Source organism: Pseudomonas sp. GW821-FHT01D09, from assembly GCF_059422465.1.
Genome location: NZ_JBWKWY010000024.1, coordinates 1 through 56,635 on the forward strand (window position 1 = coordinate 1; position 56,635 = coordinate 56,635).

General features: G+C 61.7%; 52 protein-coding genes (1 of these 52 cut by a window edge). 28 read left to right on the forward strand and 24 right to left on the reverse strand.

The features are described 5' to 3' along the window. The first annotated feature begins 164 nt into the window (after positions 1–164). Positions 165–2,672 (forward strand): ATP-dependent helicase HrpB, encoded by a 2,508-nt coding sequence (gene hrpB / locus AC07W7_RS19240; RefSeq protein ID WP_495039919.1) that lies wholly within the window; start codon positions 165–167, stop codon positions 2,670–2,672. Positions 2,673–2,723: 51 nt separating this feature from the next. On the opposite strand, the gene AC07W7_RS19245 is transcribed toward hrpB, so the two are convergent. Together AC07W7_RS19245 and AC07W7_RS19250 are read right to left on the reverse strand one after the other, a co-directional pair. Then, positions 2,724–3,812 carry an endonuclease/exonuclease/phosphatase family protein gene (locus AC07W7_RS19245; RefSeq protein WP_099168357.1) on the reverse strand — a complete coding sequence of 363 codons (1,089 nt, stop codon included), beginning with the start codon at positions 3,810–3,812 and terminating at the stop codon, positions 2,724–2,726. A gap of 72 nt (positions 3,813–3,884) precedes the next feature. Next, positions 3,885–4,547, reverse strand: a complete 663-nt coding sequence (locus AC07W7_RS19250) for a YciC family protein (RefSeq protein ID WP_076964559.1) — start codon at positions 4,545–4,547, stop codon at positions 3,885–3,887. 169 nt (positions 4,548–4,716) lie between these two features. On the opposite strand from AC07W7_RS19250, the gene AC07W7_RS19255 reads away from it, so the two are divergent. The 3 genes from AC07W7_RS19255 (at position 4,717) to AC07W7_RS19265 (ending at position 6,642) form a co-directional block, all read left to right on the forward strand. Beyond that, entirely contained in the window at positions 4,717–5,409 is a 693-nt protein-coding gene (locus tag AC07W7_RS19255; RefSeq protein WP_169866285.1) for a DUF2076 domain-containing protein, read from the forward strand. 119 nt (positions 5,410–5,528) lie between these two features. After that, entirely contained in the window at positions 5,529–6,005 is a 477-nt protein-coding gene (locus AC07W7_RS19260; RefSeq protein ID WP_076964529.1) for a LabA-like NYN domain-containing protein, read from the forward strand. A 25-nt stretch (positions 6,006–6,030) separates the two neighbouring features. Continuing rightward, a complete protein-coding gene (locus tag AC07W7_RS19265; RefSeq protein ID WP_495039920.1) occupies positions 6,031–6,642 on the forward strand; it encodes a 3'-5' exonuclease in 612 nt (203 codons plus the stop codon). Positions 6,643–6,706: 64 nt separating this feature from the next. On the opposite strand, the gene AC07W7_RS19270 is transcribed toward AC07W7_RS19265, so the two are convergent. Next, positions 6,707–7,165: an Lrp/AsnC family transcriptional regulator gene (locus tag AC07W7_RS19270; protein WP_099168359.1), complete on the reverse strand. Its 459-nt coding sequence runs from the start codon at positions 7,163–7,165 to the stop codon at positions 6,707–6,709. 160 nt (positions 7,166–7,325) lie between these two features. Between AC07W7_RS19270 and yedA the strand changes: the two genes are divergently transcribed. Both yedA and rhlE1 read left to right on the forward strand, forming a co-directional pair. Further along, positions 7,326–8,222 (forward strand): drug/metabolite exporter YedA, encoded by an 897-nt coding sequence (gene yedA / locus AC07W7_RS19275; protein WP_076964532.1) that lies wholly within the window; start codon positions 7,326–7,328, stop codon positions 8,220–8,222. A gap of 48 nt (positions 8,223–8,270) precedes the next feature. Next, a complete protein-coding gene (gene rhlE1 / locus AC07W7_RS19280) occupies positions 8,271–9,602 on the forward strand; it encodes an RNA helicase RhlE1 (protein WP_099168360.1) in 1,332 nt (443 codons plus the stop codon). A gap of 119 nt (positions 9,603–9,721) precedes the next feature. Here rhlE1 and AC07W7_RS19285 read toward each other — a convergent pair whose 3' ends face one another. Both AC07W7_RS19285 and AC07W7_RS19290 read right to left on the reverse strand, forming a co-directional pair. After that, on the reverse strand, positions 9,722–10,957 hold the full coding sequence (locus AC07W7_RS19285) for a TIGR03862 family flavoprotein (RefSeq protein WP_495039921.1): 1,236 nt from the start codon (positions 10,955–10,957) through the stop codon (positions 9,722–9,724). Between the two features lie 174 nt (positions 10,958–11,131). After that, positions 11,132–12,052: a histone deacetylase family protein gene (locus tag AC07W7_RS19290; RefSeq protein ID WP_076964538.1), complete on the reverse strand. Its 921-nt coding sequence runs from the start codon at positions 12,050–12,052 to the stop codon at positions 11,132–11,134. A 75-nt stretch (positions 12,053–12,127) separates the two neighbouring features. On the opposite strand from AC07W7_RS19290, the gene AC07W7_RS19295 reads away from it, so the two are divergent. From AC07W7_RS19295 to AC07W7_RS19305, 3 genes are all read left to right on the forward strand, one after another. After that, positions 12,128–12,697, forward strand: a complete 570-nt coding sequence (locus AC07W7_RS19295) for a GNAT family N-acetyltransferase (RefSeq protein WP_495039922.1) — start codon at positions 12,128–12,130, stop codon at positions 12,695–12,697. Positions 12,698–12,768: 71 nt separating this feature from the next. After that, positions 12,769–13,638, forward strand: a complete 870-nt coding sequence (gene tesB, locus AC07W7_RS19300) for an acyl-CoA thioesterase II (RefSeq protein WP_076964540.1) — start codon at positions 12,769–12,771, stop codon at positions 13,636–13,638. Further along, on the forward strand, positions 13,635–14,222 hold the full coding sequence (locus AC07W7_RS19305; protein ID WP_076964541.1) for an HAD family hydrolase: 588 nt from the start codon (positions 13,635–13,637) through the stop codon (positions 14,220–14,222). Before tesB ends, AC07W7_RS19305 begins: the two co-directional genes overlap by 4 nt. Before the next feature lie 39 nt (positions 14,223–14,261). Here AC07W7_RS19305 and AC07W7_RS19310 read toward each other — a convergent pair whose 3' ends face one another. Genes AC07W7_RS19310 through AC07W7_RS19320 form a run of 3 tightly spaced genes read right to left on the reverse strand, consistent with a single transcriptional unit; the run spans position 14,262 to position 16,593 of the window. Then, the gene (locus tag AC07W7_RS19310) at positions 14,262–15,239 is read right to left on the reverse strand and encodes an alpha/beta hydrolase (RefSeq protein WP_495039923.1); all 978 of its coding nucleotides are present in this window, start codon (positions 15,237–15,239) and stop codon (positions 14,262–14,264) included. Next, positions 15,240–16,127, reverse strand: coding sequence for a KPN_02809 family neutral zinc metallopeptidase (gene ypfJ / locus AC07W7_RS19315; protein ID WP_495039924.1), 888 nt, complete (start codon positions 16,125–16,127; stop codon positions 15,240–15,242). It lies immediately after the preceding gene. A 52-nt stretch (positions 16,128–16,179) separates the two neighbouring features. Beyond that, complete coding sequence (locus AC07W7_RS19320; RefSeq protein ID WP_076964544.1) at positions 16,180–16,593, reverse strand: hypothetical protein; 414 nt, start codon at positions 16,591–16,593, stop codon at positions 16,180–16,182. Between the two features lie 195 nt (positions 16,594–16,788). On the opposite strand from AC07W7_RS19320, the gene AC07W7_RS19325 reads away from it, so the two are divergent. After that, complete coding sequence (locus AC07W7_RS19325) at positions 16,789–17,667, forward strand: DMT family transporter (RefSeq protein WP_076964545.1); 879 nt, start codon at positions 16,789–16,791, stop codon at positions 17,665–17,667. Position 17,668: 1 nt separating this feature from the next. Here the strand turns inward: AC07W7_RS19325 and AC07W7_RS19330 are convergent, their stop codons facing one another. Next, positions 17,669–19,003 carry an MFS transporter gene (locus tag AC07W7_RS19330; protein WP_076964546.1) on the reverse strand — a complete coding sequence of 445 codons (1,335 nt, stop codon included), beginning with the start codon at positions 19,001–19,003 and terminating at the stop codon, positions 17,669–17,671. Positions 19,004–19,257: 254 nt separating this feature from the next. Between AC07W7_RS19330 and quiC the strand changes: the two genes are divergently transcribed. Further along, positions 19,258–21,153, forward strand: coding sequence for a 3-dehydroshikimate dehydratase QuiC (gene quiC, locus AC07W7_RS19335; protein ID WP_495039925.1), 1,896 nt, complete (start codon positions 19,258–19,260; stop codon positions 21,151–21,153). A 71-nt stretch (positions 21,154–21,224) separates the two neighbouring features. Next, positions 21,225–21,890 carry a TetR/AcrR family transcriptional regulator gene (locus AC07W7_RS19340; RefSeq protein WP_495039926.1) on the forward strand — a complete coding sequence of 222 codons (666 nt, stop codon included), beginning with the start codon at positions 21,225–21,227 and terminating at the stop codon, positions 21,888–21,890. 46 nt (positions 21,891–21,936) lie between these two features. On the opposite strand, the gene AC07W7_RS19345 is transcribed toward AC07W7_RS19340, so the two are convergent. Both AC07W7_RS19345 and aroQ read right to left on the reverse strand, forming a co-directional pair. Further along, positions 21,937–22,791, reverse strand: a complete 855-nt coding sequence (locus AC07W7_RS19345) for a shikimate dehydrogenase (RefSeq protein ID WP_495039927.1) — start codon at positions 22,789–22,791, stop codon at positions 21,937–21,939. Next, positions 22,788–23,225, reverse strand: coding sequence for a type II 3-dehydroquinate dehydratase (aroQ, locus tag AC07W7_RS19350; protein ID WP_076964550.1), 438 nt, complete (start codon positions 23,223–23,225; stop codon positions 22,788–22,790). The genes AC07W7_RS19345 and aroQ overlap by 4 nt, the downstream gene beginning before the upstream one ends. A 286-nt stretch (positions 23,226–23,511) precedes the next feature. On the opposite strand from aroQ, the gene AC07W7_RS19355 reads away from it, so the two are divergent. Together AC07W7_RS19355 and AC07W7_RS19360 are read left to right on the forward strand one after the other, a co-directional pair. Continuing rightward, on the forward strand, positions 23,512–23,940 hold the full coding sequence (locus AC07W7_RS19355; protein WP_076964551.1) for a DUF4160 domain-containing protein: 429 nt from the start codon (positions 23,512–23,514) through the stop codon (positions 23,938–23,940). Further along, positions 23,937–24,374 (forward strand): DUF2442 domain-containing protein, encoded by a 438-nt coding sequence (locus tag AC07W7_RS19360; RefSeq protein ID WP_495039928.1) that lies wholly within the window; start codon positions 23,937–23,939, stop codon positions 24,372–24,374. The genes AC07W7_RS19355 and AC07W7_RS19360 overlap by 4 nt, the downstream gene beginning before the upstream one ends. Before the next feature lie 32 nt (positions 24,375–24,406). On the opposite strand, the gene trmA is transcribed toward AC07W7_RS19360, so the two are convergent. Both trmA and AC07W7_RS19370 read right to left on the reverse strand, forming a co-directional pair. Continuing rightward, positions 24,407–25,486 (reverse strand): tRNA (uridine(54)-C5)-methyltransferase TrmA, encoded by a 1,080-nt coding sequence (gene trmA / locus AC07W7_RS19365; RefSeq protein ID WP_495039929.1) that lies wholly within the window; start codon positions 25,484–25,486, stop codon positions 24,407–24,409. Then, positions 25,483–26,778 carry an NCS2 family permease gene (locus tag AC07W7_RS19370; protein WP_032861840.1) on the reverse strand — a complete coding sequence of 432 codons (1,296 nt, stop codon included), beginning with the start codon at positions 26,776–26,778 and terminating at the stop codon, positions 25,483–25,485. Before AC07W7_RS19370 ends, trmA begins: the two co-directional genes overlap by 4 nt. Positions 26,779–26,989: 211 nt before the next feature. Between AC07W7_RS19370 and AC07W7_RS19375 the strand changes: the two genes are divergently transcribed. Then, on the forward strand, positions 26,990–27,436 hold the full coding sequence (locus AC07W7_RS19375) for a DUF4879 domain-containing protein (protein ID WP_495039930.1): 447 nt from the start codon (positions 26,990–26,992) through the stop codon (positions 27,434–27,436). 6 nt (positions 27,437–27,442) lie between these two features. Here the strand turns inward: AC07W7_RS19375 and AC07W7_RS19380 are convergent, their stop codons facing one another. Next, positions 27,443–28,663: an MFS transporter gene (locus tag AC07W7_RS19380; RefSeq protein WP_076964555.1), complete on the reverse strand. Its 1,221-nt coding sequence runs from the start codon at positions 28,661–28,663 to the stop codon at positions 27,443–27,445. 345 nt (positions 28,664–29,008) lie between these two features. Between AC07W7_RS19380 and AC07W7_RS19385 the strand changes: the two genes are divergently transcribed. From AC07W7_RS19385 to AC07W7_RS19395, 3 genes are read left to right on the forward strand one after another with little or no spacing between them, the layout of a single operon-like run. Further along, positions 29,009–30,448 (forward strand): cytochrome ubiquinol oxidase subunit I, encoded by a 1,440-nt coding sequence (locus AC07W7_RS19385; protein WP_076964556.1) that lies wholly within the window; start codon positions 29,009–29,011, stop codon positions 30,446–30,448. A 3-nt stretch (positions 30,449–30,451) separates the two neighbouring features. Continuing rightward, positions 30,452–31,459, forward strand: a complete 1,008-nt coding sequence (cydB, locus tag AC07W7_RS19390; protein WP_076964557.1) for a cytochrome d ubiquinol oxidase subunit II — start codon at positions 30,452–30,454, stop codon at positions 31,457–31,459. A 12-nt stretch (positions 31,460–31,471) separates the two neighbouring features. Continuing rightward, positions 31,472–31,639 (forward strand): DUF2474 domain-containing protein, encoded by a 168-nt coding sequence (locus tag AC07W7_RS19395; RefSeq protein ID WP_076964558.1) that lies wholly within the window; start codon positions 31,472–31,474, stop codon positions 31,637–31,639. Positions 31,640–31,688: 49 nt separating this feature from the next. Here AC07W7_RS19395 and AC07W7_RS19400 read toward each other — a convergent pair whose 3' ends face one another. Both AC07W7_RS19400 and AC07W7_RS19405 read right to left on the reverse strand, forming a co-directional pair. After that, a complete protein-coding gene (locus AC07W7_RS19400; RefSeq protein WP_495039931.1) occupies positions 31,689–32,813 on the reverse strand; it encodes a methyltransferase in 1,125 nt (374 codons plus the stop codon). A 175-nt stretch (positions 32,814–32,988) separates the two neighbouring features. Continuing rightward, positions 32,989–33,699 carry an autoinducer binding domain-containing protein gene (locus tag AC07W7_RS19405; protein ID WP_495039932.1) on the reverse strand — a complete coding sequence of 237 codons (711 nt, stop codon included), beginning with the start codon at positions 33,697–33,699 and terminating at the stop codon, positions 32,989–32,991. 471 nt (positions 33,700–34,170) lie between these two features. On the opposite strand from AC07W7_RS19405, the gene AC07W7_RS19410 reads away from it, so the two are divergent. After that, positions 34,171–34,947, forward strand: coding sequence for a ferredoxin--NADP reductase (locus tag AC07W7_RS19410; protein ID WP_099168371.1), 777 nt, complete (start codon positions 34,171–34,173; stop codon positions 34,945–34,947). A 61-nt stretch (positions 34,948–35,008) separates the two neighbouring features. Here the strand turns inward: AC07W7_RS19410 and mscL are convergent, their stop codons facing one another. After that, positions 35,009–35,425, reverse strand: coding sequence for a large-conductance mechanosensitive channel protein MscL (gene mscL / locus AC07W7_RS19415; RefSeq protein ID WP_076963559.1), 417 nt, complete (start codon positions 35,423–35,425; stop codon positions 35,009–35,011). Positions 35,426–35,713: 288 nt separating this feature from the next. On the opposite strand from mscL, the gene AC07W7_RS19420 reads away from it, so the two are divergent. The 3 genes from AC07W7_RS19420 (at position 35,714) to radA (ending at position 39,250) form a co-directional block, all read left to right on the forward strand. Beyond that, positions 35,714–37,255: a catalase gene (locus AC07W7_RS19420; protein ID WP_495039933.1), complete on the forward strand. Its 1,542-nt coding sequence runs from the start codon at positions 35,714–35,716 to the stop codon at positions 37,253–37,255. 61 nt (positions 37,256–37,316) lie between these two features. Further along, on the forward strand, positions 37,317–37,847 hold the full coding sequence (locus AC07W7_RS19425; protein ID WP_236309107.1) for an ankyrin repeat domain-containing protein: 531 nt from the start codon (positions 37,317–37,319) through the stop codon (positions 37,845–37,847). 35 nt (positions 37,848–37,882) lie between these two features. Then, positions 37,883–39,250 (forward strand): DNA repair protein RadA, encoded by a 1,368-nt coding sequence (gene radA, locus AC07W7_RS19430; protein WP_057441136.1) that lies wholly within the window; start codon positions 37,883–37,885, stop codon positions 39,248–39,250. 34 nt (positions 39,251–39,284) lie between these two features. Here radA and AC07W7_RS19435 read toward each other — a convergent pair whose 3' ends face one another. Beyond that, on the reverse strand, positions 39,285–39,653 hold the full coding sequence (locus AC07W7_RS19435) for a PilZ domain-containing protein (RefSeq protein WP_076963562.1): 369 nt from the start codon (positions 39,651–39,653) through the stop codon (positions 39,285–39,287). 172 nt (positions 39,654–39,825) lie between these two features. Here AC07W7_RS19435 and AC07W7_RS19440 point away from each other — a divergent pair, with 172 nt between their 5' ends. The 3 genes from AC07W7_RS19440 to yjiA all read left to right on the forward strand — a co-directional run bounded on the left by AC07W7_RS19440 (position 39,826) and on the right by yjiA (position 43,243). After that, positions 39,826–41,892: a carbon starvation CstA family protein gene (locus tag AC07W7_RS19440; RefSeq protein ID WP_495039934.1), complete on the forward strand. Its 2,067-nt coding sequence runs from the start codon at positions 39,826–39,828 to the stop codon at positions 41,890–41,892. Positions 41,893–41,907: 15 nt separating this feature from the next. Then, positions 41,908–42,105, forward strand: coding sequence for a YbdD/YjiX family protein (locus AC07W7_RS19445; protein ID WP_032861855.1), 198 nt, complete (start codon positions 41,908–41,910; stop codon positions 42,103–42,105). A 178-nt stretch (positions 42,106–42,283) separates the two neighbouring features. Continuing rightward, positions 42,284–43,243: a GTPase gene (gene yjiA / locus AC07W7_RS19450; RefSeq protein ID WP_495039935.1), complete on the forward strand. Its 960-nt coding sequence runs from the start codon at positions 42,284–42,286 to the stop codon at positions 43,241–43,243. 176 nt (positions 43,244–43,419) lie between these two features. Here the strand turns inward: yjiA and glyA are convergent, their stop codons facing one another. Beyond that, a complete protein-coding gene (glyA, locus tag AC07W7_RS19455; protein WP_076963566.1) occupies positions 43,420–44,673 on the reverse strand; it encodes a serine hydroxymethyltransferase in 1,254 nt (417 codons plus the stop codon). Positions 44,674–44,950: 277 nt separating this feature from the next. Next, positions 44,951–48,802, reverse strand: coding sequence for a sensor domain-containing protein (locus tag AC07W7_RS19460; protein WP_495039936.1), 3,852 nt, complete (start codon positions 48,800–48,802; stop codon positions 44,951–44,953). A 511-nt stretch (positions 48,803–49,313) separates the two neighbouring features. On the opposite strand from AC07W7_RS19460, the gene ettA reads away from it, so the two are divergent. Then, positions 49,314–50,978: an energy-dependent translational throttle protein EttA gene (ettA, locus tag AC07W7_RS19465; protein ID WP_029292090.1), complete on the forward strand. Its 1,665-nt coding sequence runs from the start codon at positions 49,314–49,316 to the stop codon at positions 50,976–50,978. Between the two features lie 349 nt (positions 50,979–51,327). Then, a complete protein-coding gene (gene gdhA / locus AC07W7_RS19470) occupies positions 51,328–52,665 on the forward strand; it encodes an NADP-specific glutamate dehydrogenase (protein ID WP_076963568.1) in 1,338 nt (445 codons plus the stop codon). 143 nt (positions 52,666–52,808) lie between these two features. Here the strand turns inward: gdhA and AC07W7_RS19475 are convergent, their stop codons facing one another. From AC07W7_RS19475 to AC07W7_RS19490, 4 genes are all read right to left on the reverse strand, one after another. Further along, entirely contained in the window at positions 52,809–53,165 is a 357-nt protein-coding gene (locus tag AC07W7_RS19475) for a hypothetical protein (protein WP_495039937.1), read from the reverse strand. 120 nt (positions 53,166–53,285) lie between these two features. Continuing rightward, entirely contained in the window at positions 53,286–53,588 is a 303-nt protein-coding gene (locus AC07W7_RS19480; protein ID WP_495039938.1) for a chorismate mutase, read from the reverse strand. Positions 53,589–53,675: 87 nt separating this feature from the next. Next, complete coding sequence (locus AC07W7_RS19485) at positions 53,676–55,529, reverse strand: Lnb N-terminal periplasmic domain-containing protein (protein WP_197881323.1); 1,854 nt, start codon at positions 55,527–55,529, stop codon at positions 53,676–53,678. Positions 55,530–55,624: 95 nt separating this feature from the next. Then, entirely contained in the window at positions 55,625–56,113 is a 489-nt protein-coding gene (locus AC07W7_RS19490; RefSeq protein ID WP_029292080.1) for a DUF3015 domain-containing protein, read from the reverse strand. Between the two features lie 266 nt (positions 56,114–56,379). Between AC07W7_RS19490 and AC07W7_RS19495 the strand changes: the two genes are divergently transcribed. Beyond that, positions 56,380–56,635, forward strand: partial view of a Lon protease family protein gene (locus tag AC07W7_RS19495; protein WP_076963573.1) — the 5' portion only. The gene runs 2,183 nt beyond the window's last position; only the first 256 of its 2,439 coding nucleotides appear in the window; it begins with the start codon at positions 56,380–56,382; its stop codon lies off the right edge, out of view.

Below are 56,635 nucleotides of genomic sequence, written 5' to 3' on the forward strand. Positions count from 1 at the left end.
CGATAGCGCCGGGTCAGTTAACCGATATTTGACTGACCCAGCGCTATCGCAGGCAAGCCAGCTCCCACATCAGAGCGCATTCCCAACGGGACACGGCATCGCCTGAGAGGCCACCGATATCCAGTCGTTCGCCGTTATACTCGCCGCTCTGCCTTGGAGCCAGTATGAATTCGTTGCCAATCGATGATGTTTTACCCGCCTTGCGTGAAGCCTTGGCGACGCGCCATGAAGCGGTGCTCGAAGCACCGCCCGGCGCCGGTAAAACCACGCGGGTGCCATTGGCGCTGTTGCAGGAAACCTGGCTGGCCGGGCAAACCATCCTGATGCTTGAACCGCGCCGGCTCGCCGCCCGCGCCGCCGCCGAACGCCTGGCCAGTGAGCTGGGGGAAAAGGTCGGCGAAACCGTCGGCTACCGCATCCGCCTGGACAGCAAGGTCGGCCCCGACACCCGTATCGAAGTGGTCACCGAAGGCATACTCACCCGCCGTTTGCAGGACGACCCGGCGCTGGAGGGCGTGGGCCTGCTGATCTTCGACGAATTCCACGAGCGCAGCCTCGACGCCGACCTGGCGCTGGCCCTGAGCCTCAACGGCCGCGAGCTGTTGCGTGACGAGCAGCCGCTGAAAATCCTCCTGATGTCCGCCACCCTTGAAGGCGAACGCCTGTCGGGTCTGCTGGACGACGCGCCGATCCTGCGCAGTGAAGGGCGCATGTACCCGGTGCAGATGCGTTGGGGCCGGCCGTTCCAGCCCGGTGAATTTATCGAGCCGCGGGTGCTGCAGACCATCCTCGAAGCCCTGCACGACGAAACCGGCAGCGTGCTGGTGTTCCTGCCGGGGCAGGCGGAGATTCGCCGGGTCCATCAACAGTTGGCGGATGCCCTGGGTGAGCGCGGCGATGTGCTGCTGTGCCCGTTGCATGGCGAACTTGACCTGGCCGCCCAGCGGGCGGCCATCGACCCGGCGCCGGCGGGCAAGCGCAAGGTGGTGCTGGCCACCAACATTGCCGAGACCAGCCTGACCATCAATGGCGTGCGGGTGGTGATCGATGCCGGGCTGGCGCGGGTCCCGCGTTTCGACCCCGGCAGCGGCATGAGCCGCCTCGACACCCAGCGCATCTCCCGCGCCAGTGCCACGCAACGCGCGGGGCGGGCCGGGCGGTTGGAGCCGGGCGTGTGCTATCGGTTGTGGTCCGAGGACCAGCATGAAGGGCTGGCGGCCTATGGCAGCGCAGAGATCCTCTCGGCGGACCTGGCCGGCCTGGCCCTGCAACTGGCGCGCTGGGGCGTGACGCCGACGCAGTTGGTGTGGCTCGATGTACCGCCCACCGCCGCCTATGCCCAGGCCCAGGACTTGCTCGAACGTTTGGGCGCGCTGAAGGACGGGAACCTGACCGCCCACGGGCAGAAAATGGCCAGCCTGCCGGCGCACCCGCGCATCGCCCATTTGTTGTTGCGCGGGCAGGACCTGGGGCTGGCGAACATGGCGAGTGATGTCGCCGCGCTACTGGGTGAGCGCGACATCTTGCGCGGTGCGGGCGCGGACTTGCACAGTCGCCTGGCGTTGTTGTCTGGCGAAGAGCGCGCCCGTGGCACTCAAGGCGGCGTACAGCGGGCCAGGCAACTGGCTCGGCAATATCGCGGTTATCTAAGGGGGCAGGCTGCGCAACCGGTGGCCGATCCCGAGCATCCGCGCTGGCTGGGGGCCTTGCTGGCGCTGGCTTACCCGGACCGGGTGGCCCAGCAGCGTCGCGCCGGGGGCGCTGAATATCGCCTGGCCAACGGGCGTGCAGCGCTGTTTGCCGAAGCCGACAGCCTGATGAAGCAACCGTGGCTGGTCATCGCCGACCTGGGCAGCCGTCAGGGCCAGCGTGAAGAGCGGATCTACCTGGCCGCCGACTTCGACCCGGCGCTGTTCGACTCGGTGTTGGCCGAACAGGTGCGCAGTTTCGACCACTTGGATTGGGACGAACGCGAAGGCGTGTTGCGCGCCGAACGCCAGCGCAAGGTCGGTGAACTGGTACTCAGCCGCGAGGCGCTGACCGGCCTCGACGAATCTGCCCGCAGCCAGGCGCTGGTCAACCTGGTGCGGCGCAAAGGCCTGGAACTGCTGCCCTGGACCCCGGAACTGCGCCAGTGGCAGGCCCGCGTCATGCTGCTGCGCCAGTTGGACGCCGGCCAACCCGGCCAATGGCCCGACGTCAGCGACAGCGCCTTGCTCGCCAGCCTGGAGCAGTGGCTGATGCCGTACCTGGGCAAGGTCTCGCGCTTGAGCCATTTCGCCCACCTGGATATCTCCAGCTTCCTGCATAACCTGTTGCCCTGGCCGCTGCCCCAGCGCCTGGACGAACTGGCGCCCCATCATTTGAAAGTACCCTCGGGCTCATCGGTGCGCCTGGACTACAGTGAGCAACCGCCGATTCTTGCGGTGCGCTTGCAGGAATTGTTTGGCCTTGCCGATACCCCGCGCATTGCCGGTGGGCGGCAGGTGGTGAAGTTGCACCTGCTGTCGCCCGCGCGGCGGCCGGTGCAGGTGACCCAGGATCTGGCGAACTTCTGGCGCAGTACCTACGCCGAGGTGAAGAAGGATCTGAAGGGGCGGTATCCCAAGCATTACTGGCCGGATGATCCACTGGTGGCAGAAGCGACTGCGCGGATCAAACCGCGCAAGTAATCCCGGAGACGCCAGCTCCCACACAAACCCTATTTCACATTGGGCCTGGTGTTATTGCGCAGCGGGCAGCAAGAACCGCGCAATCACCGGCAGGTGGTTGGAAATACGCAATGTATCGTCCTGCCGCACCCGCGCTTCGACTTTCTTCAGCCTGGGGCTATAGAACAGATAATCCACCGTGCGATCCGGCCCATTGAGGCTTGGGTCGTTGGGAAAGTGGGTCAGCCACTGGGCCCGGTCGATCCCGCTGGACTGGCTGTTGCTGGGCACCATCGGGTATTTGTCCCACAACAGATGCAGTTCGCTGTCTGGCGAATACTGCCCACGCTTGCCGGCGTCCAGGCGCAGGAATTGCCCGAGCGGCAGCAGGTTGAAATCCCCGCCGATCAGCCACGGCGTGCCGCGGCTTTCGAATTTATCCAGCAGCTTGATGGTCGCCTGCACTTGTTCGCGCACCGCGCTGTGGCCGGGTGCGCCGTTGTCCAGGCGGGTGTTGAGCACTGCCAGTTGGCCGCCATCGCTCAATGGCAGGTAACTGAGCAGCAACGCCGGCTTGGGCTGGAACTGTCGGCTGATCAGGTTGGCCGAGGCTACGGGCAGTTGCAGGCGTTCGGCATGTTCGATCTGGTAGCGGCTGAGGGTCACCAGCTTGCGGCCGACGCTGCCGAAGATATGCCAGTCGGGCACAAAGTCGGCTTTCCAGTCGAAGGCCTGGACGCTGCACGGGTAGAGGTCCACCAGCCGCTCCTGGAGCAGCGCCAGTTGATCCTGGTAATGGGACGGCTTGGCGCCTTCGTCCAGTTCCTGCAGCAACAGCACGTCCGGTTGTTCGTCACGGATCACCCGCGCCACTTCATCCAGGCTGGAGGCCATGTCTTCCACCGTGGGCCGTTCGTCCGGGCCACTGCCGTCCGGGGTGTCGTACCAGAACACGTAGTTCTTGCCCGCCAGGTATTGCACGTTCCAGGTCATCACCTTGAGCGCCTGGCCGGGTAGCAGGGTGGGCGCGCGCGGCACGCCGCAGTGTACGGGCAGGATCTGCTTGTCGTCGGGGCGCCAGGTCAGGCTGTAGACCAGGGCGGTCAGCAAACCTGCGAGGATCAGCAGGCCCACCAGGGTTATACGCAGTAAACGGGTCATCGGCTCGCCTTAGGGCGCTGCAGGACAGGCCCCGAGCATACCCGACCGTCGGCCGGGAGCCCAAGGGCCACGTTAGCGGGCGTCGGCATCGCCGGCGATCAGCATGAACAGGCGGAACAGCACCACGCTGGTAAACAGCTGCAAGAAGCTATGGGCGCTGTCGATCAGCACCGCCAGCAGCGGGTTCTGCAGGTCGGGCCAGGCCGCGACGCTGGCGCCCTTGAGCAGCCACAGCGGGGTCATCACGCACAACAGGCAGACCAGGATGCGCAGGAAATGCCCTCGGGTCAGGCGAAAACTTTCCTTCATCGCCGCCAGCGCCGTCATACCACGCAGTACCAGCAGGTATTCGGCGAAGGCCAGGGTGACCATCAGCCACAGCCCCGGCAGGAAATACAGCGACAACCCCAGCAGGATCAACAGGGTGCTCATGGCGGTCAGCAGCGCATAGCGTGGCCACAGGGTCAGCGCCATGGCCAGCACGTCGGCGGTGCGCGGCGACTCGCCACGGCTGCGGGCGTCGAGGAACAGGATCAGGGCGGCGGTGTACAGCGGATACACCAGCAGGCCCACGATCATGCTGTAGCCGGTAAACGCCTCCGGGCCCAGGGTGTGATCGAGCACTTGTTGCAGCACGGCCTCCAGGATCACCAAGGGCAGGCACAACTGCACGATGGCGCCCAGGTTGCGCTGGAAAAAGTAGAAAGAGTCGCGCAGAACAGTCAACGGATTCATCAAGGTCATCACAGGCGGAAAAAGCAGCGGACACTTTAACCGATCACCGACAAACGTAAACCTTGGGTAAAGATCATTGAAACGTCACGGCCCAGCCCCATTACTGGTGACGTACCTTGCCCATTGCGGGCGGGACGCGGATTTTTACCGGCAATCTAACGAGGTCGCCATGAACAGCGAAGAGCAAACCCTGATCGATGGACTGTTTTCACGGTTGCAGCAAGCCGAAACGGACTCAGCCCCCCGCGACGCCCAGGCAGAAGCGCGGATCAAGGAGCACATCACTCGCCAACCGGCCGCCGGGTATTTCATGACCCAGGCGATTCTGGTGCAGGAAGCCGCGATCAAGAGCCTGGATGCGCAGAACCAGCAGCAGGCGCAACAGATCCAGCAATTGCAGGATGAACTGCAACGGGCCAGGACCGCGCAGCCGGCGGCGGGCGGCGGTGGGTTCCTGTCGAGCATCTTTGGTGGCAGCTCCCGCGAGCCGCAGCCTGCGCCCAGCGCGCCGGCATCGAACGCGGGCGGTTGGCGCGAACCGACCCGGCCGGGCTTCAACAGCGCGCCGGCGCCGCAACAGAACTATCAGCAACCCCAGCAGGCAGCGCCCATGGGCGGCGGCTTTCTCGGCGGCGCCCTGAAAACCGCAGCCGGCGTGGCTGGTGGTGTGATGCTGGCCCAAGGCATCAGCAGCCTGTTCAGCCATAACCAGCAGCCGCAAGTGGTGGAAGAGATTGTCCGTGAAGAACCGGCGCCGGCCAGTGACAACAGTGGCTGGGGCAACGACAGCGCGGACACCTACGCCGACAGTGGTTATACCGACGATTCCTCCTTCCTTGGCGACGACGATTCTTTCGTCTGACACACACTGAACCGGGGCGCATTGTCGTCCCGGTCTGATTTTTCTCGGAAAGCGCCTCTTGGCTGGCATACTGACGACCTTTGCGGGCCATCACGTCCCCGGTGCCATGAGGATATGCGGTGAAAAAAATTGCAGTGTTCGCCGATGTCCAGAACCTCTACTACACCGTACGCCAGGCCTATGGCTGCCACTTCAACTATGCCGCCCTGTGGGCCGATATCAGCCAGCGCGGGCAGATCGTCGAGGCGTATGCCTATGCCATCGACCGTGGCGACAGCAAGCAGCAGCAATTCCAGCAGATCCTGCGCAACCTGGGCTTTACCGTGAAGCTCAAGCCGTACATCCAGCGCAGCGATGGCTCGGCCAAGGGCGACTGGGACGTGGGCATCACCATCGACATCATGGACGCCGCCGCCCAGGTCGACGAAGTGGTGCTGGCCTCGGGGGATGGCGATTTCGATATGTTGCTCGACCGCATCATCCATAAACATGGCGTCGAAGCCGTGGCCTACGGCGTGCCGGGGCTGACGGCCAACTCGTTGATCCGCGCGGCCAGCCGCTACGTGCCTATCGAAGGCGCGTTGTTGCTCAAATAGATTTTCAGATGGGGTTGGAACAGGTTTGGAACGGATAGCGGTCATCGACTTTGAAACCACCGGCATCTCGCCGAGCAGCAGTTGCCGGGCCACGGAAATCGCCGTGGTCATCCTGGAGCAGGGCCAGATCGTGGACCGCTACCAGAGCCTGATGAACGCCGGCGTACGCGTGCCAGGGTTTATCGAGCAACTGACCGGCATCAGCAACGCCATGCTGCGCAGCGCACCGCCGGCCGAGCGGGTGATGAACGAGGTCAATGAATTTGTCGGCACCACACCGCTGCTGGCGCACAACGCCGCGTTCGACCAGAAGTTCTGGGACTTTGAACTGGGCCTGATCCGCCGCACCCGCCTGCAAAAATTCGCCTGCTCGCTACTCCTGGCCCGCCGGCTGATGCCCGCTGCACCGAACCACAAGCTTGGCACCCTGACCGCCTACGCCCAGTTGCCCCACACCGGCAAGGCTCACCGGGCAATGGCCGACGCCGAAATGGCGGCCAACCTCACCGCCCACCTGGCCGAGGAACTGCGCCGTGCCCACGGCTTGCGCGAACTGTCCCACGATCTGCTGTGCAGCTTGCAGAAAGTGCCGGCGGCGAAGATCACGGATCACCTGAAGAAGCATCGCGGGTTCTGATCTCGATCCTGAGAACAACCAAGACCAAACTGTGGGAGCCGGGCTTGCCCGCGATGGCGCCCGCTCAGGCGCCGCCATTCTTCCTTTCCAGATGCCCCAATGGCACCCGTCGTTCTATGGCGCTCGACAAGATGATCGAGGTCTTGCTGAAGCCGAATTTCGCCACGCGGTTGATCAGGTTTTCCAGCTCCGGCATCGAGCCCACCGCCGCCTGCATGATCACGCACGGGTCGCCGGTGACCCGGTGGCACTCGGTCAGCTCGGGGATTTCTGCCAGCGCGTCGTACACTTTCTGGCTGCCGTTGTTGGTCAAGCGCAGTTCGATCGTGCACTGGATCGGCAAGCCGATCTTGGACAGGTCGACCTTGGCCTGGTAGCCGGTGATCACGCCGCTGGCTTCCAGCTTGGCCACGCGTTCGGCCACGGCGGGGGCGGAGAGGTTTACGGTGCGGGCCAGTTGCGCGTAGGTGGCGCGGCCATCCTCCAGCAGGGCGCTGAGGAGCATGCGGTCGTATTTGTCCATGAATAAGGCTCTGGCAGTGAGGGGCTTTTGAATACAAGGCTTATAGCCCTGATAACCATGATTTGAAAAGTGTATGGGCACTTTAAACAGGTTTTGTAACTTATGTTTATTGGTGTGGATTTCTAAAATAGCCATCCCTTGTCTTGCCGCAGAGCTGCCCATGCCTGGCCCACGCCGTTTTCCCTTACCGTTGATCGCCGCTTTTTTTGCACTGTATGTGATCTGGGGGTCTACCTACCTGGTGATCCGCATTGGCGTGGAGTACTGGCCGCCGTTGCTGTTGGCGGGCATTCGCTTCTGTGTGGCGGGGGCACTGATGTATGGCTACCTGCGTTGGCGCGGGGTGCCAGCGCCGACCTGGGCGCAGTGGAAAGCCGCGGGCATGATCGGCATCTTGCTGCTGACCTTCGGCAATGGCGCGGTGAGTGTGGCTGAACACACCGGCGTTACTTCCGGGGTTGCAGCGCTGGCCGTGGCGACGGTGCCGCTGTTTACCTTGCTCTGTGGCTATTTCTGGGGCGCGCGTAATACCCGTCTGGAATGGGCCGGGGTGATTCTGGGGATGATCGGCATTGCCATGCTCAATATGGGCTCCAACCTGCAGTCGAGCCCGCTGGGCGCAGGGTTGCTGTTGTTCGCTGCTGCCTCCTGGGCGTTTGGTTCGGTCTGGAGCCGGCACTTGCCGTTGCCCCAGGGCGCCATGGCCAGCGCCGCTGAAATGCTGGTCGCCGGGGTGGTGTTGTTGATCGGCAGTGCGCTCAAGGGCGAACACCTGGAAGCCATGCCCCCGGTGGAAGGCTGGCTGGCCCTGGCCTACCTGACCGTGTTTGGCTCGATCATCGCCTTCAACGCTTATATGTACCTGCTCAAGCACGTGCGTCCGGCGGCGGCCACCAGTTATGCCTACGTCAACCCGGCGGTGGCGGTGTTGCTGGGGATTGTGTTCGTGGGTGAGACCATCGGCCTGGAGGAAGCCCTGGCGATGCTGGTGATTATCAGCGCGGTGCTGTTGATCAGCCTGCCCCAGTGGCGCAAGCCGAAGCCGGAAATAAGGTAAACTGCCGCGCATTACGCCCTTGCGCTGAATTTTTCCTACGGTAAACACATGACTTTCGCCACACTTGGCCTGATCGAACCCTTGCTGCGCGCCCTTGAGACGCTTGGCTACCAGACCCCGACGCCGGTGCAGGCGCAAGCCATCCCGGCCGTGCTGGCCGGCCGCGACCTGATGGCCGCGGCCCAGACCGGCACCGGCAAGACCGCCGGTTTCGCCGTGCCGCTCCTGCAATTGCTGACCCTGGAAGGGCCGAAAGTCAGCGCCAACTCGGTGCGCTCGCTGATCCTGTGCCCCACCCGCGAGTTGGCCGAGCAGGTTCACGCCAGCGTCGCCCAGTACGCCGAACACCTGCCGCTGACGACCTACGCGGTGTACGGCGGCGTCAGCATCAACCCGCAAATGATGAAGCTGCGCAAGGGGGTCGATGTGCTGGTGGCCACCCCTGGCCGCCTGATCGACCTGTTCCGCCAGAACGCGCTGAAACTCAATCAGCTGCAAACCCTGGTGCTGGATGAAGCCGACCGCATGCTCGACCTGGGCTTCTCGGAAGAGCTGGCGAACATTTACCGCATGCTGCCGAAAAAGCGCCAGACCCTGCTGTTTTCCGCGACCTTCTCCGATGACATCCGCCTGCTGGCCGGGCAGATGCTCAATGACCCTTTGAGCATTGAAGTCAGCCCGCGCAACGTCGCCGCCAACACTGTCAAGCAGTGGGTGGTGCCGGTGGACAAGAAGCGCAAGGCCGAACTGTTTGTGCACTTGATGCGCAAGGGCAAGTGGAAGCAGGTGCTGGTATTCGCCAAGACCCGCAATGGCGTGGATGCATTGGTCGATAAGCTACAAGGCCTGGGGATCAATGCCGACGGCATCCACGGCGACAAGCCACAAGCCACGCGCCAACGGGCCCTGGACCGTTTCAAGGCCAGTGATGTGCAGATCCTGGTGGCCACCGATGTGGCGGCCCGTGGCCTGGATATCGAGGACTTGCCGATGGTGGTCAACTTTGACCTGCCGATTGTCGCCGAGGATTACATCCACCGCATCGGCCGCACCGGCCGGGCCGGCAATACCGGTGAGGCGATTTCCCTGGTGTGTGCCGATGAAGTGAACATGCTTTCGGCTATCGAAATGCTGACCCGCCAGACCTTGGCTCGCCATATGGAGCAGGACTTTGAACCCGAGCACCGGGTGCCGGACACCGATGCCAGCGGGCAAGTGGTGAAGAAGCCGAAAAAACCGAAGAAGCCTAAGACGTCTGGCGGGGGCGGTAAGCGTAACCTGGGCAAATGGGTGGAAAGCGGGGAAGTGGCGGCGGAGCCATCGATCAAGCCGGTGCGCAAGGTGCCTGTGTTTAATACCGGGCCGCGTAAGAAGAAGTAACTTCTTTGGTGCCTGTCAGGGCCTCATCGCAGGCAAGCCAGCTCCTACATTTTGATCTGTGAATACGTTCAAATGTGGGAGCTGGCTTGCCTGCGATGGCGGACTGGAACTCACCGCAACTATCGGCGCTGGAGCCACTCCAGCATGCCCCACCCCGCCGCCCGCCCGCTGGCAAAACACCCCGTCAGCAGATATCCGCCCGTCGGCGCCTCCCAGTCCAGCATCTCGCCGGCACAAAACACCCCCGGCAATTGCTTGAGCATCAAACGCTCATCCAAAGCTTCAAACGGCACGCCGCCTGCGGTGCTGATGGCTTCGTCCATTGGCCGGGTTTTCACCAGGGTCAACGGCAGAGCCTTGATATCGCCGGCCAATTGCTGCGGGTCGTTGAAGTGTTCGGCGGGCGCCAACTCGCGCAACAGCGCGGCCTTTACCCCATCCAGGCCCAACTGGCTGTGCAAATGCTTGCTCATCGAGCGTGAGCCACGGGGCTTGGCCAGCGCCGCCTGCACCTTGTCCAGCGGCTTGCCCGGCAGCAGGTCGATGTGCACGGTGGCAGAGCCTTCGCGGTTGATGGCTTCGCGAAGCGGCGCCGACAGCGCGTAAATCAGGCTGCCTTCGATACCCGTCGCGGTGATGACGCATTCGCCCAGGCGAGGCTTGTCATCCGCCAGGGCTATCGCGACATTTTTCAGTGGCGCGCCGGCGAATTTGCTCACCATCAATTCGCTCCAGGCTGACACCTCGAAGCCACAATTGCTCGGTTGCAGCGGGGCGCAGGGTACGCCTTGGTCTTCCAGCAACTTCAGCCAGGCGCCGTCGGACCCCAGTCGCGACCAGCTGCCGCCACCGAGGGCCAGGAGCACGGCATCGCTGTGGACCGTTTTCTCGCCATCGGGGCTGTGGATAATTAAGCCGCCGTCGGCATGCCAGCCCAGCCAGCGATGCCGGGTGTGGATAACCACCCCTTGGTCGCGCAGGCGCTTGAGCCAGGCCCGCAGCAGCGGTGCGGCTTTCATATCGGTCGGAAACACCCGGCCGGAGCTGCCGACAAAGGTTTCGATACCCAGGCCATGAATCCATTCGCACAACGCCTCGGCACCAAACTGGCGCAGCAGCGGGGCGATATCTGGCGCGCGTTCGGCATAGCGGGCGAGGAACGCCGGGTAGGCTTCGGAGTGGGTGATATTCATGCCACCCACGCCCGCCAGCAGGAACTTGCGCCCCACCGAGGGCATGCCGTCATACAGGTCCACCCGGACCCCGGCCTGGCTCAGGACTTCGGCGGCCATCAGCCCGGCGGGGCCGCCGCCGATGATCGTGATGTGATAAGGCTGGGCTGGGATTTGCGGCATGGCGGTGGCTGCGGTTCGGCGAAGTAGGCCGAGCATTCTACCCGAGGACCGCGAAACTGCCTGATCAAAAAACGTACATCTTCCTACATGCTATACGGTTCCTGCCTTACAGGCGTTTACGCTCAAGTTATCCACAGGCCGTTCCACAGGCATTGTGGGTAACGCGCTCATACTTCAATGACAACCTGATGACGTCCACACCCGCTGCGCACTGTGGTGCAGGATGCCATGGCGGCGGGCCAGGGCAGGGCGGTCCTTGCTGTAGCCGCCACCAATCACCCCCATCACTGGGATGTCGCGGCCCAGGCAGTGGCGCATCACGCTTTCGTCACGGGCGGCGACGCCTTCGTCTGTCAGCTTGAGGTAGCCGAGGGCGTCATCCTTATGCACATCGACGCCGGCGTCATACAGCACCAGGTCAGGCTGGTACAACGGCAGCAGGTAGTTGAGGGCATCGTCCACCACCTTGAGGTAATCGGCATCCCCCATGCCCATGGGCAGCGGGATATCCCAGTCGCTGGTGGCCTTGCGTGCGGGGAAGTTTTTTTCGCAGTGCAGGGACACGGTAATGGCATCGGGGGTGTCGTGGAGGATGCGTGCGGTGCCATCGCCCTGATGCACATCACAGTCGAAGATCAGCACCCGGTTGACCCGCCCGCTGGCCAGCAGGAAGTGGCTGATCACCGCCAGGTCATTGAAGATGCAAAAGCCCGCCGGGTAATCGTAATGGGCGTGGTGGGTGCCACCGGCCAGGTGGCAGGCCAGGCCGTGTTCCAGGGCCTGTTCGGCCGCCAGTAACGAACCGCCGACCGCCCGCACCGTACGCCGGGCCAGGGCTTCGCTCCAGGGCAGGCCGAGGCGCCGTTGGTCTTCGCGGGACAAGTCGCCGCTCATATAGCGTTCGATATAGCCAGGGTCATGGGCCAGGGCGAGGACGTCGGCCGGGCACAACTGGGGACGCAGCAGTTGGCTGTCCTGGGCCAGGCCGCTGTCGACCAGGTGATCGCGCAGCAGCCGGAACTTGTCCATGGGGAAGCGATGATCCGCCGGGAACTCGGGGCTGTAGTCGTCGTGGTAGATCAGTGGCAAAGGCATGGCAATTTCTGACAGGAACCAGCGACGGATCTTAACAGCGCTGTACACTCACGCACATGGCCGGGGAGAGGAACGATGGAGCCGATACTGGAGTTGGAAAGCGCGCGCCTGGTGCTGCGCCAATGGCGCGACAGCGATCTGCCGGCGTTTGCCCGCATGTGCGCCGACCCGCAGGTGATGCGCTATTTCCCGGCCCCCCTGGACCGCCTGGAAAGCGCCGCCCTGATCGGGCGGATACGCGGGCATTTTGCCGAGTTCGGGTTTGGCCTGTGGGCCCTGGCACGCAAGGACAGCGGCGAGTTTATCGGCCTCACGGGGTTGATGCATGTCGGCTTTGAGGCCGACTTCACCCCGGCGGTGGAGATCGGCTGGCGTCTGGCCCGCGAGCACTGGGGCCTGGGCTTTGCCAGTGAGGCGGCCTGGACCGCGTTGCGTGGTGGGTTTGATCGTTTGCAGCTGGAGGAGATCGTGGCCTTTACCACCGAGGCCAACCTGGCGTCGCAGAAAGTCATGCAGGCCATCGGCATGCATTACGATCTGGCGGCAGATTTTCAGCACCCCAGGCTCGCGGCGGATGATCCGCTGCGCCATCATGTGTTGTACCGCATCACCCGCGCCCAATGGTTGGATACGCTGCACGGATAAGCAGGCCGCCCGATGTGATTCCCCGCCGCAGCCAAGACTGCGCGGTTTTGCCCTGTGTGAGGAGAGTTTGAATGAGCCAAGTGTTGGAAGATCTGGTCGATTTGCTGACCCTGGAACCGATTGAAGAAAACCTCTTCCGTGGTCGCAGCCAGGACTTGGGCTTTCGCCAACTGTTCGGCGGCCAGGTCTTGGGCCAATCGCTGTCGGCGGCCAGCCAGACCGTTGAAGAGGCGCGGCATGTGCATTCGTTGCACGGCTATTTCCTGCGTCCGGGGGATGCCGGGCTGCCGGTGGTCTATCAAGTGGACCGGGTACGCGATGGCGGCAGTTTCAGCACGCGCCGGGTGACGGCGATCCAGAAGGGCAACCCGATCTTCACCTGCAGTGCCTCGTTCCAGTACGACGAAGAAGGCTTCGAGCACCAGACCACCATGCCGGTGGTGGTAGGCCCGGAGAATCTGCCGTCGGAGCTGGAGCTGACCCGGCAGCGCGCGCACCTGATCCCCGAACCCATGCGCGAAAAACTGCTGTGCCCCAAGCCGATCGAAGTGCGCCCGGTGACCGAGAAAGACCCGTACAACCCGCAGCCGGGCGATCCGGTCAAGTATGTGTGGTTCCGCGCCGATGGCGCCCTGGCCGACTTGCCGGCCTTGCATAAATACCTGCTGGCCTACGCCTCGGACTTTGGCCTGCTGACCACCTCGTTGCTGCCCCATGGCAAGACCGTGTGGCAGAAGGACATGCAAGTGGCCAGCCTGGACCATGCTTTGTGGTTCCACGCCGACCTGCGGGCCGATGACTGGTTGTTGTACGCCATGGACAGCCCATGGTCCGGCAATTCCCGTGGGTTCTCCCGTGGCAGCGTGTACAACCGCGCCGGCCAACTGGTGGCCTCGGTGACCCAGGAGGGTTTGATCCGCCATCGCAAGGATTGGGCATGAGCCTGGCCGACGTTAAGCACTGGGTGTTTGATATGGACGGCACCCTGACCGTGGCCGTGCATGACTTTGCGGCAATCCGCGTGGCCCTGGATGTTCCGCCTGCCGACGACATCCTCACTCACCTGGCGACATTGCCCGCGGCTGAAGCGGCGGCCAAGCATGCCTGGTTGCTGGAGCATGAGCGTGAACTGGCGCTGGGGTCGGTGGCGGCCACGGGCGCGGTGGAGCTGGTTCGGGACTTGGCGGCACGGGGCTATCGCCTCGGGATCCTGACGCGCAATGCGCAGGCGTTGGCGCACATCACCTTGCAGGCCATCGGCCTGGCGGACTGCTTTGCCGTGGAGGATGTGTTGGGACGTGACGATGCACCGCCCAAGCCGGCCCCCGGAGGCCTGTTGAAACTGGCCCGGGCCTGGGATGTGGCGCCGGCCGAGATGGTGATGGTGGGTGACTATCGCTTTGACCTGGATTGCGGGCGGGCGGCGGGGACGCGGACGGTGTTGGTCAACCAGCTCGAAAACCCCTGGCCCGGGCTGGCTGACTGGCATGCCAAGGACTGCGCGGCATTGCGCCAGATGATCTAGCCCTGGCAGCACATTTTTGATTGGGTTTTTCCAGGGCGGTTAGTGGAACAAGGCTTCCTGCCCCTGCGGCGAGGTAAACATCTTGTCGCCATCATGCCCAACCCCAGGCACTTCAACCAACCTTTGGCTCAACTGCGGATGCCGCAGCTTGAGGTAGTCAAAATAGTTGTGCCCACGAATCAGCCGATAAGCCCCCTGGGTTTCGGCCGCGCAGCTCTTGTCCAGGGCCGGGTGGTTGGGGTCGGTGTCCTGCTGGCCCAGCAGGTAGGTGATATCGCGCGCGACGTAGGCTTTTTCCAGTTGCTGGGGGCTTTGGCCATTGGCATAGGCCGGCAGCTTTTGCAGGCCGTATTTCCAGGCATTGAAGTCCGGGCAACTGGCCGGGGTAAACGGCACCGGGCGTTGCGGGCTGAAGTAGGCGTAGGACGACGGGTTGGCGATCACATAGCGCAGGCTGATCCCGGCGGTTTGCAGGGCCGGGTGGGCATGGCCGGTCAGGGCAAAGCGCTGCACCACCTGGCCGCCGCCGGAATGCCCGGCGACCACTATTGCCTTGAGGGCCGGGAACAGTGTGCGGTCGCCCAGGTGCTGGATGATCTGGTCCAGGGCCCCGTAGGAGCTGATCTGGTCATGGCCGATTGACGCCTCGCCAGCCATCCACCCATTGCCGTGCCAGCGTAAAACGCTATCGCCCAGATGATGGCGCTGGCTATCGGCCTCGTTGAGAAACTGCGGCGCGATCACCAGGGTATTGGCACCTTGCCCGGCGTGGGCCGCTGCATCTTCGGCACTGTTGAGGTAGGTCTGGGCGTTGCGCAGCCGGCCATGCACGATAATCAACGCGCGAGTGATTTGTGGCAGCGGCTGGCGCCAGTCCTGGCTCAGGCCCAGGCTCAGGTCGCCGGCTTGCAGGGAAAAGCGCTCGGGGCTGACCACCTTGACCGCCTGCCCGGCGGCCTGGGTGGCGGTAGCGCTGGTGATCATCAGGCCCAGCAGCCATCCGCAGCGTTTATTCATTTACAGGCTCTTGGCCGTAAACGTGTCGCATTGGGAGATCTGGCCCTGGGCAAACCCGGTCTTGAACCAGCGAACCCGCTGTTGCGAGGTGCCGTGGGTGAACGAGTCGGGGACCACACGCCCCTGGCCCTGTTGCTGCAAGCGGTCATCGCCGATGGCGTTGGCGGCGTTCAGCGCTTCTTCGATGTCGCCCGGTTCCAGCCAGTTCAGGCGCTTTTGCGCACGGTTGGCCCAGACCCCGGCGAAGCAGTCGGCTTGCAGTTCCTGGCGGACCAGCAGGCCACCATCGCCTTGCATCTGCCGGCCTTGCTGGCGCGCCACCTGGATTTTTGACGAAATCCCCAGCAGGGTTTGCACGTGATGGCCGACTTCGTGGGCGATCACATAGGCCTGGGCAAAATCGCCGGCCGCCTGGAAGCGCTGGGACATTTCCCGGAAGAAATCCAGGTCCAGGTAGACCTGCTGGTCGGCCGGGCAATAGAACGGGCCGCTGGCCGAGGTCGCGCCGCCACAGGCGGAATTCACCCGGCCACGGAACAGGATCAGCTTGGGGTTCTTGTAGGCCAGGCCGTTTTCCTGGAATACCTGGCCCCAGGTGTCTTCAGTGTCGCCCAGCACCGCGCGCACGAAATCCGCCTGCTCATCATTGGCCGGCGGCGCCTGGCGCGTTTGCGGGCTGAGCGAAGGGGCCTGCTCGGTCATCTGGCCGCTCAGTTGCCCGAGGATCTGCATCGGGTCCTGGCCGGTCAGCAGGCCGATGCCGACGATCAGCACAATGGCGGTCAGGCTCAGGCCCTTGCCACCCCCAAAGCGCATGCCGCCGCCACCGCCGCCGTCATTGCGCGCGTCGACCACGTTGTCGCTGCGTCGACCCTTTTTCCATAGCATGGGGCAATCCTCTTGATGATCGTGTTGTTAGCGCCGTGATTGAGTATGGCCGTTATTCGCGGCAATACCCTTCGCCCGTGTTGACCACCAGGCAGTCTTTTTTATCCGCCAGCCATTTCAAACCGGTGGCGGCACCATTGCCGGCGCGCAGCACCTGTGGGCCGTCCGGGCGGTTGAAGAGGATGCCGTCTTCGCCAGCCTGACCCTTGAAGGTGCCGGCCGCATCGGCATCCAGGCCGTATTGCATGGTCAGCAGGTAATGCCCGCGCCCGATGCTGTCGTCCTTGCTGACGGTCAGGTGCAGGCCTTCGACGCCGATCCATTTGCCGACCCATTTGTCGGTGGGCAGGGTTTCTGGCACCAGGCTCGCCTGTACCGAAGGCGGCGCCGGCTTGGGCGCCTGGGGGGCTTTATCGCAGGCACTGAGCAGGGCGAGGGTCGAAAGCAGCAGCAGGGTTTTTTTCATCGGGGATTGGCCTTGGTTAAAAAGCCTGCAATGGCAGGCTGGCGTGCAGGGTTGGACTGGGTTTGGGCGAATTAGTGCGCTGATCGCCCGCTGTTTGGTTATGCTCTTGAGACCGATGCACCACCCGCTCTAGATTAGCGCGTTGAGTGCCACTGCTTGCGGCGGTCATTTCAGCCTGTCACGCACGAGAATTCAATGACTCTCAGCACCCCACTTTCCGGCGTCAACCATCCCTTCAAGGGCATCGTGCTGATTGTGCTGGCCACGTTCCTGTTTTCCAGCCACGACGCCTTGTCCAAATACCTGGCCGGGTTCTATCCGATCGTGATGGTGGTGTGGGCCCGCTACATGGTGCATACACTGCTGATGGCGGGGATTTTCCTGCCGCAATCGGGCTTGCGCGTGCTGCGCAGCAAGCGCCCGTTATGGCAAGTGGCCAGAGCCTTGTGCCTGCTGGGCACCAGCCTGTTTTTCACCGCCGCCCTGCATTACATCCCGCTGGCGGAAGCCACGGCGGTGAACTTCCTCGCGCCGATCCTGGTGACGGCCCTGTCGGTGCCGCTGCTGGGCGAGCATGTGACGCGGGGCCAGTGGCTGGCGGTGATCTGTGGGTTTGTCGGGGTGATCATCATCGTGCATCCGGGCGGTGAGTTGTTCACCCCGGCGGTGTTGTTGCCATTGGTGTCGGCGTTGTTCTTCTGTTTCTACCAACTGCTGACCCGCATCCTCAGCCAGTACGACAGCCCGACCACCAGCAACTTCTTCGCCGGCCTGTGCAACACCCTGGTGATGAGCGCGTTGGTGCCGTTCTTCTGGCAGGTGCCAACCCTGGGCCATGGCCTGTTGATGCTGGCCCTGGGCACCTGTGGGATGACCGCGCACTTGATGCTGACCCAGGCCTTCCGCTTCGCCGCGCCGGCGTTGCTGGCGCCGTTCGGCTATTGCCAGATCGTGTTTGCGGGGTTGTTGGGCTGGCTGGTGTTCAATCACACCCCGGACCTGACCACGGTGGTCGGGATCGGGGTGATCTGCCTGAGCGGCCTGGCCGCAGCCTGGCAGCAGCGGCGGCGTTGAATCAGGTCGCGACGGTAGGGATCTTGCGCGGTGCCATGAAGTACATCCAGGCCAGGGCGATGAAGTACATCGCCGGGATCAGGGTGAACAGCACGGTGTAATTGTTGTGGGTCACGGTCAGGATATGGCCGACGATCTGGGTCATGAACATTCCGCCAATAGCCGCGCACATCCCGCCAAAGCCAAACACTGTGCTCATCATGTGCTTGGGCGTGTAGTCCATCACCAGGCTCCAGATATTGGCGGTCCAGGCCTGGTGCGCGCCGATGGCCAGGGAGATGGCCAACACCGCGACCCACAGCTGGCTTGCGCCGGCGGCCATGATCACGCCGACGATGCAGCAGGCAAACAGCAGCATCGACAGCAAGCGCGCCTTGATCGGCGGCATGCCACGCCCGATCAGGAACGAGGACAGAACCCCACCGCCCACGCTGCCGAAGTCGGCCGTCAGGTAAATGATGATCAGCGGGATACCCATCTGCGTCACGTTGATCCCCAGGTTGTATTGCTGGTTGAGGAACGGCGGCAGCCAGTACAGGTAGAACCAGAACACCGGCGCGGTCAGGGCGTAGGCAATGGCGAAGGCCCAGGTGCCACGCATGCGTAGGATGCGGCTGAACGGCACGCGAGGTTGTTCCGGCTCGACTTCCTGTTGCACGTAATCCAGTTCCGATTGCTTCACGCTCGGATGCTCTTCGGGGTTGTAGTACTTCAGGCCCCAGAACACCAGCCAGATCCCACCCAGTGCCGCCATGCACAAAAAGGCGGCCTGCCAGCCCCATACATGCAGCACCAGTGGCAGCAGCATTGGTGTGAGCATGGCGCCGACGTTGGTGCCGGCGTTGAAGATCCCGGTAGCCACCGCCCGCTCGCCGGCGGGGAACCACAGGCGGGTGGTCTTGACGCAAGCGGGGTAGTTGGCCGCTTCGGTCAGGCCGAGGATAAAGCGGCAGACCATAAAACCCAGCGCCGAGGTGGCCAGGCCGTGGGCGCCGGTGGCGATGCTCCACAGCAGCACTGCGCAGAAGAACACGCGCTTGACGCCGACCCGGTCGATCAACCGGCCTTGCAGCACGAAACCAATGGCATAACCCACCTGGAACCAGAAGTTGATGTTGGCGTAGTCCATCGCCGTCCAGCTCATCTCCTTGGCCAGGATCGGCTGCATCACACCCAGGGCGGCACGGTCGATGTAGTTCAGGGTGGTGGCAAAAAATACCAGGGCCAGCATGCCCCAGCGGGTTTTGCCAACGGCGAGGGCGCCGCGAATCTTGTCGCCAATGGCCGCTTGCGGGTTGCCGGGGCGCGGGGCTACGGCGGAGTTTTGCGAAGGCATGAGAAGTACCCGTTTTTTAAAATTGTTAGGGTGTGTTCTGGGTCTTGATCACAGGTTTGCGCCTTGAAAAAGCGGCCCTGGATGCGCATTCGATGGTGCGCAGCGGCTAAAAAATCGTCAATTCGCCAATCGCCATTGTGTTCGATAATCGCCCATAAAACTAACCGGTTGGTACATTTTAAATTGCCGCTTTATCGCCGGGGGCCAATAATTTGCCGCAAACAACACCAGCTTTCATTGCCGGGAGTCACCCCATGCTGCGTTCCATCGCCACTGTTTCCCTGAGCGGCACCCTGCCGGAAAAGCTCGAAGCCATTGCGGCGGCCGGGTTCGATGGGGTGGAAATATTCGAGAACGATTTGCTGTATTACGACGGCAGCCCCCGCGAAGTGCGGCAGATGTGTGCCGACCTGGGCATTGCCATCACCTTGTTCCAGCCGTTTCGCGACTTTGAAGGGTGCCGCCGCGAGCGCCTGGCGCGCAACCTGGAACGGGCCGAGCGCAAGTTCGACCTGATGCAGGAACTGGGCACCGACCTGGTGCTGGTGTGCAGCAATGCCTCGGCGGACTCCACGGGCGAACATTCGATCCTGCGTGATGACTTGAGCCTTTTGGCCGAACACGCCGGCCGGCGTGGCTTGCGCATTGGCTACGAGGCCCTGGCCTGGGGCCGGCACGTCAACACCTGGCAACAGGTCTGGCAACTGGTACGCGAGATCGATCATCCCAGCCTCGGGGTGTTGCTGGACAGTTTTCATACCTTGTCACTCAAGGGCGACCCGACGGCGATCGCCCGGATCCCTGGCGACAAGATCTTCTTCGTGCAAATGGCCGACGCGCCGCTGCTGGCCATGGATGTGCTGGAGTGGAGCCGGCATTTCCGCTGCTTCCCCGGTCAGGGCGAGTTCGACCTGCCGGGTTTTCTCGCGCCGATCATCCAGAGTGGCTACACCGGGCCGCTGTCCCTGGAGATTTTCAACGATGGCTTTCGCGCTGCGCCCACCCGGGCCAACGCGGCGGATGGTTTGCGCTCATTGCTGTACCTGGAAGAGAAGACCCGCCAACGCCTGGCGCAGCAGGCCACGCCGCTGGATATCCTGTTTGAGACCCCGGCCGCCAGCGAGTACGACGGCATCGAATTCCTCGAGTTTGCGGTGGATGAAAACCTCGGCGCCCGGCTGACCCAATGGCTGCAACGCCTGGGCTTCGTTAAGGCCGGGCAGCACCGTTCCAAGAGCGTGAGCCTGCTGCGCCAGGGCGATATCAACTTGATCCTCAACTGCGAGCCGTACTCCTTTGCCCACAATTTTTTCGAGGCCCATGGCCCGTCGTTGTGCGCCACGGCGATTCGCGTCAAGGACAGCGCCAAGGCCCTGGAGCGGGCGGTGGCCTACAAGGGCCAGCCTTATCGCGGCCTGGTCGGGCCCAACGAGCTGGAGCTGGCGGCGGTGCGCGCGCCGGATGGCAGCCTGATCTACCTGGTGGACCCGCATGCCGGCGGGTTCTACGACACCGATTTCAACCTGCAGGCCGCCAGCACCCGCGGCGGCGGCCTGCTGCGCATCGACCATATGGCCATGGCGCTGCCGGCCGACAGCCTTGACAGTTGGGTGCTGTTCTACAAGAGCCTGCTGGATTTCGAGGCCGACGATGAAGTGGTGCTGCCGGACCCTTACGGCCTGGTCAAGAGCCGGGCGCTGCGCAGCCGCTGCAGTTCGATCCGCCTGCCGCTGAATATTTCCGAGAACCGCAACACGGCGATTTCCCACGCCTTATCCAGTTATCGTGGCTCCGGTGTGCATCACATAGCCTTCGATTGTGCGGATATTTTTGCCGAGGTCAGCCGGGCCAAAGAGGCGGGCGTGCCACTGCTGGATATCCCGCTCAACTACTACGATGACCTGGCGGCGCGTTTTGATTTCGACGATCAGTTCCTCAGCGAGCTGGCGTACTACAACGTGTTGTACGACCGTGATGCCCAGGGCGGTGAGTTGTTTCATGTGTACACCGAACCCTTCGAGGGGCGGTTTTTCTTCGAGATCATCCAGCGCAAAAACGGTTATGCGGGCTATGGCGCCGCCAATGTGGCGGTACGCCTGGCCGCGATGGCCAAGTCGCGCAGCGGGGCGTTGCGTCAGGCCAAGTTGTAGGGCGCTGGCGCTTCCTTCGTACGACGTGGCGGCCCATAATCGGCACCTGCATCAATGGCCGTGAGCGCACCATGACCCCGACCTCCGAACTGCCCAACGCCCCCCTGGCGCCGCGCAAGAGCCGCAAGAACAACCCGGAAAAGACCCGCGAGAACATTCTGCAAGAGGCCATTGTCGAGTTCGTGCAGCAGGGCCTTTCCGGGGCGCGGGTGGATGCCATCGCCGAGCGCATCCACACCTCCAAGCGCATGATCTATTACTACTTCGGCAGTAAGGAGCAACTGTACGTCGAGGTCCTGGAAAAGCTCTACGGGGATATCCGCAACACCGAAACCCGGATGAACCTCACCGCGCTGGAACCCCGTGAAGCGATCCGGCGCCTGGTGGAATTCACCTTCGACCACCATGACCAGAATGTGGATTTTGTGCGGATTGTCAGCATCGAGAATATTCACAACGCTGAGTACGTAAAGCAGTCGGATGCGATCAAGGCGATGAACAGCAATATCCTTGAGGCGCTCGGGGCGACCTTGCGCCGGGGGGCGGAGCAGGGGCTGTTCCGCGCGGGGCTGGAGCCGCTGGATGTGCATTTGCTGATCAATTCGTTCAGCTTTTACCGGGTGTCCAACCGCCATACCTTCAGTGAGATTTTTCAGATCGAATTGTCGGATGAAGCAATCAAGCAGCGGCATCGGGCGATGATTTGCGAGTCGGTGCTGCGTTACCTACAGGCCTGATCCACCGCCGAATTCAATGTGGGTGTGTTTGTGTGGGAGCTGGCTTCTACAGTGAAGTATTCATGCTCTGGAAGTGTTGCAGCATCCTTTGTGCATCCGCCTGCTTCCCACTGAATAACTCAAAGGCCTTCACCGCCTGGAACACCGCCATATTGCCCCCATCCAGCGTGCGACAGCCCAAGGCCCGCGCACTGCGTAGCAGCTCGGTTTCCAGCGGGAAGTAGACGATTTCCGCGACCCACAAATCCGCACGCAACAACCCCGCTGGCACGGGCATGCCCGGCAGTTTGGCCATGCCCATGGGCGTGGTGTTGACCAGGCCGTCGGCTGCCGCCATCGCGCTATCCAGGTTGCTGCCGGCGTACGCCCGGTCTGGGCCGAAGTGCTGGTTGAGGTTGGCGGCCAGGCTTTGGGCGCGGTCGTTATCCACATCGAACACACTCAACTGGCCGACCCCCTCGGCCAACAGCGCATGGGCCACCGCCGCGCCCGCGCCACCGGCGCCCATCTGCACCACACGCTGGCGCGCCGCATCCGGCAGGCCACGGCGAAACCCTTCGGCAAAACCCAGGCAGTCGGTGTTGTGGCCGATACGCTTGCCCTCGCGCCAGACCACGGTGTTGACCGCGCCGATGCCCCGGGCTTCGGGCGAGAGTTCATCGAGCAGCGGCAGGATCGCCTGCTTGCACGGGTAGGTGATGTTCAGCCCGGTGAAGTTCATCTGCTCGGCAGCCTTGAGCAGCTCGGGCAGGGCGTTGCTGTCCAGGTGCAACTGATCCAGGTCGATCAGGCGATACAGGTAGCGCAAGCCTTGGGCATCGCCTTCCTGCTCATGCAGGGCCGGCGTGCGGGACGCCTGGATGCCGGCGCCGATCAGGCCGGCGAGGATGGATGGTTTCATTTGAGCACCCGCCCCAAATGCTCAAGGGCCAGGTGGTAGCCGTGGCTGCCAAATCCGGCGAGCACAGCCTTGGCGATGGGCGAGACGAAGGAGTGATGACGAAAGGGGTCGCGGGCATGCACGTTGGACAGATGCACTTCGATCACTGGCAGTTCACTGGCCACCAGGGCGTCGCGGATGGCCACGCTGGTGTGGGTCCAGGCCGCCGGGTTGATCACAATCCCGGCACAGCGGGCGCGGGCGCCGTGGATCCAGTCCAGCAGCTCGCCCTCGTGGTTGGTCTGGCGAAACTCCAGTTTCAGCCCGAGCTGTTCAGCGCTGCGTCCACAGAGCGCGGCGACATCAGCCAGGGTTTCGTGGCCATAGGTGGCCGGTTCGCGGGTGCCGAGCAGGTTCAGGTTGGGGCCGTTGAGGACCAGCACGATAGGTGGCATGGGAGTGTCTCCGGTGTTGTTTTTATGGATGGGAATAAAATGTACTGAATAGTTAATTTGGTCAATTGGCGTGGGCTCCTGCGCAGGGGAAGTGTTCGATTAACGAACGATCAATTGTGGGTGAGGGCTGTATTGGCTGGGGCACGCACGGTTACAACCCGGCATTTGAAGCGGTGCCAATCGTTACTAGGCTGTGAGGCAGCTTTGGCGATTGGAAGGAGCCGGCTGTCGGTTGATGCTCGTTAAAGCGCCGATCGGTGATAAATAACCTAACGGATGGGTTACGATGAAAGTAGGCACTTACAAAGGACATGTGATTGCAGTGTTGCTCAGGGATGAGCATTGCCCGCCACACGTACATGTCGGGGGCAAGGACTGGGATGCGCGTTTTTGCTTCAGCTTTCTGCATGGGGACGTGGCGTTGTGGGATGTGGATCCCGAGCGGCGGCGGCCACCCAGTGGGGTGCTGGAAGGCATCCGCCAGGCATTGAAGCAGCCGCATTATCTGGCGCGGGCGCGAAGGATCTGGTGGGAGAAGCTGCACACGGTCTGCCTGGAGAACCATTCCTGGGATTGGGAGGCCGATGAGGTGGTGCCGGGGTTGGTCATCCGGCGGGGTGTCTACGTGATCGCCAAGGCCCGGCACGATGTGGCGGGGCGGCGAACCATTTTGAACCTGGTGAGGGCGCCAGGATCCGTGGAGATTGAGTTATGAAAATTGTAAAAGCCAAGGTACGGCCCGATGTCCCGCTCACTGAGGCCGCCATCGATAAGGCGGTGGCCCGTGGGCGCAAGCTCAAGTGGGTGTACGCCAATGCCAGCTCCGTGGGCTATGAAGACGACTGCATCTGTATCGGCTTCAGTGACGGCAGCCGCATTCTGTTGCCGGTGGCTGGCCTTGCGGAGTTTGAAGGGTTTTCTGTGCAGGACTTCCAGCAGCTGGAGCTCGGGTTTGGCGGCAAGGCGCTGTGCTGTGAGGCCCGCGACCTGCATGTGTCCATCGCCGGCCTGATCGCCACGAGCCAGCCCTTGATGGACCTGGCGGCGAGCATGGTGGCATCGCGCAATGGCCGTAAGACCAGTGCCGCCAAGTCCGAAGCCGCCCGTGCCAATGGCAAGAAGGGCGGGCGGCCACGCAAGGAGGAATGAGCCGGTGAATACTCACCACATCCACTAAGGGGTTAGCGCCGGGTCAGCAGCACACCCGATTCCATATGGTGGGTCCACGGGAACTGGTCGAACATCGCACAACGGGTGATGCGGTGGGTGTCATGCAGTTGCGCAATGTTCGCCGCCAACGTCTCCGGGTTGCAGGAGATGTACAGGATGTTCTCGAAACGTCGGGTCAACTCGCAGGTGTCCGGGTCCATGCCGGCGCGGGGCGGGTCGACGAATACGCTGCCGAACGCGTAGCTCTTGAGGTCGATACCGTGCAGGCGTCGGAACGGCCGCACCTCGTTCAGGGCTTCGGTCAGTTCTTCGGCAGACAGGCGCACCAGGGTGACGTTACCCACGGCGTTTTCATCGAGGTTGCTCAGGGCGGCGTTGACCGACGTCTTGCTGATCTCGGTGGCCAGTACCTTGCGCACGCGGGTGGCCAGGGGCAGGGTGAAGTTGCCGTTGCCGCAATACAGCTCCAACAGGTCATCGCTGCGATCGCCCAGGGCTTCATAGGCCCAGTTGAGCATCTTCTGGTTCACCGTACCGTTGGGCTGGGTGAAGGCGCCTTCGGGCTGGCGATAGCTGAAGGTGCGACCGCCGACCTCGAGCTTCTCGACTACATAGTCGTGGCCGATCACATCGCGCTTGCCCTTGGAGCGGCCGATGATCCTGACGTTCAGCTCGGCCGCCAGCTTGTTGGCAGCGGTGTGCCAATGCTCGTCCAGTGGGCGGTGATAGCACAGCGTGATCATCGCGTCGCCGGCCAGGGTGGTGAGGAACTCCACCTGGAACAGCTTGTGGCTCAGGGCGGCGCTGGCTTGCCAGGCGGCCTTGAGCTGCGGCATCAACTGGTTGATGCGCAGGCTGGCAATGGGGAATTCCTCGATCAGGATCGGCGTGCGCTTGTCGTCCTGGGAGAACATCGCGTAGTGGCGCTGGCCGTCTTCGCGCCACAGGCGGAACTCGGCGCGCAGGCGGAAGTTCTGCAGGGGCGAATCGAACACCTGCGGCTCGGGCGCGTCGAACGGCGCGAGCAGGTCACGCAAGCGCGTGACCTTTTCTTGCAGTTGCTGGGCGTAACTTGCTGCGTCAAAAGTCATGCGGGGAACCAGCCTAGCTTGATCACGAACAGGATCGACAGGATCACCAGCGCTGGGTTGAGTTCACGGTAGCGGCCCGTAAGCAGCTTGATACCGGTCCAGGCGATGAAGCCGAAGGCGATGCCGTTGGCGATGGAGTAAGTGAAGGGCATCGCCAGGGCGGTGATCACCACCGGGGCGGCAACCGTAATATCGTCCCAGTCGATTTCCGCCAGGCCGGAGGTCATCAGTACCGCGACAAACAGCAGGGCGGGGGCGGTGGCAAACGCCGGGACGCTGGCGGCCAGCGGCGAGAAGAACAGTGCCAGCAGGAACAGGATCGCCACCACGATGGCGGTCAAACCGGTGCGGCCACCGGCACTCACGCCAGCAGCCGACTCGATGTAGCTGGTGGTGGTCGAGGTGCCCAGCAGCGAACCGGCCATGGCCGCGGTGCTGTCGGCGATCAGGGCGCGGCCCATTTTCGGCATGTGGCCGTCCTTGCCCATCAGGCCGGCGCGCTTGGCGACGCCGATCAGGGTGCCGGAGTTGTCGAACAGGTCAACGAACAGGAAGGCGAAGATCACGCTGATCAAGCCTACGTCCAGGGCGCCGGCGATATCCAGTTGCAGGAAAGTCGGGGCCAGGGAAGGCGGCATCGACACCACGCCACCGAACGGGGTGACGCCAAGCGCGATGGCGGCGATGGTCACGGCCAGGATGCCGATCAATACGGCGCCGCGCACCTTCAGGGCTTCCAGGGCCACAATCAGGAAAAAGCCCAGGGTGGCCAGGATCGGTGCAGGCTTGGCCAGGTCGCCCATGCCCAGCATGGTCGCCGGGTTGCTGACCACGATGCCGGCGTTATGCAGGGCGATCAGCGCCAGGAACAGGCCGATACCGGCGGCAATCGCCGAGCGCAGGGGCAAGGGGATGGCATTGATGATCCATTCACGGATGCGGAAGATCGACAGCAGGAAAAACAGCACGGCGGAGATGAAGACCGCACCGAGCGCCACTTGCCAGGTATGGCCCAGGTGCAGGACCACGGTGTAGGTAAAGAAGGCGTTCAGGCCCATGCCCGGTGCCAGGGCAATCGGGTAGTTGGCGATCAGGCCCATGATCGTCGAACCGATGGCCGCCGCCAGGCAGGTGGCGACAAACAGCGCGCCCTTGTCCATGCCGGTCTCGCCGAGAATGCTCGGGTTGACGAACAGGATGTAGGCCATGGCCAGGAATGTCGTGATACCGGCCAGAATCTCGGTACGCACGTTGGTGTTGTGTGCCTTGAGTTGAAACAGCTTTTCCAGCATGCCTGCTCCCTGTGGCGCGCTTGGCGCCGTGATTTGTTGACCTCAAAGTCAAAGCACAAACTGCGCCAGGCGCTGCGTGTTTTCTACAGAGGATCGGAAAAAGCGGCGCATCATACCAGCAGGTCGACGGCCTGTGGCGCCCAGCCTCGGTTTTGTTGAGTGTGGCCTTGAGGCATACTCCGTCGACGTTCAGTCCAGGGTCATCGAAAGCATGAAAAAAGCCATCGCGTGGAGTCTAGCTCCGTTCGCCTGTATCGGCCTGTGGCTGGCGGCGGCACCAGCGTGGGGCGCGCCTGCACCGGCCTTGAGCGAGGTGCGGGTATTCCAGGTGCAGTCCCAGGTGTGCAACGAGTCCATCGCCGAGGGCGTCGACAGCACCCGGCAGTGCCAGCACCGTGGGCCGACGCGGATCTCGGTGATGGAAGCGGGGCTGGGCAATAATTCCATCGCCACCTTTGATGGGGCGCGGCTTGCGGGGCAAAAGACGGCGATCTGCCAGGTCGGCGCCGTCAGCCAGGCCTGCAATGGCGCGGGTACATTGATGGGCTACATCTATATATTTGACGTGGATATCCGCGCTGCAGGCTGGTTCGAGTACAGCAACACGTCGATCAATGCGCCCCGCAATACCCTGGGGAGCCAGTTGCGTATCCAGTGAGGCAACTTACGGCGTATGCATGCGGTCCCGCTTGGCCAGCGTCGGAAACAACTTGATCCACACCCCAGTCACCACCAGCGTGCCAACCCCGCCCAGCACCACGGCGGGCACTGTGCCCAGCCAATGCGCCGTCACCCCGGATTCAAACTCGCCCAACTGATTGGACGCCCCAATAAACAAGCCATTGACCGCACTGACCCGCCCGCGCATTTCATCGGGGGTTTCCAGTTGCACGAATGAGGCGCGGATCACCATGCTGATCATGTCGGCCGCCCCCAACACCACCAGCACCGCCAGCGAGAACCAGAACGAGGTGGACAGGCCGAAGGCAATGGTCGCCACGCCAAACACACCGACGGCGGTAAACATGACGCGGCCCACGTGCCGGTCCACGGCGAACCGCGCCAGCCACAACGACATCAGCAGCGCACCGACTGCCGGCGCCGAACGCAGCAGCCCCAGGCCCCAGGGGCCGGTCAGCAGGATGTCCTTGGCAAACACCGGCAGCAACGCGGTGGCCCCGCCCAGCAACACGGCGAACAGGTCCAGGGAAATCGCCCCGAGGATGTCCGGTCGGCTGCGGATAAAACGGATCCCTGCGAGCAGCGAGTCGAGGGTGGCCTTGCCCTTGTTCAACGGGGTCTGCCGTGCCGGCAGGTTGAGGGTCAGCCCGCAAGCTATCAGGTACAACAACACGGTCGGGCCATACACCCAGGCGCTGCCGAAGGCATAGAGCAAACCGCCCAGGGCCGGCGCGACGATGGTGGCCGATTGCTGGGCCGATTGTGCCGCCGCCACCGCCCGCGGGAACAGGGCGCTGGGCACGATGCTCGGCAGCAGGGCCTGGGTGGTGGGCATTTCAAAGGAGCGGGCCGAGCCCAGCAGGAAGGCGAGGATAAAGATCATCTCGCGGGTGATATGGTCCGTCAGGCTGCCAATCACCAGCGCCAAGGCAATCAAGGCCTGCAGCGTCTGGCAAAGAGCGGCGACCTTGCGCCGCTCGTAGCGGTCGGCCACATGCCCGGTGTGCAGCATGAACAGCACCCGTGGCACAAACTCCACCAGGCCCACCAACCCCAGGTCGAGCACGTTACCGGTCAGTTGGTAGAGGTTCCAGCCGATGGCCACGGTGAGCATCTGGAAGCCGCTGGCGGTAAAGATCCGTGCCAGCCAGAACGCGATAAAAGGGCGGTGATGACGTAACAGCAGCGGGGTTTCACTGGGCATCGGCGAGGACTGGACTGAGCGTGGGGAACGGCGAGATTAGCATCAACCTGTAACAAATAGTTGCTGTCATACAGATATCCTTAGCAAGATATCCATTTTACCGGGGCAGCCTGTCGCGCGGCAAAAGACCACACCATCCCGTCCGAAAAATGGGACTATTCTTTGAGCGTTGCTTGATCCAGATCAATGCTGATTGCAGCGTTGGCCTGGTGGCCGAAAGGCCAGAATCCCTACGTGGTCGGTTATAAAAAGAACGAATTGCAATTCGCCACACTCCATATCCGTGGGGGCAGTGGGTGCAGGCCTCCCCGCCTGCAGCTGGTATTACCTGACAGAGGAAGACTTATGTTCGGTTTGGAGGCGCTAGATCTCGCCCGAATTCAATTCGCATTCACCATCTCGTTCCACATCCTGTTCCCGGCCATCACCATTGGCCTGGCCAGTTACCTCGCGGTACTGGAAGGCCTGTGGCTCAAGACCCGCAATGATACCTACCGTGACCTCTACCACTTCTGGTCGAAGATCTTTGCCGTCAACTTCGGCATGGGTGTGGTCTCCGGCCTGGTCATGGCCTACCAGTTCGGCACCAACTGGAGTCGCTTCTCGGACTTCGCCGGTTCCGTCACCGGGCCGCTGCTGACTTATGAAGTGCTCACGGCGTTCTTCCTTGAAGCCGGTTTTCTTGGGGTGATGCTGTTCGGCTGGAACAAGGTCGGGCGCAAGCTGCACTTCTTTGCCACGGTGATGGTGGCCGTCGGTACCTTGATCTCGACTTTCTGGATCCTGGCCTCCAACAGTTGGATGCAGACGCCGCAAGGTTTTGAAATCGTCAATGGCCAGGTCATTCCAACCGATTGGATGGCGGTGATTTTCAACCCCTCGTTCCCCTATCGCCTGGCGCATATGGCCACGGCGGCGTTTGTTGCCACGGCATTCTTTGTCGGCTCCTCGGCGGCCTGGCACTTGCTGCGGGGCAAGGACAACCCGGCGATCCGCACCATGCTATCGATGGCCATGTGGATGGCGCTGATCGTTGCGCCGATCCAGGCGGTCATCGGTGACTTCCACGGTCTCAACACCCTGAAGCACCAGCCGGCAAAAATTGCCGCCATCGAAGGCCACTGGGAAAACATCGGTAATGAACCGACCCCGTTGATCCTGTTCGGCTGGCCGGACATGAAAGAGGAAAGAACCAAGTACAAGGTGGAAATCCCGTACCTGGGCAGCCTGATCCTCACCCATTCCCTGGACAAGCAAGTGCCGGCCCTCAAGGAGTTCCCGCCTGAGGATCGCGCCAACTCGACCATCGTGTTCTGGTCATTCCGGATCATGGTCGGCCTGGGCATGCTGATGATCTTCACCGGCCTGTTCAGCCTCTGGCTGCGCAAGGGCGACAAGATGTACACCAACCGGCCGTTCCTGTACCTGGCACTGTGGATGGGGCCGTCGGGGTTGATTGCGATCCTGGCCGGCTGGTTCACCACGGAAATCGGGCGCCAGCCCTGGGTGGTCTACGGCTTGATGCGCACGGCGGATGCCTCTTCCAACCACAGCCTGATGCAGATGAGCATCACCCTGGTGCTGTTTGTGGTGGTGTATTTCGCCCTGTTCGGCGCTGGCCTGGGCTACATGATGCGCCTGGTGCGCAAAGGTCCGATCGCCCACGACAGTACCGAACCGGCCCATGGCGGCCCCGGGCAGCAACGTACCCCGGCGCGTCCATTGTCGGCAGCCGATGACAGCGGCGACGCTGATCACGGCGACACACTGAACAAGGGGAATTGAATCATGGGTATTGATCTTCCGCTGATCTGGGCTGTGATCATCATCTTCGGCATCATGATGTACGTGATCATGGACGGCTTTGACCTGGGGATCGGCATTCTCTTCCCCTTTATCCCGGGCAAGACCGACCGTGACGTGATGATGAACACCGTCGCCCCCGTCTGGGACGGCAACGAGACCTGGCTGGTACTGGGGGGCGCGGCGTTGTTCGGCGCGTTCCCGCTGGCCTACTCGGTGGTGCTCTCGGCCTTGTACCTGCCCCTGGTCCTGATGTTGATCGGCTTGATCTTCCGTGGCGTGGCCTTTGAGTTCCGCTTCAAGGCCAAGGATGACAAGCGCCACCTGTGGGACAAGGCGTTTATCGGCGGCTCGCTGACGGCGACGTTCTTCCAGGGCGTGGCGCTGGGGGCGTTTATCGAAGGCTTTCCGGTGGTCGACCGCCAGTTCGCCGGTGGCTCACTGGACTGGTTTACCCCGTTCACCCTGTTCTGCGGCGTGGCCCTGATCGTGGCCTATGCGCTGCTGGGCTGCACATGGTTGATCATGAAGACCGAAGGCAAGTTGCAGGAACAGATGCATAACCTGGCGCGGCCCCTGGCGTTCGTGTTGTTGGCGGTGATTGGCATCGTCAGTATCTGGACACCCCTGGCTCACCCGGAAATCGCCTCGCGCTGGTTCACCCTGCCGAACCTGTTCTGGTTCCTGCCGGTGCCGATCCTGGTCCTGGTGACCCTGTATGCGCTGGTGCGTGCCGTGGCCCGCAACGCCCATTACACGCCGTTCCTGCTGACGCTGGTGTTGATCTTCCTCGGCTACAGCGGCCTGGGCATCAGCCTGTGGCCCAACATCATCCCGCCGTCGGTCTCGATCTGGGATGCCGCCGCGCCGCCGCAAAGCCAGGGCTTTATGCTGGTGGGCACGCTGTTCATCATCCCGTTCATCCTGGGCTACACCTTCTGGAGCTACTACGTGTTCCGCGGCAAGGTGACCCATGAAGACGGCTATCACTAGGAGGCTTGGACCATGACCGGTAAACCTTCACTGGACGATATCGAACAGGCCGAGAAAAAGCCGCTCTGGCAGCGCCTGGGCTGGCTGGCAATGATCTGGGCCGGTAGCGTATTGGCCCTGTTCGTGGTGGCCAGCCTGATGCGCATGTTTATGAACGCCGCGGGCCTGAGTACTCCCTGACATCCCATGCAGTCTTGACCCTCCTCACGGAGGGTTTTTTTTGCGTGGCTTATTTGCGGGCCTTGAGAATCACGAATTTAGGGGTCGTCGCCACCTGCTCCACCCCGCGGAACAGCCGCGCCAGCTTGCTGTGATAACCCAGGTGACGGTTGCCGACGATATACATCGCGCCGCCGACTACCAGCGCTTCGCGGGCCTGCTGGAACATGCGCCAGGCAAGGAAATCCCCCACCACCTGCTGCTGGTGGAACGGTGGGTTGCACAGCACCACGTCCAACGATTGCGGCGCCTGGTCCGCCAGGCCGTCGCCGGGGCGAATGGTCACGGGGCGATCACCCAGGGCCGTGTGCCAGTTCTCGGCGGCCGATTGCACGGCCATGTAGGACTCGTCCACCAGGGTGTACTGCGCCTCGGGGTTTTGCAGGGCGCTGGCAATCGCCAATACGCCATTGCCGCAACCCAGGTCTGCCACGCGTGCGCTGCCCAGGTTGTGCGGCAGGTGCGGGAGAAACGCCCGAGTGCCGATGTCCAGGCCCTCGCGGCAGAACACATTGGCGTGGTTGAGCAACTCGATGGCCGGGGTGTCCAGGCGGTAACGCGTGGGGTAGGGCGATACCGCCTGGGGCCGGTCGGCCAGGGTGGCAATCAGCAGTCGTGCCTTTTTCACCGCCAGTGACGCGTGCATCGGCCCGATGTAGCGCTCCAGCAGTTCACCGGCGGCACGCGGCAGATGCTTGACCATCGCGCCGGCGATCACTTCGGCGCCGGGTGCCAGTTGGCCTTGCAGGCGGATCAGCTGTTCTTCCAGCAACGCCAGGGTTTTTGGCACCCGGATCAGCACACGATCGAAGGGCCCGCGCGGCACCTGGCTGGCAGGCACGATCGACACGGCATCGAAGGTCTTGTGGTTGCGCACCAGGTTTTTTTGCAGGGCCTGGGTGCCCAGGAACGAATCGCCGCTGGTGGTGACACGCACATGCCCCTCAAGGCTGGCCGCCAGTGCGCCGAAGCTGTCATTGAGCACCAGCACGCGGGTACTGCTGGCCGGTTGCTGCTCGGCCAGGTAGGCGAGCATATATTCGTCGGCCGCATCGAAGGCTTGCAGTGGTTCGTTTTGCTGCTCGGGCTGGCGGATCAGGTCGAGTTGGGCGAAGGGGCTATCGAGCAGGGGCATGGCGGGGGAAACTCTGGATAATCGACGGGTGTTCCGGGCCTGGGCGAGGAACCTTCTGAGTGGACTGCGACGCAGGCTTTGATGGGCGGCGTCATCACTCAGAACTGGTCGTAAATGTTACGTTTTTTTCACGGGGATTACATTCGGTGTTTTCAGTCGGATCGATGCAGGGGCACTAGAAAAGGCCATGCCTCATGGCCGTGAACACGGCGGCAATCTTGTTGGTGACCCCCAGCTTTCTCATGGCGCTGCTGATATGAAAGCCGACGGTACGCTCTGAAAGGCACAGGATTGTTGCGATATCGGCTGCGGTCTTGCCCATGGCCGACCATTGCAGGATCTCGGTTTCGCGGTTGGTGAGTTTATTGGGGCACTGGAACACCGGCTCCTTGGCATAGGCCTGGGCGACCACGGTATGCAGGGCATGGCATATCCACAGGACCTGGCCCGCTTTCTCGTAGAGTTCATGGGCGCACACCGGACGCTCGTGCCGCCCCAGGCGGATCATGCTGAAAAAACCCCGGAAGTCATGCACCGACTGGGCCCAGCCATAACTCAGCCCTTGGGTTTGTACGTGAACCCACATGTCAGGTACTGCTGAAAAGGTCTTCTCTTCCCAGACGAGCGGTAGCACATCGCGTCTACAGTGAGAGACCAAGGGATCTATTTCAAAGTAGTTTTCTGCTTTGTAGATTCTGTTCCATTCATCTGGATAGTTGTTGAGGTGGATGTTCCTGTTCGGCCGGTAAAGAGCATTGGAGCCCATTATAAAACCGCAATATTCAAAGCCTAGCTCATATGTAATGTTCAGAGCGGCGTCAAACATCGTGGTCACCTCATCCTCACCTTCAAGTTTGGGTACGCGTGTGTTTCGCCAGTTGACCATCGATCACACTCCATGAGTCATATCCTGATTGTCCGTAACGCACGTCCTCATAGCGTTACCGAATCGAGTGTAGGACAGCATCCAAACCCAGGGTGGGAATTTTCGCACTTAGCAGGGCGTTTCTTAGCGGAAATGATCGTTGGCGTCTTGTTGGAAAAATGTGGTTGGAAGGGCGCGCAAGGTAGAGGTTTTTATATTTTTCATAAGCTTATTGATAGTTGCTAACGCATGTGGCGCATGAGGGATAGTTGGAGGTAACGCCGATGGACAGGAGCTAATAGCTAAATAGTTTTAGTTGGTGTCATATTGCTATCTCTTTATATTCAACATATTGACCCTACCGCGAATCTGGTTTTTTACCCCCCTAAACAACCTCAATGGCACGCCTGGCTGGATGTCACTACAAACCAGCGGTGTTTCCGGGCGACGCTTTGGGGGACACTAGGGGTTACCTGTAGAGCGGAGCCCCCCATGACGGCCAGTGCGGAAAAATTCACACGCCAGACCCTGATCGATGTGCAGTCATTGACCCCCAGCCTGTTTACCCTGCGCACTACCCGTGATCCGGGTTTTCGTTTCACCGCCGGGCAGTTCGTGCGCCTGGGCGTGACCAAGCCCGATGGCAGCCTGGTATGGCGTGCCTATTCGGTGGTGTCGTCGCCCTTCGATGAGTTCCTGGAGTTTTTCTCCATCGTGGTTCCCGGCGGGGAGTTCACCAGTGAGCTGAGCCGCTTGCGCGTGGGCGATGAGTTGCTGGTGGAGCGCCAGGCCACCGGCTTCTTGACCCTCAATCGATTTGTCGATGGCCGCGACCTGTGGTTGCTGGGCACCGGCACGGGGATCGCGCCGTTTCTGTCGATTCTGCAGGACTTTGAAGTCTGGGAAAAATTCGAGCGCATCATCCTGGTCTACAGCGCCAGGGAAGCCCGGGAGCTGGCCTACCAGAGCCTTATCAAGCAATTGGGCGAGCGTGAGTACCTGAGCGAATACGCCCATAAACTCACCTACCTGCCCCTCGTGACCCGTGAGCAGCATCCAGGTGCATTGAATGGGCGGATCACCACCCTGATCGAGAATGGCGAACTGGAGCGTGCAGCAGGCGTGGCACTGACGCCGGAGCATTCGCGGGTGATGATTTGCGGCAACCCGCAGATGATTGATGACACCCGGCAATTGCTCAAGCAGCGCGATATGCAGTTGAGCCTGACGCGTCGGCCAGGGCAGGTGGCGGTAGAAAACTACTGGTAAAAAAAGGCGCCCGGTGAGAGGCGCCTTTTTGATTCAACGGCCGACAGGGGTTGCGGGCCGGCTACAGGGGCTTGTTGTTCTGGGCCTTGAGCAGATCGCGGATCTCTCCCAGCAGTTCCTCTTCCTTGGTGGGCACCGGTGGCAGGCTTGGCGCGGCAGCTTCTTCACGCTTGAGACGGTTGATGGCCTTGACGCCCATGAAGATCGCGAACGCGACGATCACAAAGTCGATGATGCTCTGGATGAATTTGCCGTAGGCCAGGACCACCGCCGGGACGTCGCCCTGGGCTGCCTTGAGCGTTACCGCCAGATCACCGAAGTCCACACCACCGATCAACAGGCCGATGGGAGGCATCACCACGTCGCCTACAAAGGATGAAACAATTTTGCCGAAGGCTGCGCCGATGATAATACCGACGGCCATGTCGACCACATTACCTTTGACCGCGAAGGCCTTGAACTCACTGATCACGCCCATAGGTTATTCCTTGTTACAGTTGAGAGGAGAGGAAGTCAGTGTAAGTCAGTCTGCAGTGGCCTGCTTGATACAACTGCTAACACTGTTCGTTGTAATCGACACATTAAATCGCAAATAGTTTGCAAAGTGCCATCAATCGCGCGCGAAATAGCCGGCATTTCAACGCTTTACCACACTATTTTTTCAATCGGCTTGGTATGTGTTTTCTATTTATCTTCTGGCGCCAGGATCACTAGCCTCTGGCAAGCACCTGTAAAAGTGCATTACAAAAAACCAGAGGATTGCTTGATGAAAAACCTTACTAGCCGCAGGTCTATTGCTGCGCGCAATCTGCTGTTGATTGCCAGTACCAGCCTATTGTCGTTGTCGGTCAGCGCCGCCAACCTGACCCGCGATAATGGCGCGGCCGTAGGCGACAACCAGAACTCGCAAACCGCCGGCGCCAACGGCCCGGTCCTGCTGCAGGATGTGCAACTGATCCAGAAGTTGCAGCGCTTTGACCGTGAACGCATCCCCGAGCGTGTGGTGCATGCCCGTGGCACCGGCGCCCACGGCACCTTCACCGTCACCGATAACCTCAGCGACCTGACCAAGGCCAAAGTGTTTGCCGCCGGCGAGACCACGCCGGTGTTTGTACGTTTCTCCGCTGTAGTCCACGGCAACCACTCCCCGGAAACCCTGCGTGACCCCCGTGGTTTCGCCACCAAGTTCTATACCACCGAAGGTAACTGGGACTTGGTGGGCAATAACTTCCCGACGTTCTTTATCCGCGATGCCATCAAGTTCCCGGACATGGTGCATGCCTTCAAGCCGGACCCGCGCACTAACCTGGATGACGACTCCCGTCGCTTCGACTTCTTCTCCCATGTTCCAGAGTCCACCCGTACCCTCACCGAGTTGTATTCGGACTCCGGCACCCCGGCCAGCTATCGCGAGATGGACGGCAATAGCGTACATGCCTACAAGTTGATCAACGCCAAGGGCGAAGCGCACTACGTCAAGTTTCGCTGGAAGAGCCTGCAAGGCATCAAGAACCTGGATCCCAAACAAGTTATCGACGTCCAGGGCCGTGATTACAGCCATATGACAAACGACCTGGTGACCCATATCAACCAGGGCGACTTCCCCAAGTGGGACTTGTACGTGCAAGTACTCAAGCCCGAAGAACTGGCCAAGTTCGATTTCGACCCGTTGGACTCCACCAAGATCTGGCCCGATGTTCCCGAGCGCAAAGTCGGGCAAATGGTGTTGAACCGCAACCCGGGCAATGTATTCCAGGAAGTCGAGCAAGTCGCCATGGCCCCGTCCAACCTGATACCGGGTATCGAACCGTCGGAAGACCGTATGCTGCAAGGCCGGTTATTCTCCTATGCCGATACGCAAATATACCGTCTGGGCGCCAATGCCCTGCAACTGCCCATCAACGCGCCACGGGTCACCGTCAACAACGGTAACCAGGATGGTGCAATGAACGTGGGCAAGACCAGCACGGGCGTGAACTACCAGCCAAGCCGCCTGGAACCCCGGCAAGAGCCGCAAGGCGCGCGCTACAGCCAGATGCCCCTGACCGGTAGCACCCAGCAGGCGAAGATCCAGCGCGAGCAGAACTTCAAGCAAGCAGGCGACCTGTACCGCTCCTTCAGCAAGAAGGAACGCCAGGACTTGATCGAGAACTTCGGTGGTTCCCTGGCGACCTCGGATGACGTCAGCAAGCACATCATCCTGTCGTTCCTCTACAAGGCCGATCCGGAGTACGGCACGGGCGTGGCCAAGGTGGCCAAGGGCGACCTGGCGCGGGTCAAGGCCCTGGCGGAAAAACTGACGGACTGATCCAGCCCTTCTGTAGGCGCGAGCACGCTCGCGCCTACAGAAGCCGTAGAGGAGGTTGAAGATGCGTAGCTTTATAGGGGCACTATTGACCTGCTGGTCCTTGAGTGTGTTCGCCGACCCGCAGGCCCTCAAGGCGCAGTTACAGGATTACTACTTCGACGCCGCCCGGCGTGGCGACGTGGAAATGCTCACGACCTTTATCGAATCGGGCTATTCCCTGAATACCGTCGATGACAAGGGCTACACCGCGCTGATCCTGGCCGCCTATCACGGGCACGAACCGGTCGTGGAGCAACTGCTGGCCGCCGGTGCCGATGCCTGTGTCCAGGACAACCGTGGCAATACGGCGTTGATGGGCGCGATCTTCAAGGGCGAGCTGAGCATTGCCCGACGCTTGCTGGGCACCGCCTGCAACCCCGACCAGCGCAACGGCGCCGGACAGACGGCGGCCATGTACGCCGGGCTGTTCAAGCGCGTCGAATTGCTCGATGCACTCAAGGCCCAGGGCGCCGACCTGGACGCCGAAGACCCGTTGGGCAACAGCGCTACACGATTGGCCAACGGTGAAATCCGTACCGCAGCGCCACGCTGAGCTATCATCGCGGTTTTTCGGTTGGAGGTTCTCAGATGGCAAAGGCCAAGCGCATGTACGGCTGCACGGAGTGCGGCGCGACCTTTCCCAAATGGGCGGGCCAGTGTGGCGAATGCGGGGCGTGGAACACCCTCACTGAAACCATGATTGAAAGCGGCGGCGCAGCGGCACCCAGCGGCCGCTCCGGCTGGACCGGGCAACAAGCCCAAATCAAGACCCTGGCAGAAGTCAGCGTCGAAGAAATCCCGCGTTTTTCCACGGCGTCCGGCGAGCTCGACCGGGTACTCGGCGGTGGTCTGGTGGACGGCTCGGTGGTACTGATCGGCGGCGATCCGGGCATCGGCAAGTCAACCATCCTCCTGCAGACCCTGTGCAGCATCGCCAGTCGCATGCCGGCCTTGTACGTCACCGGCGAAGAGTCCCAGCAACAGGTGGCCATGCGCGCCCGTCGCCTGGGCTTGCCCCAGGACCAACTGCGGGTCATGACCGAAACCTGCATCGAAAGCATCATCGCCACCGCCCGTGTGGAAAAACCCAAGGTGATGGTAATCGACTCGATCCAGACAATCTTCACCGAGCAACTGCAATCGGCGCCGGGCGGGGTGTCCCAGGTGCGTGAGAGTGCAGCGTTGCTGGTGCGCTACGCGAAGCAGAGCGGCACGGCGATTTTCCTGGTGGGCCATGTCACCAAGGAAGGCGCGCTGGCCGGCCCGCGGGTGCTGGAGCATATGGTCGATACGGTGCTGTATTTCGAGGGTGAGTCCGATGGACGCCTGCGCCTGTTGCGGGCGGTGAAAAACCGGTTTGGCGCGGTCAACGAGCTGGGGGTGTTCGCCATGACGGACCGGGGGCTGAAAGAAGTCTCCAATCCTTCGGCGATCTTTCTGACCCGCGCCCAGGAAGAAGTACCGGGCAGTGTGGTGATGGCAACGTGGGAGGGCACCCGGCCGATGCTCGTAGAAGTTCAGGCCCTGGTGGACGACAGCCATCTGGCCAACCCGCGCCGGGTGACCCTGGGCCTGGATCAGAACCGCCTGGCGATGCTGCTGGCGGTGCTGCATCGCCACGGCGGGATTCCGACCCATGACCAGGACGTGTTCCTCAACGTGGTCGGCGGGGTCAAGGTGCTGGAAACCGCGTCGGACCTGGCCTTGATGGCGGCCGTGATGTCGAGCCTGCGCAATCGGCCGCTGCCCCATGACCTGCTGGTCTTTGGCGAGGTGGGCCTGTCGGGTGAAGTGCGCCCGGTGCCCAGTGGCCAGGAGCGGCTCAAGGAAGCCGCCAAGCATGGCTTCAAGCGCGCCATCGTGCCCAAGGGCAATGCGCCGAAGGAGGCGCCGCCGGGGTTGCAGGTGATTGCGGTGACGCGGCTGGAGCAGGCACTGGATGCCTTGTTTGAATAGCCCGCAACACTAGAAAACCAATGTGGTTGGGCGGTCAGAGGATCAGCAGCTCGCCCAGCTCCCGATGCAGCTCTTCCTCATCTCCCAGGTTCAGCTCGATCAACCTGCGCAAATGGCTGATCGAATCCAGGTCGATATGCGTGCACACAAACCCCAGTTGCCCCTTGTCGTCATGGGTCAGCCGCACTTGCATGCTCACGTCCGTGTCGGCGTCCAGGTGAATGTCCACCTCAAAGGGCTCGTCGTCCTTGCCCAACCAGGGCGCAGGCTTTTGCACCAGCAGCCCCTTGAGCGATAAATCCACCAGTTGCACCTGCCATTGCTGGCCGCCTTGCTTAAGCTCGGTCTTGGCATTGAAGGCAATCCGCCGAAAACGGCGGCGATCTGACGGCTGGTCGCTCATGGTGAAGCCCTCTGGAGATACAAGGATTGTAGCCTTACTGCATTATCGGGCGTTTATTTCGTTTTTTTCGCCCCTGCAAGGCTCTAGACCAACGTAGGGGGCTGGTCTTTAGGGCCCAGCGCGCTAAACTCGGACTGGCTGTCTTTCTGTCCAACCTGGCTGGAATATAAAAATGAAAAATAATAATAGCCTGCTCCGCCACCTACCCTGGCTGTTGCTGGCAATCGTAGGCGCGTGCGCCCTGGGCGTCGTGGCTTTGCGGCGCGGCGAGGCGATCAACGCCTTGTGGATTGTAGTCGCGGCAGTCGCCATTTATCTGGTGGCTTATCGTTACTACAGCCTGTTCATCGCCAATAACGTGATGCAACTCGATCCACGGCGGGCCACCCCCGCAGTGATCAACAACGACGGTCTGGACTATGTGCCGACCAACAAACATATTCTTTTTGGTCACCACTTTGCCGCCATTGCTGGCGCGGGGCCTTTGGTCGGCCCGGTACTGGCGGCGCAGATGGGCTACCTGCCAGGTACTTTGTGGCTGATTGCCGGCGTGGTGCTGGCGGGTGCGGTGCAGGATTTCATGATCCTGTTCCTCTCCACCCGTCGCAACGGCCGTTCCCTGGGGGACATGGTCCGCGAAGAGATGGGTCGCATTCCCGGGACCATCGCGCTGTTTGGTTGCTTCCTGATCATGATCATCATCCTCGCGGTGCTGTCGCTGATCGTGGTCAAGGCCCTGGCCGAAAGCCCGTGGGGCATCTTTACGGTGATGGCGACCATCCCGATCGCGATGTTCATGGGCGTGTACATGCGCTACATCCGCCCGGGCCGCATCGGCGAGATCTCGGTCATCGGCGTGCTGTTGCTGCTGGGGTCGATCTGGCTCGGCGGGCAGATTGCCGCTGATCCGGTATGGGCCAAGGCCTTCACCTTCACCGGGATCCAGATCACCTGGATGCTGGTCGGCTACGGCTTTGTGGCGGCGGTCTTGCCGGTGTGGCTGATCCTGGCGCCGCGTGACTACCTGTCTACATTCCTGAAAATCGGCACCATCATCGCCCTGGCGATTGGCATCCTGGTCACCATGCCCGACCTGAAAATGCCGGCGCTGACCCAGTTTATCGATGGTACTGGCCCGGTGTGGAAGGGCGGCCTGTTCCCGTTCCTGTTCATCACCATCGCCTGTGGCGCGGTATCGGGTTTCCATGCGCTGATTTCCTCGGGCACCACGCCCAAGCTGTTGGCCAATGAAGCCCACTCGCGCTATATCGGTTATGGCGGCATGTTGATGGAGTCGTTCGTGGCCATCATGGCCATGGTTGCCGCCTCGGTGATCGAGCCAGGCGTGTACTTCGCCATGAACAGCCCAGCGGCGATTGTCGGCACTGATGTGGTGACCGTGGCGCAAACCGTCAGCAGCTGGGGCTTTGCGATTACCCCCGAAGCACTGCAGGCGGTGGCCAACGATATCGGTGAAACCACCATCCTGGCCCGTGCCGGCGGTGCGCCGACCCTGGCGGTCGGTATTGCGCAGATCCTGCACAGTGTGCTGCCGGGTGAAAACACCATGGCGTTCTGGTACCACTTTGCGATCCTGTTTGAAGCGCTGTTCATCCTGACCGCCGTTGACGCCGGGACCCGTGCCGGGCGCTTCATGCTCCAGGACCTGCTCGGCTCCTTCGTGCCGGCGCTCAAGCGTACCGAATCCTGGACCGCCAACCTGATCGCCACCGCAGGCTGCGTGGCGATGTGGGGCTACTTGCTGTACCAGGGCGTGATCGACCCGCTGGGTGGCATCAACACCTTGTGGCCGCTGTTCGGCATCTCCAACCAGATGCTGGCCGGTATCGCGCTGATGCTCGCCACCGTGGTGCTGATCAAAATGAAGCGCCAGCGCTATATCTGGGTGACCCTGCTGCCGGCGGTCTGGCTGCTGATCTGCACCACCACCGCAGGTTTCATCAAGCTGTTCGACGCCAACCCGGCGATCGGCTTCCTGTCGCTGGCCAAGAAGTACAGCGATGCACTGGCCAATGGGCAGATCCTGGCCCCGGCCAAGAGCATCGACCAGATGCAGCATGTGATCTGGAACGCCTACACCAACGCGACGCTGACGGTACTGTTCCTGTTCGTGGTCTTCAGCATCCTGTTCTATGCCATCAAAGTCGGCGTGGCCGCCTGGGGCAGCAAGGAACGTACGGATAAAGAAGCACCATTCCAAGCCATGCCGGACGCGTGATAGAGGGTTGCAAGCATGTTCAATGATATCGGTCGCCTCGGTAAATACCTCGGTCAGGCTGCGCGCCTGATGGTCGGCATGCCCGACTACGACACCTACGTCGAGCATATGCAAACCAAGCACCCGGACAAGCCGGTGATGGACTACAAGGCGTTCTTCCGCGAGCGCCAGGAAGCCCGTTACGGCGGCAAGGGCGGGCCCAAGTGCTGTTGATCCAATAGCGTTGGGCCTATGTAACCCCCTGTGGGAGCGGGCTTGTGTGGGAGCGGGCTTGCTCGCGATAGCATCACCTCGGTATACCAGGTAGACCGAGTTGCCTGCATCGCGAGCAAGCCCGCTCCCACACAAGCCCGCTCCCACATTTGTTTTGTGTTTCCTCAAGGAGAATATTTTGTCCTCTCCCATCCCCGTCACCGTCCTCAGCGGCTTCCTCGGCGCTGGCAAGACCACCTTGTTGCGCCACCTGCTCAAGGCCGAGCACGGCTTGAAAATTGCCGTGATCGAAAACGAATTCAGCGACGCTGGCATCGACACCCAGCTGCTGGGCGATGAACCGGTCCAGGTCATGACCCTGTCCAACGGCTGCGTGTGCTGCACCATCCACACCGACCTGACCAAGGCCCTGTACCTGCTGCTCGAACGCCTGGACAGCGGCGAGATCGCCTTCGACCGCCTGGTGATCGAATGCACCGGCCTGGCCGACCCGGCGCCGGTGGCCCAGACCTTTTTCATCGACGAGGAACTGCGCGAGCGCTATCTGCTTGACGGCATCATCACCCTGGTGGACGCGGCCCACGCCGAACACCACCTGAGCCAGACCATCGCCCAGGCGCAGATCGGCTTTGCTGACCGCCTGCTGGTGAGCAAGCGCGACCTGGTGGATGACGCCAGCTTCGAGGCCCTCAGCCAGCGCCTGACCCGCATCAACCGCCGTGCGCCGATCCGTGTGGTGGAACATGGCAAGATCGATTTGGCGGAACTGCTGGATGTGCGCGGCTTCAACCTCAACGCCGGCATGACCTTGCGCCCGGTCAGCCAGGCGCCGTCCATCGACCGTATTTCCAGCCTGGTACTGCGCACCGAGCAGCCACTGGATATCGACCGTCTCAGTGAGTTCATGAATGAACTGCTGGAAGAACACGGCAAACAACTGCTGCGTTACAAGGGCGTGCTGAACATCGCCGGGGAAGACCGGCGCATGGTGTTCCAAGGCGTGCTCAAGCTCTACGGGTTCGATTGGGACACCGAATGGGCCGAGGGTGAGGCGCGGGAGAGTGTGATTGTGTTTATTGCCGATGAGTTGCCGCAAGAGAAGATTCGCGCGGGCTTTGCGCGGGTTTACCAATCCTGACTTGAAACGCGACCAGTGTAGGAGCTGGCTTGCCTGCGATAGCGGTAGACCAGTCAATGATGAGTTGGCAGACCCACCGCTATCGCAGGCAAGCCAGCTCCCACATGTTGACCGCGTTCCAACAGGCATAAAAAAGCCCGGCTCAAGCGCCGGGCTTTTCATTCAAGCAACTGCAATCAAGCGCCGTATACCGGCAGCTTCTTGCAGATGGCCTTGACCTTCTCACGTACCGCGTCAATCACGGCTTCGTTGGAAAGGTCAGCCAGGATGTCGCAGATCCAGCCAGCCAGTTCCTTGCACTCTGCTTCCTTGAAGCCACGAGTGGTCACGGCCGGGGTGCCGAAGCGCAGGCCCGAGGTGACGAATGGAGAACGTGGGTCGTTCGGGACCGAGTTCTTGTTCACGGTGATGAAGGCTTTGCCCAGGGCCGCGTCAGCATCTTTACCGGAGATGTCCTGCTTGATCAGCGACAGCAGGAACAGGTGGTTCTCGGTGCCGCCGGACACCACGTCAAAACCGCGCTCGATGAACACAGTGGCCATGGCCTTGGCGTTTTTCACCACTTGTTGCTGGTAAGTCTTGAACTCAGGTTGCAACGCTTCCTTGAAGCAGATGGCCTTGGCCGCGATCACGTGCTCCAGCGGGCCGCCTTGGGCGCCCGGGAAGACTGCGGAGTTCAGCTTCTTCTCGATCTCGGCGTTGGCGCGCGCCAGGATCAGGCCGCCACGTGGACCGCGCAGGGTTTTGTGGGTGGTGGTGGTCACGACGTCAGCGTAAGGCACCGGGTTCGGGTAGATGCCTGCGGCGACCAGACCGGCCACGTGGGCCATGTCGACGAACAGGTAGGCACCCACTTTGTCGGCGATTTCACGGAAACGTGGGAAGTCGAGGATCTGCGAGTAGGCAGAGAACCCGGCCACGATCATTTTTGGCTTGTGCTCGACCGCCAGGCGCTCGACTTCGTCGTAGTCGATCAGGCCGTTGCCGTCGATGCCGTACTGGACGGCGTTGTACAGCTTGCCGGAGGAGGATACGCCAGCGCCGTGGGTCAGGTGACCGCCGTGGGCCAGGCTCATGCCCAGGATGGTGTCACCGCCTTGCAGCAGGGCCAGGTAAACGGCGCTGTTGGCTTGGGAGCCAGCGTGTGGCTGGACGTTGGCGTAGTCGGCGGCGAACAGTTCCTTGGCACGGTCGATGGCCAGTTGCTCGACGATATCGACGAATTCGCAACCGCCGTAGTAACGCTTGCCCGGATAACCTTCGGCGTACTTGTTGGTCAGAACCGAACCTTGAGCCTCCATCACCGCAGGGCTGGTGTAGTTTTCCGAAGCGATCAGCTCAATGTGCTCTTCCTGGCGCACGGCTTCTTGCTCCATGGCGGCAAAGAGATCGGCGTCGTACTTGGCAATAGTCAAATCACGGCTGAACATGGCGGTCCTCAAGGATCGGGGGCAGAAAAGAGGGGCATTCTAACCCAATGGGTTTTAGATGGCATATGAAAGGACATCATGTCGCAGACAAGTGGCGTTCATGGTAGCCAGATCGTTCCCACGCTCTGCGTGGAAATGCATCCAGTGATGCTCTGCGTCAGGGCTTAAAAGCGGACGCGGAGCGTCCAGGGTGGCGCTCCCACGCAGAGCGTGGGAGCAATCAGTTTTGTGTAGATACCTATGCCGCGATGAGGCCATCTGCCCCACCACATGATTTTCAGTCGAACATGAAAAGCGCATCGTTACAGAACTGCGCCTCAAACCGATTGGCCGGCATCGGCCGCCCGAACAGGTAGCCCTGCACCTCGTCACAGCCATGCTCGCGCAGGAAGTCCAGCTGCTCATGGGTTTCCACGCCCTCGGCGATCACCGCCAGGTTCAGGCTGTGGGCCATGGCAATGATTGCCCGGGCAATCTGCGCGTCTTGCTCGCCGGACGGCAGGCCGTCGACGAAGGTGCGGTCGATCTTCAGCACGTCGATGGGGAATTGCTTGAGGTAGTTGAGCGATGAGTAGCCGGTGCCGAAGTCGTCCACGGCGATGCTCAGGCCGAGGTTTTTCAGGCTGGCAAGGATCTGCAGGGCTTCGTTGACCTCGCGCATCAGGATGCTTTCGGTCAGCTCCAGCTCCAGGCACGCCGGCGGCAGGCCGGTTTCCTTGAGGATGGTAGCGATCCGCGTGCCCAACTGCCCGTCGGAGAACTGCCGCGCCGAAATATTCACCGAGACCTTGGGCACCCGCACCTTGTTCTGGTGCCAGGTCTTGAGTTGGCGGCAGGCCTCGTCGATCACCCAGTCGCCCACATCCACCACCAGGCCCAACTCTTCGAGCACCGGGATGAAATCCCCCGGCGGCACCAGGCCACGGCGTGGGTGACGCCAGCGCAGCAGGGCTTCGGCGCCGGTCAAACGTTTGCCATCGCCACTGAACTGCGGCTGGTAATAGAGCACGAATTCGTTCTGGTCCAGGGCATGGCGCAGATCGCTTTCCAGCTCCAGGCGCTCCAGGGCGCTGGCGTTCATGTCGGCCTGGTAGAACTGGAAGTTGTTCTTGCCGCGTTCCTTGGCGTGGTACATCGCCGTGTCGGCGTTTTTCATCAGTTGGCTCAGCTCGTTGCCGTCCTGGGGGCTCAGGGCGATACCGATACTGGCGGTGACAAAAAACTCGCGACCTTCCAGCACAAACGGCCTCACCAGGCTGGCGAGGATTTGCTCGGCCACATGAATCGCCCGGTTCAGTGCCATTTCGCGGCTGACCCGTGGTTGCAAAAGCAGGGTGAACTCGTCACCGCCCATGCGCGCCACGGTATCGTCCTCGGCCACGCAGCCGAGCAGGCGGGTGGCCATTTCCTTGAGCATGCGATCGCCGGCGGCGTGGCCCAGGGAGTCGTTGATCGGCTTGAAGCGGTCGAGGTCGAGGAACATCAGCACCACCCACGACTTCTGCCGTTCGGCCGACTGCAAGGCGGTGTGCAGGCGGTCCTGGAACAGCGTGCGGTTGGGCAGGTGGGTCAGGGCGTCGTAGTAGGCCAGGCGGTGGATGCGTTGCTCGCTGGCCTTGCGCTCGCTGATATCGCTGAAAAAGCACACGTAGCTGGCCAGGTCGCCTTCGTCATCGAGCACCGCCGTAATGCCGACCCAGGCCGGGTAATGCTCGCCGCTGCGGCGCTTGAGCCACACTTCGCCTTCCCAGGTGCTGTGCTGGTGCAACTGCTTGAGCACGTAGCGCAGGTGGGCTTCCTGTTGTTCGTCGACTGTGAGCATGTTCGGCAACTGGTCGAGCACATCGGCCACGGCATAACCGCTGACCCGGCTGAAGGCTTCGTTGGCCTGCACGATATAGCCGGCCGGGTCGGTGATCAGGATCGCCGACGTTGAGTGCTCGAATACCGTGGCCGCCATGCGCAGGTCTTTCTCGGCGCGGCGTTGCTGGCTGATATCGCGGCCCACGCCGAGGATGCCCTCGAACGCGCCGTGCTCGTCCCACACCAGCACCAGGCGCAGCTCGATCGGCACCTTGCGCCCGTCGGCCCGCAGGCAATCGAACAGGAACAGCTGGGTCTGCACATCATCGCGCAGCAGGGCCAGGGCTTCGGGCTGGTCCAGGGCGCGGCTGACTCGTTCGACCAGGGTGTAGATGCCGGTCAGTTGCTGCGGGTTGGCGATGGTCGATTGCCAGCCGTTCTTGAAAATCCAGTCGACTTCATAGCCCAGCACCGCATTCACCGACGGGCTCACGTAGTTGAGGGCCAGTTTGCTGTCGGTGGAGAAAATCACGTCGCTGATGCTTTCGGCCAGCATGCGGTAGCGCTGCTCGCTGTCGCGCAGGGATTCGCTGGCTTCGATCTGGTCGGTGATGTCCTTGGCCACGCCGATGATCCGTGTGACCTGGTCGGTCTTGTCCCGGGCCAGGGCCTGTTCGCGGATCTCGAAGCGCCGCCACTGGTTGTTGCGGTGCCGAAAGCGCAACTGGCATTGCAACTGCGCCAGGTAACCGGCAGTGCGTTGTTGCTCGCGTAGGTCGTGATAGTGCTCGGCATCTTCGGGGTGCAGCAGGATCTCCCAGAAATACTCGCCCATCTGCTGCAGTTCGTGCTTGTTGTAGCCCAGGGTGTGGCCCAGGTGGTGGTTGCTGAAGATCATGCGCTGGCTGATCACATCCTGCACATACAGGTGGTCAGGCACGGTGCGCACCACGTCCGACCAGAAGGCCTCGCGCTCCACCAGCGACAGCTCCACCAGTTTGCGGCTGGTGATATCGCTGATGCTGAGGATCACCGCCTTATAGTCGTGCTGTTCTTCCGGCAGGCGCATGACCAGCCACAGGTACTGGTCGTTGCCCTGGATGTCGCTGATTTGAATCTCCAGCTCCAGCTGCTTGTGCTCGGTCAACACCGCCTCAAGCACCTGGTAGCCAATGGCGCTGGTGTTCAGCGGGCAACCGTCGATCAAGCGTTCCCAGGCCTGTTCGCAGGACGCCACGTTCAGCAGGCGCACGGCGACCTGGTTGACCTCGGTGATACGCAGCTCCTTGAGCAGTTGCTGGCGTTGCTCGGGGCTGTTTTGCAACCAGTCCTGCAATTGCTCGCGGGTGTGCAACTGGGCTTTGTCGAAGAAACCGCGCAGGCCCGACAGGTCGAGCACGCACAAAGCCACACCGGTGCCGTCGAAAATATCCTGGTAGCGGCGCCGGCCCTCGTTGACCTGGCGCTGGCGGCGCCGCATGTTCAGCAGCACCAGCACCGGGATCAGCGAAAAGGCCAGGCCCAGCAGGCACTTGCCGATAAACGCCGGCAGCAGTTGCTCCAGCACGGCGGCGCGATCGAACAGGCCGCGCAGTTGCCAGTCACTTTTGCTCAAGGGCGTGACCAGAACGGTCTTGTTCAGCTCTTCGGGGGTCAGCCCGGCCGACCACTGGCTGGGCATGCCGCTGTCGCGGCTGACAACCTGATGGTTAAACTGGTTTTCAATCACCCACATCGGCCGTGAGCCCTGGCCGTCCTGGCGGGTCAGGTTGGCCAGGTAATTGGGGGCCAGGCGCAACGCCCAATAGAGCTTGGTGCCGCCGCTGGGTTGGTGCAGTAGCAGGTAGATGACCGAGCCATCGCTGTTATTGCTTAGGTAATAGGACTGGGCATGGCTGTGCTTGACCAGCTCTTCGAGCCAGGCGCTGTCCTGGCTGTTGTCGGCCGTGTCACTGATGATTGCGCCGCTGGGGGCGAGCAGGGCGACGCTGCGCAGCTCCGGCAATGAGCGCTGCAGGCTGCGCATCAAGGCCTGGTGTTGTTCTGCGTTGCGCGGCGGCTCGATGATCGGCAGCAGGTTGAGGGCGATTTGCGCGCTCAGGGCCATGTTCAGGCTGATCTGTTCGGCCAGGTCGGCGCTGTAGTCGATGGTGTATTGCTGCTGGTTCTTCTGGTTTTGCTGCAGTTGGTCCAGCAGTTGCCAGAACAATAGCGCAAGCAACAGCAGGACCAGCGTCGCCAACGCGCCCTTGAGAGTTCCGTGCAGGGGGGCACCCGGCGCAATATGGGCTGCGCGCAAGGGGCTTGGCTTTGTTACGTTGGTCAAGCTGTGATCCTGCGGTTTGGCTGGACTGGCGCGCGACGTGCACTATAGGCCGGACGCCCGGAGGGCGGTTAGCATGCCCTGAGTTGTGGCAAAGTGCCAGTCCCGCCTGGCGGGACTATCAGGTCGGGCCAGTACTGATCAAGGCATCCGCCAGTCTGAATAGAATCCCTAGTGCAAAGCAACTGATAACCACAGAAGCTGTGCGGTTTATTGTCCGCGGCGTCAGCCAGGCATGCCCGCTGCGTCTGAGGCGCGCGCCGAACAGCACCCAGGCGCAGCCAACGGGGATCACCACCGCCGTGAATTGCATGACGAATTGCCCATTTTTTGGGCGGCGCGTTGCCGGGTATTGTGCTCTATCTGGGCTACAGCCGGAAAAAGCGCGGCTCAAAAGCGCCTGTCAATCTGCCCGCCGCCGCTGACTTAGGTTAACCTTGATCATTCGATGTGCTACGTACAGCGCCATGACGCTACGCAGGCCCTGTTCTCATCTTTTTACGAGGTCCACATTTTGGCTCAATACGTTTTCACCATGCATCGGTTGGGCAAAGTTGTTCCACCGAAGCGGGAAATCCTGAAAAACATTTCGCTGTCCTTCTTCCCGGGCGCCAAGATCGGCGTGCTCGGCCTCAACGGTTCGGGTAAGTCCACGCTGCTGAAAATCATGGCCGGCGTCGACACTGAATTTGAAGGCGAAGCCCGCCCGATGCCCGAACTGAACATCGGCTACCTGCCGCAAGAGCCGATCCTGGACCCGTCCAAGACCGTGCGTGAAGTGGTCGAGGAAGCCGTCAGCGTGATCAAGGACGCCCAGGCCCGTCTGGACGAGGTCTACGCCGCCTACGCCGAGCCGGATGCCGACTTCGACAAACTGGCCGCCGAACAGGCCAAGCTCGAAGCCATCCTGCAGGCCGGCGACGGTCACAACCTGGAGCGCCAGCTGGAAGTCGCCGCCGATGCCCTGCGCCTGCCGGCCTGGGACGCCAAGGTCGAGCACCTGTCCGGTGGTGAAAAGCGCCGCGTGGCCCTGTGCCGCTTGCTGCTGTCGGCCCCTGACATGCTGCTGCTCGACGAACCGACCAACCACCTGGACGCCGATTCCGTGGCCTGGCTGGAACACTTCCTCCATGACTTCCCGGGCACCGTGGTTGCGATCACGCACGACCGGTACTTCCTGGACAACGTCGCCGGCTGGATCCTGGAACTCGACCGTGGCGCCGGTATCCCTTACGAGGGTAACTACTCCGGTTGGCTGGAAGCCAAGTCCGACCGTCTGGCGGCCGAATCCAAGCAGCAGTCGGCCCATGAAAAGGCCATGAAGGACGAACTGGAATGGGTGCGCAAAGGCGCCAAGGCCCGCCAGTCGAAATCCAAGGCCCGTCTGCAACGCTTCGAGGAAATGCAGTCCCAGGAATTCCAGAAGCGCAGCGAGACCAACGAAATCTACATCCCGGCCGGTCCGCGCCTGGGTGACAAGGTCATTGAGTTCAAGAACGTCTGCAAGGGCTATGGCGATCGCGTGCTGATCGACAACCTGTCGTTCTCCATGCCTAAAGGCGCCATCGTCGGCGTGATCGGCGGTAACGGCGCGGGTAAATCCACGCTGTTCCGCATGCTGATGGGCAAGGAACAACCGGATTCGGGCACCATCGAAGTCGGCGAAACCGTGCAGTTGGCCTGTGTCGACCAGAGCCGGGAAGACCTCGACGGCAGCAAGACCGTGTTCCAGCAGATTTCCGACGGTTCCGACCAGATCCGTATCGGCAACTATGAAATCCCGTCGCGCACCTACGTGGGACGTTTCAACTTCAAGGGCGGCGACCAGCAGAAGTTCGTCAAGGACCTGTCCGGTGGTGAGCGCGGTCGCTTGCATCTGGCCCTGACCCTGAAAGAGGGCGGCAACGTCCTGCTGCTCGACGAACCGTCCAACGACCTCGACGTTGAAACCCTGCGTTCCCTGGAAGAAGCCCTGCTGGACTTCCCGGGCGCCGCGATTGTGATCTCTCACGACCGGTGGTTCCTTGACCGCGTGGCCACGCACATCCTGGCGTACGAAGACGACTCGCAAGCGGTGTTCTTTGAAGGCAACTACACCGAATACGAAGCCGATCGCAAGAAGCGCCTGGGCGAAGCGGCTGCCCAGCCGCACCGGGTACGGCACAAGAAACTGGCCTGAATCGGGTCGGTGGTTTGAAAAGCGGAGCCTTCGGGCTCCGTTTTTTTTTGGCGCAATAGAGAGGGGCCGAGGTGACTTCATCGCAGGCAAGCCAGCTCCCACATCAGATCGCGTACCTCTGCTACGACACGGTCAAGTGTGGGAGCTGGCTTGCCTGCGATAGCGGTTTAACTATTGGTGCATCTCTGGCATTGAAATCCCTGTTGGAGGGCAGAAAATCAGGGTTATTTATATCTATTGCACCATTTAAATTCACAAAAGCGACATTTTGCCCTGTCACGGTGCGACATGAATTGATAAAGTCCTGGGCAAATCGCCATTAACGACAATAAATCTGCCGAGACTTTTCATGATCGAATCCGTCGAATCCTTCCTTGCCCGCCTCAAAAAACGCGACCCGGACCAGCCGGAATTCCACCAAGCTGTGGAAGAAGTCCTACGCAGCCTGTGGCCTTTTCTTGAAGCCAATCCCCACTACCTGACCTCGGGCATTCTGGAGCGTATCTGCGAGCCGGAACGGGCCATTACCTTCCGGGTATCGTGGGTCGATGACCAGGGCAAGGTCCAGGTCAATCGCGGTTTCCGTATCCAGATGAACAGCGCCATCGGCCCCTATAAAGGCGGCTTGCGCTTTCACCCGTCGGTCAACCTGGGGGTGCTGAAATTCCTCGCTTTCGAGCAGACCTTCAAGAACTCCCTGACCTCGCTGCCCATGGGCGGCGGCAAGGGCGGCTCGGACTTTGACCCCAAGGGCAAGAGCGACGCCGAAGTCATGCGTTTCTGCCAGTCGTTCATGAGCGAGTTGTACCGCCATATTGGCGCGGACGTGGACGTACCGGCCGGCGATATCGGCGTGGGTGCCCGGGAAATCGGTTTCCTGTTTGGCCAGTACAAGCGCCTGAGCAACCAATTCACCTCGGTATTTACCGGCAAGGGCATGAGCTACGGCGGCAGCCTGATCCGCCCGGAAGCCACCGGTTTTGGTTGTGTGTACTTTGCCGAGGAGATGCTCAAGCGCCAGGGCCAGCGTGTCGAAGGCAAGCGTGTGGCGGTTTCCGGCTCAGGCAACGTCGCGCAATACGCGGCACGCAAGGTCATGGACCTGGGCGGCAAGGTGATTTCCCTGTCCGACTCCGAAGGCACCCTGTACTGCGAGAGCGGCTTGACCGAGGAACAATGGTCGGCCCTGTTGGAGCTGAAAAATGTGCAGCGCGGACGCATCAGCGAACTGGCCTCGCGTTTCGGCCTGGAATTCCGTGCCGGCCAGGCCCCCTGGGAACTGGTGTGCGACATCGCCCTGCCATGCGCGACCCAGAACGAACTGGACGCCGAAGCCGCCCGCACCCTGCTGCGCAACGGCTGCATCTGCGTGGCCGAAGGCGCCAACATGCCCACCACCCTGGAGGCTGTGGATATCTTTATCGAAGCGGGCATCCTGTTCGCCCCGGGCAAGGCGTCGAACGCCGGCGGCGTGGCCGTGAGTGGCCTGGAAATGTCGCAAAACGCCATGCGCCTGCTGTGGACCGCCGGTGAAGTGGACAGCAAGCTGCACAACATCATGCAGTCGATCCACCATGCCTGCGTGCACTACGGTGAAGAAAACGGCCGGGTCAACTACGTGAAAGGCGCGAACATCGCCGGTTTTGTGAAAGTGGCGGATGCGATGCTGGCGCAGGGCATTGTCTAAGGTGCGACCTGAGCGACACCGATGATCCCTTGTGGGAACTGTCGAGCCCCAGCGAGGCTGCGAGAGCGGTAGGTCAGTTACAGGTTGACTGCCTGGCCCAGCGCAATCGCAGCCTCGCTGGGGCTCGACAGCTCCCACATTCGTTACTGGCTGCGATAGGCCCGTGCCGCGTCGCGATCCTTCTCCTGCTGCCAGGCGCGTTCGCGCTCATCCCAATGGCGTTCCCTATACTCATTGCGGTCTTCGCTCTCACGCATGGCCTTGCACTGGCGAAAGCCATCTTCCCAGCCTTCGGCATAGGCACGGTCTTTCAAATAGCGCGGGACGTTTTTGCGAAACGTCCCGGTGATCACCCCGGCGGCCTGGCGCCCACTGGTGCAGCCATCGTCAAACCCGTCGGCGAAGGCCGGTGGATACCCCTTGGCCAGTAACTCATCATGGGTGGATTGGCAGCCTGAAAGCGCCATCACCACCCCCAGCATCACCGCGAACCGCCACATCTCATACTCCCTGGCCATTAAGTGGCCCCTACGGGAAGTCTAGAAGGGGATTCGTTGGGGAGATGTGAAGGCCGGGTGAGCAATTTGTTTGAACGGCAAATTTTCTGTGGCGAGCGCAGGTTATGTCGTGGGTTGCACAAGTGCAGCGTGTTCGGCCAGTTCCTGCTGGATGAAGGCGGCAATCATCGCGCGATACACCTGCTCGGTAACGTCGGGGTTGGCGCCAAGGGTTTGCGCCAAATCGCGAACCTTGCTGATGACCTGTTCGACGCGCTGGGGCGCCTTGACCCCATCGCTGTCTTTTTTGAAATAGGCGGCCTGGGACACGAAACTGCCGCGCTCGGCCAGCAGGGCGACGATCTGGCGGTCAAGGCGGTCGATGTTTTCCCGGACGTGTTCAAGGCTGGTGCAGGTAACGGCCATGTCGTAAGAACTCCTTGGGGTGTGGGATAAACGCGGGCCCGCTCCCACACAGCCCCACATTGGATCTTCAGTGGGCTTTGGGGCCGCTCAGTAGTGATACCACTTCAGCTCAAGCATCACTTCGTTCACCGGCGTTGCCAAGTGGCTGAACTCGCGCTGCGCACTCAGGCGCACACCCAGGTTACGCGACACTTCCCACTGTTGATTGAGGCTGATACTACGCCGTACCTCGCCATTGGTGAAAAAGTCGCCCTTGGCCTCCAGGCTCAGGTTGCCCAGCGGGTTTTTCCACAGCAGGCCGGTGTTGAAGCCGGCAGCGGGGGAGATGAATTCGTTGAAGTCATTGTTATGTTCCACGCGCACGGTGCCGAGGGCGAAGCCGAGCATGTCGTCGTGCAATTGCCAGGTGCCGCCGGCGCCACCGTTGACGTGGCTGACCAGGGTTTCGTCGTCATGCTTGCCCGGTACGCGCTCCAGGCCGCCGGTGACTTGCCAGGACAGCGGCTGCAATAGCTCATTGCGTGGGGTCAGGGAGCGGATGGTCGCCAGGTCCAGTTGCTGCAATTGCCAGTTGTTGCCTTCGTACTGGCGCAGTTTCATCTGCAGGATTTCGATCTGCGCGCCCAGGGGGAAGCCTTCGGCGTTGTCGTTGAGGTCGTGGTAGGCCATGCGCAGGCCGTATTCGCCGAAGGCCTTGTCGCCACGGGTGCCGATACCGGCTTGCCAGGTCCGCGATTCATGGCCGTTTTCCGGCAGGCCGGGGCGCTCGATCTGCAGGTCGGGCGCCGGGTTCTGGTTGATGGCCCGCAATAACTCGAAACTGCGCTGGGAGCGTTCGCTGTCGCGCTCCAGGCCGTTGGCGCGATAGCGGCCCAGGCGGTAGGCGGCGTCGATGATCAGGGCCTGGCGGTCTTTGCCCAGGCTTTTGAACGTCGGGTCTTGCAATTGCTTCTGGTCATCGCTGATCTTCAGCACCCATTGCTGCTCGGCACTGTCCAGGGGCTTGGCGCGCTCCAGCAACTCGCGCTCGCGGGATGGGCGGTAGTCGATCTTTTCCACCAGGCCCGCGTCTTTCACCGCCTTTACCGTGTCGGTGGGGATGGCAGTCAGCGGGAACTGTTCGGTCAGGCGCAGGCCGGGGCGGGCCACTTGCAGCAGTTCCAGCAGGCGGTACGAGCAGTTTTCGTCGAAGAAGAAGTAGTCGAACTGGATCTGCTTGAGTTCCCACACGTGCTCGACCATGCGCTCGGTCTCGACCTGGGTCAGGTTCAGGCGGTATTCCCACAGGTCGCGGTTCTCCAGGCTGCGGTATTCCGAGAGTTTTTCCTGGTAGGGCACCAGGGCGAACAGGCCGGGATAACCGCCCATCAGGCCTTTCCAGGCATAGAGGATGCTGTTGTCCGAGCCTTCGATGTAGGCACCGAAGTTGATCGCGTAGCTGAGCAGCGCAGTCTTGTTGCTTTGCACGTCTGCCTGGTCGATGCGCAGCAAGGTATGGCCGAACATCGATGACGGGCTGTTGAGATAGGCCGCCGGGAAGATCATCACCGCGCTGTGGGGCGCGACGTCCTTGAACCACTGCTTGAACTCGGCGCAGTCCACGGCGGGCAGGTCAGTCAGGTGCAACTGGTCCTTGAGCCAGCGGGTGCGGGCCGGGTACACGCATTGGGCATGTTTTTCGCCGAGGTTGGCCGGGGCGTACAGCGCATCCACGGTGGCCTTGAGCTCGGCGTCCGGGTGGTGCGCGCCGTCTTTGGCGAGGAAGAACTTCTGGTCGCTGACATAGCTGCGCCAGCCTTTGAGCTTGCCGGCTTCGTAGTGCCCCAGCGAGAGCCAGAACGGATCATTGGCCAGTTGCTGCAAACGTTGATCATCAAGGTGCGGTGCCGCAGATAGCGGGGCGCAGGCAAAGAGTGCCAGGCAGGCAAGGCGTTTGAGCATAGGGGGCAACTTAAGTCGGAATAAATAAAGACCCGGGAAAGGGGCAGGTCCAAAAAATAAAACCCGCGCCGGGTAAGGGCGCGGGCAGGTCGAGCTTAAGCCTGGGTAGCGTATTTCGCCAGGCGGGCGTCGCCCTTGAGAACAGCGATGGTGTTGGAGTGCACGTCTTCTGCGGTCACGTCAGCCTTGCTGAAGATTTGCTGGAAGTGTTCGTGAGTCACCGCGGCGAAGTGGTCGCGGTCTTCAGGGGCAACGCCCAGGACCACGGCATAGGTGGTCAGTGCTTCGCCATTGCCTTTGGCCATGTCTTCGGACAGCTCGTTCATCATGCCATTCATGGCAATCCACGATTTGCCGCCGTAAGTCAGCGCGCTGTTGGTGCTGCAACCGTTGGTGCCCGAGGTCATGCCGAAGGTGGCGTTACCGGAGGTGCCGTTGGTGGTAGAAGCCAGGAAGTGGGCTGGCGTGCCGCGCTGGCCTTCAAACAGCATGTTGCCCCAACCGCAGTTCGGGCCACCTGGCGCTTCGGCCATTGCATTGAGGGAGACAACGGTGAAGAGAGTACCGAGAAGGATCCGTTTCATAGCTTTGTTCTCTTAGTGTGCAAACCAATGGACAAGGGTTCAGGCGCCTCAAGACGCCCTAGGGGCCAGTTATTTAGTCCAACCCGCGCAGTTTGGAGTTTAGGCATGTTCCAAGGGTTCCGTGGTTTTTTGTAAAACAATCAGTGCAGACTGGTTTTTTTGCAGGCGCCATCCCGTGTCTATGCTTTACCTCAGTCGTGCCTTGCCAGCCGGCTACGCACGGCGCCAGAATGCCGCCATTGCCCCGCCTGATGTAAGGAAGCCCGATGCCTGATCCTGTTGCTGCCAGCTTGCGTCTAGCGCCCGAAGCGCTGACCCGCCCTTTCTCCGCTGAACAGTTCAGCTTCTCGACCACCAATGATTTGGAGCCCTTTCGCGGTGTGCTTGGCCAGGAACGCGCGGTTGAAGCCTTGCAGTTCGGTGTGGCCATGCCACGCCCCGGTTACAACGTGTTTGTCATGGGCGAGCCCGGTACCGGCCGCTTTTCGTTCGTCAAACGCTACCTCAAGGCCGAAGGCAAAC

Coding starts and splice junctions, on each gene's coding strand:
- AC07W7_RS19245 (WP_099168357.1), bottom strand. CDS start 3,812: ATGACCCGTTTACTGCGTATAACCCTGGTGGGCCTGCTGATCCTCGCA.
- quiC (WP_495039925.1), top strand. CDS start 19,258: ATGCTGCGTTCCATCGCCACTGTTTCCCTGAGCGGCACCCTGCCGGAA.
- gdhA (WP_076963568.1), top strand. CDS start 51,328: ATGATCGAATCCGTCGAATCCTTCCTTGCCCGCCTCAAAAAACGCGAC.
- AC07W7_RS19305 (WP_076964541.1), top strand. CDS start 13,635: ATGAGCCTGGCCGACGTTAAGCACTGGGTGTTTGATATGGACGGCACC.
- glyA (WP_076963566.1), bottom strand. CDS start 44,673: ATGTTCAGCCGTGATTTGACTATTGCCAAGTACGACGCCGATCTCTTT.
- AC07W7_RS19250 (WP_076964559.1), bottom strand. CDS start 4,547: ATGAATCCGTTGACTGTTCTGCGCGACTCTTTCTACTTTTTCCAGCGC.
- AC07W7_RS19485 (WP_197881323.1), bottom strand. CDS start 55,529: ATGCTCAAACGCCTTGCCTGCCTGGCACTCTTTGCCTGCGCCCCGCTA.
- radA (WP_057441136.1), top strand. CDS start 37,883: ATGGCAAAGGCCAAGCGCATGTACGGCTGCACGGAGTGCGGCGCGACC.
- mscL (WP_076963559.1), bottom strand. CDS start 35,425: ATGGGCGTGATCAGTGAGTTCAAGGCCTTCGCGGTCAAAGGTAATGTG.
- AC07W7_RS19425 (WP_236309107.1), top strand. CDS start 37,317: ATGCGTAGCTTTATAGGGGCACTATTGACCTGCTGGTCCTTGAGTGTG.
- AC07W7_RS19290 (WP_076964538.1), bottom strand. CDS start 12,052: ATGCCTTTGCCACTGATCTACCACGACGACTACAGCCCCGAGTTCCCG.
- AC07W7_RS19410 (WP_099168371.1), top strand. CDS start 34,171: ATGACGGCCAGTGCGGAAAAATTCACACGCCAGACCCTGATCGATGTG.
- AC07W7_RS19255 (WP_169866285.1), top strand. CDS start 4,717: ATGAACAGCGAAGAGCAAACCCTGATCGATGGACTGTTTTCACGGTTG.
- AC07W7_RS19490 (WP_029292080.1), bottom strand. CDS start 56,113: ATGAAACGGATCCTTCTCGGTACTCTCTTCACCGTTGTCTCCCTCAAT.
- AC07W7_RS19295 (WP_495039922.1), top strand. CDS start 12,128: ATGGAGCCGATACTGGAGTTGGAAAGCGCGCGCCTGGTGCTGCGCCAA.
- ypfJ (WP_495039924.1), bottom strand. CDS start 16,127: ATGCTATGGAAAAAGGGTCGACGCAGCGACAACGTGGTCGACGCGCGC.
- AC07W7_RS19310 (WP_495039923.1), bottom strand. CDS start 15,239: ATGAATAAACGCTGCGGATGGCTGCTGGGCCTGATGATCACCAGCGCT.
- AC07W7_RS19370 (WP_032861840.1), bottom strand. CDS start 26,778: ATGCTGGAAAAGCTGTTTCAACTCAAGGCACACAACACCAACGTGCGT.
- AC07W7_RS19480 (WP_495039938.1), bottom strand. CDS start 53,588: ATGGCCGTTACCTGCACCAGCCTTGAACACGTCCGGGAAAACATCGAC.
- AC07W7_RS19395 (WP_076964558.1), top strand. CDS start 31,472: ATGACCGGTAAACCTTCACTGGACGATATCGAACAGGCCGAGAAAAAG.
- rhlE1 (WP_099168360.1), top strand. CDS start 8,271: ATGACTTTCGCCACACTTGGCCTGATCGAACCCTTGCTGCGCGCCCTT.
- AC07W7_RS19435 (WP_076963562.1), bottom strand. CDS start 39,653: ATGAGCGACCAGCCGTCAGATCGCCGCCGTTTTCGGCGGATTGCCTTC.
- AC07W7_RS19400 (WP_495039931.1), bottom strand. CDS start 32,813: ATGCCCCTGCTCGATAGCCCCTTCGCCCAACTCGACCTGATCCGCCAG.
- AC07W7_RS19360 (WP_495039928.1), top strand. CDS start 23,937: ATGAAAATTGTAAAAGCCAAGGTACGGCCCGATGTCCCGCTCACTGAG.
- AC07W7_RS19380 (WP_076964555.1), bottom strand. CDS start 28,663: ATGCCCAGTGAAACCCCGCTGCTGTTACGTCATCACCGCCCTTTTATC.
- AC07W7_RS19330 (WP_076964546.1), bottom strand. CDS start 19,003: ATGCCTTCGCAAAACTCCGCCGTAGCCCCGCGCCCCGGCAACCCGCAA.
- AC07W7_RS19325 (WP_076964545.1), top strand. CDS start 16,789: ATGACTCTCAGCACCCCACTTTCCGGCGTCAACCATCCCTTCAAGGGC.
- AC07W7_RS19375 (WP_495039930.1), top strand. CDS start 26,990: ATGAAAAAAGCCATCGCGTGGAGTCTAGCTCCGTTCGCCTGTATCGGC.
- tesB (WP_076964540.1), top strand. CDS start 12,769: ATGAGCCAAGTGTTGGAAGATCTGGTCGATTTGCTGACCCTGGAACCG.
- aroQ (WP_076964550.1), bottom strand. CDS start 23,225: ATGCCACCTATCGTGCTGGTCCTCAACGGCCCCAACCTGAACCTGCTC.
- AC07W7_RS19445 (WP_032861855.1), top strand. CDS start 41,908: ATGTTCAATGATATCGGTCGCCTCGGTAAATACCTCGGTCAGGCTGCG.
- AC07W7_RS19285 (WP_495039921.1), bottom strand. CDS start 10,957: ATGCCGCAAATCCCAGCCCAGCCTTATCACATCACGATCATCGGCGGC.
- AC07W7_RS19340 (WP_495039926.1), top strand. CDS start 21,225: ATGACCCCGACCTCCGAACTGCCCAACGCCCCCCTGGCGCCGCGCAAG.
- AC07W7_RS19440 (WP_495039934.1), top strand. CDS start 39,826: ATGAAAAATAATAATAGCCTGCTCCGCCACCTACCCTGGCTGTTGCTG.
- AC07W7_RS19405 (WP_495039932.1), bottom strand. CDS start 33,699: ATGGTCAACTGGCGAAACACACGCGTACCCAAACTTGAAGGTGAGGAT.
- AC07W7_RS19270 (WP_099168359.1), bottom strand. CDS start 7,165: ATGGACAAATACGACCGCATGCTCCTCAGCGCCCTGCTGGAGGATGGC.
- AC07W7_RS19355 (WP_076964551.1), top strand. CDS start 23,512: ATGAAAGTAGGCACTTACAAAGGACATGTGATTGCAGTGTTGCTCAGG.
- AC07W7_RS19320 (WP_076964544.1), bottom strand. CDS start 16,593: ATGAAAAAAACCCTGCTGCTGCTTTCGACCCTCGCCCTGCTCAGTGCC.
- AC07W7_RS19385 (WP_076964556.1), top strand. CDS start 29,009: ATGTTCGGTTTGGAGGCGCTAGATCTCGCCCGAATTCAATTCGCATTC.
- yedA (WP_076964532.1), top strand. CDS start 7,326: ATGCCTGGCCCACGCCGTTTTCCCTTACCGTTGATCGCCGCTTTTTTT.
- AC07W7_RS19420 (WP_495039933.1), top strand. CDS start 35,714: ATGAAAAACCTTACTAGCCGCAGGTCTATTGCTGCGCGCAATCTGCTG.
- AC07W7_RS19345 (WP_495039927.1), bottom strand. CDS start 22,791: ATGAAACCATCCATCCTCGCCGGCCTGATCGGCGCCGGCATCCAGGCG.
- hrpB (WP_495039919.1), top strand. CDS start 165: ATGAATTCGTTGCCAATCGATGATGTTTTACCCGCCTTGCGTGAAGCC.
- cydB (WP_076964557.1), top strand. CDS start 30,452: ATGGGTATTGATCTTCCGCTGATCTGGGCTGTGATCATCATCTTCGGC.
- trmA (WP_495039929.1), bottom strand. CDS start 25,486: ATGACTTTTGACGCAGCAAGTTACGCCCAGCAACTGCAAGAAAAGGTC.
- AC07W7_RS19475 (WP_495039937.1), bottom strand. CDS start 53,165: ATGTGGCGGTTCGCGGTGATGCTGGGGGTGGTGATGGCGCTTTCAGGC.